The 51,791-nt window shown below is 51.4% G+C and carries 49 protein-coding genes and 4 tRNA genes; 14 read left to right on the top strand and 39 right to left on the bottom strand.

Going from position 1 to position 51,791, the window contains the following annotated elements; translation table 11 throughout:
• Positions 1-174: 174 nt before the first annotated feature.
• Genes hemG through pepQ form a run of 4 tightly spaced genes read right to left on the bottom strand, consistent with a single transcriptional unit; the run spans position 175 to position 4,159 of the window.
• Complete coding sequence (gene hemG / locus MES37_RS07895) at positions 175-708, bottom strand: menaquinone-dependent protoporphyrinogen IX dehydrogenase (RefSeq protein ID WP_064541421.1); 534 nt, start codon at positions 706-708, stop codon at positions 175-177.
• A 12-nt stretch (positions 709-720) separates the two neighbouring features.
• Positions 721-2,172 (bottom strand): Trk system potassium transporter TrkH, encoded by a 1,452-nt coding sequence (gene trkH, locus MES37_RS07890; protein WP_064541422.1) that lies wholly within the window; start codon positions 2,170-2,172, stop codon positions 721-723.
• Between the two features lie 41 nt (positions 2,173-2,213).
• A complete protein-coding gene (locus tag MES37_RS07885) occupies positions 2,214-2,828 on the bottom strand; it encodes an IMPACT family protein (protein ID WP_064541425.1) in 615 nt (204 codons plus the stop codon).
• On the bottom strand, positions 2,828-4,159 hold the full coding sequence (pepQ, locus tag MES37_RS07880) for a Xaa-Pro dipeptidase (protein WP_064541428.1): 1,332 nt from the start codon (positions 4,157-4,159) through the stop codon (positions 2,828-2,830). Before pepQ ends, MES37_RS07885 begins: the two co-directional genes overlap by 1 nt.
• Positions 4,160-4,352: 193 nt before the next feature.
• Here pepQ and fadB point away from each other — a divergent pair, with 193 nt between their 5' ends.
• Positions 4,353-6,542, top strand: coding sequence for a fatty acid oxidation complex subunit alpha FadB (fadB, locus tag MES37_RS07875; protein WP_121814558.1), 2,190 nt, complete (start codon positions 4,353-4,355; stop codon positions 6,540-6,542).
• A gap of 9 nt (positions 6,543-6,551) precedes the next feature.
• Positions 6,552-7,715: an acetyl-CoA C-acyltransferase FadA gene (gene fadA / locus MES37_RS07870; protein WP_121814559.1), complete on the top strand. Its 1,164-nt coding sequence runs from the start codon at positions 6,552-6,554 to the stop codon at positions 7,713-7,715.
• Between the two features lie 187 nt (positions 7,716-7,902).
• On the opposite strand, the gene fre is transcribed toward fadA, so the two are convergent.
• Both fre and ubiD read right to left on the bottom strand, forming a co-directional pair.
• On the bottom strand, positions 7,903-8,604 hold the full coding sequence (gene fre, locus MES37_RS07865) for an NAD(P)H-flavin reductase (RefSeq protein ID WP_237930899.1): 702 nt from the start codon (positions 8,602-8,604) through the stop codon (positions 7,903-7,905).
• Between the two features lie 47 nt (positions 8,605-8,651).
• Positions 8,652-10,145: a 4-hydroxy-3-polyprenylbenzoate decarboxylase gene (gene ubiD, locus MES37_RS07860; protein ID WP_133523153.1), complete on the bottom strand. Its 1,494-nt coding sequence runs from the start codon at positions 10,143-10,145 to the stop codon at positions 8,652-8,654.
• A gap of 176 nt (positions 10,146-10,321) precedes the next feature.
• Here ubiD and rfaH point away from each other — a divergent pair, with 176 nt between their 5' ends.
• A complete protein-coding gene (rfaH, locus tag MES37_RS07855) occupies positions 10,322-10,810 on the top strand; it encodes a transcription/translation regulatory transformer protein RfaH (RefSeq protein ID WP_064541440.1) in 489 nt (162 codons plus the stop codon).
• Positions 10,811-10,852: 42 nt separating this feature from the next.
• On the opposite strand, the gene hemB is transcribed toward rfaH, so the two are convergent.
• From hemB to udp, 10 genes are all read right to left on the bottom strand, one after another.
• A complete protein-coding gene (gene hemB, locus MES37_RS07850) occupies positions 10,853-11,875 on the bottom strand; it encodes a porphobilinogen synthase (protein WP_121814561.1) in 1,023 nt (340 codons plus the stop codon).
• Positions 11,876-11,890: 15 nt separating this feature from the next.
• Positions 11,891-12,670: a 3'-5' ssDNA/RNA exonuclease TatD gene (gene tatD / locus MES37_RS07845; RefSeq protein ID WP_237930897.1), complete on the bottom strand. Its 780-nt coding sequence runs from the start codon at positions 12,668-12,670 to the stop codon at positions 11,891-11,893.
• 42 nt (positions 12,671-12,712) lie between these two features.
• On the bottom strand, positions 12,713-13,504 hold the full coding sequence (tatC, locus tag MES37_RS07840; protein WP_064541450.1) for a Sec-independent protein translocase subunit TatC: 792 nt from the start codon (positions 13,502-13,504) through the stop codon (positions 12,713-12,715).
• Positions 13,505-13,506: 2 nt separating this feature from the next.
• Entirely contained in the window at positions 13,507-14,073 is a 567-nt protein-coding gene (gene tatB, locus MES37_RS07835; protein ID WP_064541453.1) for a Sec-independent protein translocase protein TatB, read from the bottom strand.
• Between the two features lie 3 nt (positions 14,074-14,076).
• A complete protein-coding gene (gene tatA, locus MES37_RS07830) occupies positions 14,077-14,337 on the bottom strand; it encodes a Sec-independent protein translocase subunit TatA (protein WP_064541456.1) in 261 nt (86 codons plus the stop codon).
• A gap of 83 nt (positions 14,338-14,420) precedes the next feature.
• Entirely contained in the window at positions 14,421-16,061 is a 1,641-nt protein-coding gene (gene ubiB / locus MES37_RS07825; RefSeq protein ID WP_064541459.1) for a ubiquinone biosynthesis regulatory protein kinase UbiB, read from the bottom strand.
• Positions 16,058-16,678 carry a ubiquinone biosynthesis protein UbiJ gene (gene ubiJ / locus MES37_RS07820; protein WP_237930888.1) on the bottom strand — a complete coding sequence of 207 codons (621 nt, stop codon included), beginning with the start codon at positions 16,676-16,678 and terminating at the stop codon, positions 16,058-16,060. The genes ubiB and ubiJ overlap by 4 nt, the downstream gene beginning before the upstream one ends.
• 13 nt (positions 16,679-16,691) lie before the next feature.
• The gene (gene ubiE, locus MES37_RS07815; RefSeq protein ID WP_064541465.1) at positions 16,692-17,447 is read right to left on the bottom strand and encodes a bifunctional demethylmenaquinone methyltransferase/2-methoxy-6-polyprenyl-1,4-benzoquinol methylase UbiE; all 756 of its coding nucleotides are present in this window, start codon (positions 17,445-17,447) and stop codon (positions 16,692-16,694) included.
• A 91-nt stretch (positions 17,448-17,538) separates the two neighbouring features.
• Entirely contained in the window at positions 17,539-18,972 is a 1,434-nt protein-coding gene (gene rmuC / locus MES37_RS07810; protein WP_064541468.1) for a DNA recombination protein RmuC, read from the bottom strand.
• 135 nt (positions 18,973-19,107) lie between these two features.
• Positions 19,108-19,869, bottom strand: a complete 762-nt coding sequence (gene udp / locus MES37_RS07805; protein ID WP_034492150.1) for a uridine phosphorylase — start codon at positions 19,867-19,869, stop codon at positions 19,108-19,110.
• A gap of 257 nt (positions 19,870-20,126) precedes the next feature.
• Here udp and MES37_RS07800 point away from each other — a divergent pair, with 257 nt between their 5' ends.
• Positions 20,127-20,954, top strand: a complete 828-nt coding sequence (locus MES37_RS07800; protein WP_237930881.1) for a dienelactone hydrolase family protein — start codon at positions 20,127-20,129, stop codon at positions 20,952-20,954.
• Positions 20,955-21,153: 199 nt separating this feature from the next.
• A complete protein-coding gene (locus MES37_RS07795; protein ID WP_237930873.1) occupies positions 21,154-21,387 on the top strand; it encodes a hypothetical protein in 234 nt (77 codons plus the stop codon).
• 422 nt (positions 21,388-21,809) lie between these two features.
• Here the strand turns inward: MES37_RS07795 and metE are convergent, their stop codons facing one another.
• Complete coding sequence (gene metE / locus MES37_RS07790; RefSeq protein ID WP_237930871.1) at positions 21,810-24,071, bottom strand: 5-methyltetrahydropteroyltriglutamate--homocysteine S-methyltransferase; 2,262 nt, start codon at positions 24,069-24,071, stop codon at positions 21,810-21,812.
• Positions 24,072-24,187: 116 nt separating this feature from the next.
• On the opposite strand from metE, the gene metR reads away from it, so the two are divergent.
• Positions 24,188-25,141: an HTH-type transcriptional regulator MetR gene (metR, locus tag MES37_RS07785; protein WP_064541480.1), complete on the top strand. Its 954-nt coding sequence runs from the start codon at positions 24,188-24,190 to the stop codon at positions 25,139-25,141.
• Here metR and MES37_RS07780 read toward each other — a convergent pair.
• The 3 genes from MES37_RS07780 to pldB form a co-directional block, all read right to left on the bottom strand.
• Positions 25,029-25,928: a carboxylate/amino acid/amine transporter gene (locus MES37_RS07780; RefSeq protein WP_121814568.1), complete on the bottom strand. Its 900-nt coding sequence runs from the start codon at positions 25,926-25,928 to the stop codon at positions 25,029-25,031. The two genes, metR and MES37_RS07780, sit on opposite strands and share 113 nt — an antisense overlap.
• 112 nt (positions 25,929-26,040) lie before the next feature.
• Entirely contained in the window at positions 26,041-26,847 is an 807-nt protein-coding gene (gene yigL, locus MES37_RS07775; RefSeq protein WP_064541488.1) for a sugar/pyridoxal phosphate phosphatase YigL, read from the bottom strand.
• 28 nt (positions 26,848-26,875) lie between these two features.
• A complete protein-coding gene (pldB, locus tag MES37_RS07770; RefSeq protein WP_064541491.1) occupies positions 26,876-27,868 on the bottom strand; it encodes a lysophospholipase L2 in 993 nt (330 codons plus the stop codon).
• 79 nt (positions 27,869-27,947) lie between these two features.
• Here pldB and rhtB point away from each other — a divergent pair, with 79 nt between their 5' ends.
• Positions 27,948-28,565, top strand: coding sequence for a homoserine/homoserine lactone efflux protein (gene rhtB / locus MES37_RS07765; RefSeq protein WP_133523139.1), 618 nt, complete (start codon positions 27,948-27,950; stop codon positions 28,563-28,565).
• 69 nt (positions 28,566-28,634) lie between these two features.
• On the opposite strand, the gene rhtC is transcribed toward rhtB, so the two are convergent.
• The 3 genes from rhtC to pldA form a co-directional block, all read right to left on the bottom strand.
• Complete coding sequence (gene rhtC / locus MES37_RS07760) at positions 28,635-29,255, bottom strand: threonine export protein RhtC (protein WP_064541498.1); 621 nt, start codon at positions 29,253-29,255, stop codon at positions 28,635-28,637.
• 65 nt (positions 29,256-29,320) lie between these two features.
• Positions 29,321-31,147: an ATP-dependent DNA helicase RecQ gene (gene recQ / locus MES37_RS07755; RefSeq protein ID WP_064541501.1), complete on the bottom strand. Its 1,827-nt coding sequence runs from the start codon at positions 31,145-31,147 to the stop codon at positions 29,321-29,323.
• Positions 31,148-31,177: 30 nt separating this feature from the next.
• Positions 31,178-32,047 (bottom strand): phospholipase A, encoded by an 870-nt coding sequence (gene pldA, locus MES37_RS07750; protein ID WP_064541503.1) that lies wholly within the window; start codon positions 32,045-32,047, stop codon positions 31,178-31,180.
• A 171-nt stretch (positions 32,048-32,218) separates the two neighbouring features.
• On the opposite strand from pldA, the gene MES37_RS07745 reads away from it, so the two are divergent.
• Entirely contained in the window at positions 32,219-32,689 is a 471-nt protein-coding gene (locus MES37_RS07745; protein WP_064541505.1) for a thioesterase family protein, read from the top strand.
• Between the two features lie 51 nt (positions 32,690-32,740).
• On the top strand, positions 32,741-33,637 hold the full coding sequence (rarD, locus tag MES37_RS07740) for an EamA family transporter RarD (protein ID WP_064541508.1): 897 nt from the start codon (positions 32,741-32,743) through the stop codon (positions 33,635-33,637).
• Between the two features lie 81 nt (positions 33,638-33,718).
• Here the strand turns inward: rarD and corA are convergent, their stop codons facing one another.
• The 8 genes from corA to lptM form a co-directional block, all read right to left on the bottom strand.
• A complete protein-coding gene (corA, locus tag MES37_RS07735) occupies positions 33,719-34,669 on the bottom strand; it encodes a magnesium/cobalt transporter CorA (protein WP_064541513.1) in 951 nt (316 codons plus the stop codon).
• 163 nt (positions 34,670-34,832) lie between these two features.
• Positions 34,833-34,889, bottom strand: a complete 57-nt coding sequence (gene ysgD, locus MES37_RS24930) for a YsgD/CorL family protein (protein WP_367597360.1) — start codon at positions 34,887-34,889, stop codon at positions 34,833-34,835.
• Positions 34,890-35,037: 148 nt separating this feature from the next.
• On the bottom strand, positions 35,038-37,200 hold the full coding sequence (uvrD, locus tag MES37_RS07730; protein WP_064541517.1) for a DNA helicase II: 2,163 nt from the start codon (positions 37,198-37,200) through the stop codon (positions 35,038-35,040).
• Between the two features lie 55 nt (positions 37,201-37,255).
• Positions 37,256-37,972: a 5-amino-6-(5-phospho-D-ribitylamino)uracil phosphatase YigB gene (yigB, locus tag MES37_RS07725; RefSeq protein ID WP_064541519.1), complete on the bottom strand. Its 717-nt coding sequence runs from the start codon at positions 37,970-37,972 to the stop codon at positions 37,256-37,258.
• A complete protein-coding gene (gene xerC, locus MES37_RS07720) occupies positions 37,972-38,877 on the bottom strand; it encodes a tyrosine recombinase XerC (protein ID WP_064541522.1) in 906 nt (301 codons plus the stop codon). The genes yigB and xerC overlap by 1 nt, the downstream gene beginning before the upstream one ends.
• A complete protein-coding gene (locus MES37_RS07715) occupies positions 38,874-39,578 on the bottom strand; it encodes a DUF484 domain-containing protein (RefSeq protein ID WP_064541525.1) in 705 nt (234 codons plus the stop codon). Before MES37_RS07715 ends, xerC begins: the two co-directional genes overlap by 4 nt.
• Complete coding sequence (gene dapF / locus MES37_RS07710) at positions 39,575-40,399, bottom strand: diaminopimelate epimerase (RefSeq protein ID WP_064541528.1); 825 nt, start codon at positions 40,397-40,399, stop codon at positions 39,575-39,577. The genes MES37_RS07715 and dapF overlap by 4 nt, the downstream gene beginning before the upstream one ends.
• A 38-nt stretch (positions 40,400-40,437) precedes the next feature.
• Positions 40,438-40,644: an LPS translocon maturation chaperone LptM gene (gene lptM, locus MES37_RS07705; RefSeq protein WP_121814575.1), complete on the bottom strand. Its 207-nt coding sequence runs from the start codon at positions 40,642-40,644 to the stop codon at positions 40,438-40,440.
• Between the two features lie 125 nt (positions 40,645-40,769).
• On the opposite strand from lptM, the gene cyaY reads away from it, so the two are divergent.
• On the top strand, positions 40,770-41,090 hold the full coding sequence (gene cyaY, locus MES37_RS07700; RefSeq protein WP_064541534.1) for an iron donor protein CyaY: 321 nt from the start codon (positions 40,770-40,772) through the stop codon (positions 41,088-41,090).
• On the opposite strand, the gene cyaA is transcribed toward cyaY, so the two are convergent.
• Positions 41,087-43,639 carry a class I adenylate cyclase gene (gene cyaA, locus MES37_RS07695; RefSeq protein ID WP_064541537.1) on the bottom strand — a complete coding sequence of 851 codons (2,553 nt, stop codon included), beginning with the start codon at positions 43,637-43,639 and terminating at the stop codon, positions 41,087-41,089. The two genes, cyaY and cyaA, sit on opposite strands and share 4 nt — an antisense overlap.
• A gap of 281 nt (positions 43,640-43,920) precedes the next feature.
• Between cyaA and hemC the strand changes: the two genes are divergently transcribed.
• Genes hemC through hemY form a run of 4 tightly spaced genes read left to right on the top strand, consistent with a single transcriptional unit; the run spans position 43,921 to position 48,002 of the window.
• Positions 43,921-44,862, top strand: a complete 942-nt coding sequence (hemC, locus tag MES37_RS07690) for a hydroxymethylbilane synthase (protein WP_064541540.1) — start codon at positions 43,921-43,923, stop codon at positions 44,860-44,862.
• Positions 44,859-45,599, top strand: a complete 741-nt coding sequence (gene hemD, locus MES37_RS07685) for a uroporphyrinogen-III synthase (protein WP_064541544.1) — start codon at positions 44,859-44,861, stop codon at positions 45,597-45,599. The genes hemC and hemD overlap by 4 nt, the downstream gene beginning before the upstream one ends.
• A gap of 22 nt (positions 45,600-45,621) precedes the next feature.
• Positions 45,622-46,803, top strand: a complete 1,182-nt coding sequence (gene hemX, locus MES37_RS07680) for a uroporphyrinogen-III C-methyltransferase (protein WP_237930868.1) — start codon at positions 45,622-45,624, stop codon at positions 46,801-46,803.
• A gap of 2 nt (positions 46,804-46,805) precedes the next feature.
• Positions 46,806-48,002, top strand: a complete 1,197-nt coding sequence (gene hemY / locus MES37_RS07675; protein ID WP_064541549.1) for a protoheme IX biogenesis protein HemY — start codon at positions 46,806-46,808, stop codon at positions 48,000-48,002.
• A gap of 630 nt (positions 48,003-48,632) precedes the next feature.
• Here hemY and MES37_RS07670 read toward each other — a convergent pair.
• The 7 genes from MES37_RS07670 to MES37_RS07640 all read right to left on the bottom strand — a co-directional run.
• Positions 48,633-48,709: transfer RNA gene (locus MES37_RS07670), tRNA-Pro, on the bottom strand.
• A gap of 39 nt (positions 48,710-48,748) precedes the next feature.
• Positions 48,749-48,835: transfer RNA gene (locus tag MES37_RS07665), tRNA-Leu, on the bottom strand.
• A gap of 16 nt (positions 48,836-48,851) precedes the next feature.
• Positions 48,852-48,927 (bottom strand) — tRNA-His (locus MES37_RS07660).
• Positions 48,928-49,000: 73 nt separating this feature from the next.
• A tRNA-Arg gene (locus MES37_RS07655) sits at positions 49,001-49,077 on the bottom strand.
• A 157-nt stretch (positions 49,078-49,234) separates the two neighbouring features.
• Positions 49,235-49,975 carry a lipopolysaccharide N-acetylmannosaminouronosyltransferase gene (gene wecG, locus MES37_RS07650; protein ID WP_133523142.1) on the bottom strand — a complete coding sequence of 247 codons (741 nt, stop codon included), beginning with the start codon at positions 49,973-49,975 and terminating at the stop codon, positions 49,235-49,237.
• On the bottom strand, positions 49,972-51,348 hold the full coding sequence (gene wzyE, locus MES37_RS07645; RefSeq protein ID WP_064541555.1) for an ECA oligosaccharide polymerase: 1,377 nt from the start codon (positions 51,346-51,348) through the stop codon (positions 49,972-49,974). The genes wecG and wzyE overlap by 4 nt, the downstream gene beginning before the upstream one ends.
• Positions 51,345-51,791, bottom strand: a 447-nt coding sequence (locus tag MES37_RS07640) for a TDP-N-acetylfucosamine:lipid II N-acetylfucosaminyltransferase (protein WP_237930866.1), incomplete at its 5' end; no start/stop codon positions are given. The genes wzyE and MES37_RS07640, both read right to left, overlap by 4 nt.

The following is a 51,791-nucleotide window of genomic DNA, read 5'->3' as shown; positions in this document are numbered from 1 at the left end:
TCTTTCAGAGTCAAGCGTTTATTTTCGCTTTTCATCTGGCTGACGGGCCGGTTTGTAAGCCGTTGTGCCGTGTCAGTGGAGGCGCAGTATAGGGATTTTCTGGGAGCTGACAAGTGTTTATTGCAAATAAATGACTGAGCGCATCTTTTTTCATCAAACAGGGTGTTTTAGACACTATTTGCTGTTTAAGTGCGCTATCTCGTGGGCGAAACGCGCCACCTGAGGCCAATCTGTATAAACAACTTCTTTGCTGATATCTGTTTCACCGCCCGTCATCTTCATAATCAAACGAATCATCACGCGATCATACCAGCGATAACGCGGATAACGCAGTGCACCCGCAAACACCGCGCAATGATTTGGCTGCCACGGGGAGGTCAGCAAGAACTTACGCGTATAAGAGTTGGTTTGAGGAGAACGCTTCTCTGGTTTACGGGCGACCAGGTTTACGGAAAAGAAAGCGCTGGGAATCTTATTCAATGCTTGCTGATGCTTTTTCACAAACGCAGCCACTGACGAATGGAAATGCCCATAGCGAATAGAAGCGCCAATAACGACGCGTTCGTAGTTTCCCCAGGCGATCTCGCCACTGCGATGCAGATTAACCACATCACTCTCGGCGCCCAGCTCTTTAAGTTCAGATGCTATATAAGAAGCAATCTCGCGAGTTTGACCATCGCGGGTCGAAAATAGAATCAACGTTCTCACAGCAGGCTCCGATTACTCTCGCCAGAAGGTTGGCGTAAACAGTACAAGTAAAGTAAACACTTCAAGACGACCAAACAGCATATTGGCTATCAATATCCATTTTGCCACAGGATTCATGCTGGCGAAGTTATCAGCCACAACCCCCAAACCTGGGCCGAGATTATTCAGCGTTGCCGCCACTGAAGCAAAGGCGGAGAAATCATCCACGCCGGTGGCGATAATCGCGAGCATGCTGAGGATAAACACCAGCGCATAGGCAGAAAAGAATCCCCATACTGCTTCAAGGATACGTTCGGGCAGGGCTCGATTGCCAAGCTTGATGCTATAGACCGCATTGGGGTGAACAAGTCGCTTCAGTTCGCGGTTGCCTTGTTTGAACAGCAACAGAATACGGATGACCTTCAGACCACCACCGGTCGAACCAGCACACCCCCCTATAAAAGCAGAGCACAACAACAGCACCGGTAAGAATAGAGGCCAGCGAGCAATACTATCAGTCGTAAACCCGGCGGTCGTCGCCATCGAGACCACCTGGAAGAATGCCTGGTTTAGCGTAAGCAGGGCGGTTTGGTAAGTGTTGTGGAACCAGAGTACTAAGGTACAGATAGCCACCAGCGTCAGTTGCACGCCAATAAACATGCGGAACTCAGGGTCACGCCAATAGACTTTTATATTACGCCCGCTTAATAGAGAGAAGTGCAGGCCATAGTTACAACCGGAAATCAGCAAGAAGATGGCGATAATTGTATTAATGGTTGGGCTGTCGAAATAACCGACGCTGGCATCATGAGTAGAAAAACCACCAATCGCGATAGTCGCAAAGCTGTGACCTATTGCATCAAACGCAGGCATCCCTGCAAACCAAAGTGCCAACGCACAAGCGACAGTTAACAGAACATAAATAATCCACAGAGTTTTTGCGGTATCTGCAATACGCGGGCGCATCTTATTATCTTTAAGCGGCCCCGGCATTTCGGCACGGTATAGCTGCATCCCGCCGACGCCCAGAATCGGCAGAATGGCCACTGCCAGCACGATGATCCCCATGCCGCCAAACCACTGCAACATTTGCCGATAAAACAGAATGGCGTGAGGAAGCGTATCCAGCCCGACAAGCGTTGTCGCACCGGTGGTAGTTAAACCCGAGAACGATTCAAAGAATGCATCAGTAATAGTGAGATTCGGTTGTTCCGCGAAGATAAAAGGCAGCGCACCCACGCTCCCCAACACCGTCCAGAACAAGACGACGATCAGGAACCCTTCTCGTGGTTTCAACTCACTTTTTTGCCGCCGGTTAGGCCACCACAAAAAAGAACCAATCAGTAGCGCTGCGAAGAAAGTCTGGGTGAAAGCTCGGCCAGCACCATCGCGATAAATTAAAGCTACCAACCCAGGAATAATCATGGTCACGGAAAATAGAATGACTAACAGACCAACGATTCGGGTTATGGCGCGAAAATGCATTTCAGCCGCTTCCTTAACTATCAATAAAATACGAGTGGGGATTATTGTTCAGCCGGCAATAAATGCAATGCACCGCGGCTAAAATCAGCAAGTCTGACTGAAAAGTCAGCGAGTTTCGCGTGTGGTAACGCGATAAGTAATAAAACAGACGCCTGAAAATCACTTTGCACCACAACGCCGTCACACTGTTTAAGCAACGCCTCGATTCCGGCAAGCTGCGCGTACTCACATTGCAAAGTATATTCGGTTAACGGAGTTTTGAGCACGGTAGGCAATTGATTTAACGCTGCCTGCACACCGCCGCCATAGGCTTTCACCAGGCCGCCAGTACCTAGTTTGATGCCGCCAGAATAACGTACGACGACTGCGGTAATTTCACCAATACCACTTCCCATAAGCTGGGCAAGCATCGGCTTACCGGCTGTGCCAGCAGGTTCACCATCATCAGAAAAGCCTAACTGCTGCGAGTCATCTGGCGCACCAGCCACCCAGGCCCAGCAATGATGCCGGGCCGTCGGGTGCTCTGAACGTACTTTTTCAAGAAATGCTTTCGCCGCAATTACGCCAGTCGTATGAGCGACCAGAGTAATAAAGCGGCTTTTCTTGATTTCCTCACTGAACGCAACGGTTTCAGCGGGAATCAGCCAACTATCCATTACGCCAGTTTCAGATCGCGCGTCATGTTTTCAATACTATTTTCATGAACAATCACGTTGTCTTCAATGCGAACGCCACCGAAAGGTTTCATTGCCTCAATGCGCTGCCAGTCAAAGTGCTTGCTGTACTGGCCTTCGCGCCACGGTGCGAGCAAAGATTCAATGAAGTAAATGCCCGGTTCAATGGTCAGAACCATACGCGGTTCAAGAATACGCGTGCAACGCAGATACGGATACTGAGAAGGTGCAGCAAGGTGTGTACCGGAATCATCCTGCATAAAGCCTGCAACATCATGCACCTGCAAACCCAGCGGGTGGCCCAGACCATGTGGCATAAATGGCCCAGTGATGCCGGTTTCAACCATCGCTTCTTCGCTAATCCCGGTAACCAATTTATGGCGGCTCAGCAGCTTCGCGATACGTTGATGGAACTGGATGTGGTAATCGGTGTAGCGCACACCTGCTTTCAGGGTATCAATCAGCGCTAGTTGTTCGCTGTTAACGTCTTTAACCAGTTGTGCATAATCGTTATCGCTTTTTGCCGACCAGGTACGCGTTAAATCAGCCGCATAACCGTTATATTCCGCGCCAGCATCCAACAGGAAACTGCGCATTTCGGCAGGTGCGCGGTTCTCAAGTTTGGTGTAATGAAGAACTGCTGCGTGCTCGTTGAGCGCAACAATGTTGCCATAAGGCACATCGGTATCGCGATGTCCGGTTGCGGTCAGATACGCGAGATTAATGTCAAATTCGCTCATTCCAGACAGGAACGCTTCGTGAGCCGCCTGATGACCAACCACTGCGGTTTTCTGCGCTTCACGCATACATGCCAGCTCATAATCAGTTTTATAAGCACGATGATAATGCAGGTAATCAATCACCCCTTTCGGATTGATGTTAGCGCCCTGGATTTCAAGCTGTACGGCACGCTCTGGAACCGGCCCGATATAACCGATATTGCCACGCGCGGCAGGCAACTGGCTGCCAATGCCATCAGCTTTCGGCAGCGCAATCACTTCAATTTCGTCAGTCCAGAAGGATTCTGGCAGCGGCTCAACGTTGTGCCAGTAATCAACCGGCAGGTAGAACCACAGCTTCGGTTTGTTAACACCATCCACCAGCAGCCAGCAGTTTGGCACTTGTGTGACCGGAACCCAGGCTTTGAATTGTGGGTTAACTTTGAACGGATATGGATGATCATCGAGGAAGACGTTGACTAGCTCGCCCGAGTGAATCAACAGCGCGTCAAGATTGAAGCGCGCCAGAACATTGCGGGTACGTTCCTGCAAAGTTGCCACATGATCTTTATAAAGTGAGGCCAGTGAATCCATGATTTACCCTTCTGGTTTTTTATAAACTGAACGCCACGCATCTTAGCACACCGTAAACAGAGCGAACTTATTTCCAGCGGCTGTGATCATCTTTGCAAATATTTAAAGAGTTATTTGCATTTCATTAACATCAATTCCACACTCACCCTCATCTGGTACGACCAGATCCCATTGCTGGATTCAGGAGACTGACATGCTCTACCAAGGTGAAACCTTACATCTCGACTGGCTGGAAGATGGCATCGCAGAATTGGTATTCGATGCCCCCGGTTCAGTGAACAAACTCGACACCGCGACCGTAGCAAGCCTGGGCCACGCGCTGGATGTACTGGAAAAGCAGCCTGGTCTGAAAGGCCTGCTGCTCAGTTCCAACAAAGCCGCGTTTATCGTTGGTGCGGATATTACTGAATTTCTGTCGCTGTTCCTGGTTCCTGCGGAGCAACTGACTCATTGGCTGCAATTTGCCAACAGCGTCTTCAATCGTCTGGAGGACTTGCCGGTTCCGACCATTGCAGCAGTGAATGGTTACGCCCTTGGCGGCGGTTGTGAATGTGTACTGGCAACCGATTATCGCCTGGCAACACCAGATACCCGTATTGGCCTGCCAGAAACCAAACTCGGCATCATGCCTGGTTTCGGTGGATCTGTACGTTTACCTCGTTTGCTGGGTGCTGATAGCGCGCTGGAAATTATCACCGCCGGTAAAGATGTCGGCGCGGTTGAAGCGCAAAAGCTCGGCTTAGTCGACGGCATCGTTAAAACTGAGAAACTGCGCGACGGCGCACTGGCGGTATTACGCCAGGCGATTAATGGCGATCTGGACTGGAAAGCCAAACGCGCGCCAAAACTGCAGCCGCTGAAGCTGAGCAAAATCGAAGCCACCATGAGCTTCACCATTGCTAAAAGCATGGTGATGCAGATTGCGGGCAAGCACTACCCTGCCCCGATGACGGCAGTCAAAACCATCGAAGCCGCGGCAAGAATGGGCCGTGACGAAGCATTACAACTGGAGACTCAAAGTTTCGTGCCGTTGGCGCGTTCCAATGAGGCCCGTGCGCTGGTCGGGATTTTCCTTAACGACCAATACATAAAAGGTCAGGCGAAGAAGCTGACCAAAAATACCGAAACCCCGAAACAGGCAGCCGTTCTTGGTGCCGGGATCATGGGCGGCGGCATTGCTTACCAGTCTGCCTGGAAAGGCGTACCGGTATTAATGAAGGACATTAACGAGAAGTCGCTGGAGCTGGGTATTAACGAAGCCAGCAAGCTGCTGAACAAACAGCTGGAACGCGGCAAAATTGACGGCATGAAACTGGCGGGTGTGATTGCCACCATTCATCCAACGCTGGATTACGCCGGTTTTGAGCGTGTCGATGTGGTAGTTGAAGCAGTGGTAGAAAACCCGAAAGTGAAGAAAGCCGTTCTGGCAGAAGTGGAAGATAAAGTACGCCCGGATACCGTTCTGGCGTCGAACACCTCCACCATTCCAATTGGCGAACTGGCAAACAGCCTGAAGCGCCCGGAAAACTTCTGCGGCATGCACTTCTTTAACCCTGTGCACCGCATGCCGTTAGTGGAAGTGATTCGCGGCGAGAAAACCTCTGAGCAAACTATCGCGAAGGTTGTTGCGTGGGCCAGCAAAATGGGCAAAACGCCGATCGTAGTGAACGACTGCCCTGGCTTCTTCGTCAACCGTGTGCTGTTCCCGTACTTTGCCGGCTTTAGCCAGCTGATGCGCGACGGTGCAGATTTCCGCCAGATCGACAAAGTAATGGAAAAGCAGTTCGGCTGGCCGATGGGCCCGGCATACCTGCTGGATGTAGTCGGTATTGATACCGCGCACCACGCGCAGGCTGTTATGGCTGCCGGTTTCCCACAGCGTATGCAGAAAGATTATCGCGATGCGGTCGACGCCATGTTTGACGCAGGCCGTTATGGCCAGAAAACCCAGCAGGGTTTCTATCGCTACAAACAAGACAGCAAAGGCAAACCGCGTAAAGAACAAGACGAAGCCACCGATAGCTTGTTGGCTGATGTCAGCAAACCGCGCCAAAACTTTAGCGACGAAGAGATCATCGCTCGCATGATGATCCCAATGGTCAACGAAGTCGTGCGCTGCCTGGAAGAAGGCATTATCGCCAGCCCGGCAGAAGCAGATATGGCACTGGTTTACGGCCTGGGATTCCCTCCGTTCCACGGCGGCGCATTCCGTTGGTTAGACACCATCGGCAGCGCGAAATATCTCGATATGGCGCAACAGTACGAACATCTTGGCCCGCTTTACCAGGTGCCGGACGGTCTGCGTACTAAAGCGTCCCGTAACGAGCCGTACTATCCACCCGTTGAGCCAGCGCGCCCAGCCAGTGACCTGAAAAGTGCCTGAGGAGTGATTATGGAAAAGGTTGTAATTGTTGATGCCATCCGCACCCCGATGGGCCGTTCAAAAGGCGGTGCATTTCGTAATCTGCGTGCGGAAGATCTTTCTGCCCATCTGATGCGTGGCATTTTGTCACGCAACCCGGCTTTAGAAGCCGCTGCACTGGATGACATTTATTGGGGCTGTGTGCAGCAGACGCTGGAGCAAGGTTTTAATATTGCTCGTAACGCCTCGCTACTGGCAGAAATCCCACATTCAGTACCGGCGGTTACAGTGAACCGCCTGTGTGGTTCTTCGATGCAAGCGCTGCACGATGCTGCTCGTATGATTCAGACCGGTGATGCGCATGCTTGTCTGGTAGGCGGCGTGGAACATATGGGCCACGTGCCAATGAGCCATGGTGTTGATTTCCATCCAGGCCTGAGCCGCAACGTTGCAAAAGCAGCTGGCATGATGGGCTTAACCGCCGAAATGCTGTCTCGTATGCATGGTATCAGCCGTGAAATGCAGGATCAGTTTTCTGCACGTTCACACCAGCGAGCCTGGGCTGCAACCGAAGCGGGTCATTTCAAAAATGAAATTCTGGCAACCAGCGGCCATGACGCAGACGGTGTGCTCAAACGTTTTGATTACGATGAAGTGATTCGCCCGGAAACTACAGTTGAAGGTCTGGCGGCATTGAAACCTGCGTTTGATCCGGTCAATGGCACCGTTACAGCAGGCAGTTCTTCCGCGCTTTCCGATGGTGCCTCAGCGATGTTGCTGATGAGCGAGTCACGCGCCAAAGAGCTGGGCCTGAAGATCCGCGCTTATGTTCGCTCTATGGCAGTCGTTGGCTGCGACCCATCCATTATGGGCTACGGTCCAGTTCCGGCATCACAACTGGCGTTGAAAAAAGCGGGCCTGACTGCCGCCGACATAGACCTGTTTGAGATGAACGAAGCCTTCGCCGCACAGATCCTGCCATGTATTAAAGATCTGGGGCTGATGGATAAGATCGACGAGAAGATTAACCTCAATGGCGGTGCGATTGCACTGGGTCACCCGCTGGGTTGTTCCGGTACACGAATCAGCACCACGCTGCTCAATTTGATGGAACGTCGCGATGCGCAGTTTGGCCTCGCCACCATGTGCATCGGATTGGGTCAGGGGATTGCCACAGTTATTGAACGCGTTTAAGGAATTGATCTAATTTTCAAAGTCATTGATGTTGTAACGCGGCGGCAAATGAGCGAATCCCGATGAGCTTACTAAAGTAAGTGATTCGGGTGAGCGAATGCAGCCAACAAAGTTACAACACCAAGGACGCAGAAAAAAAGTTTAGTTGCCGTTTTTCCCGCCTGTCAGGGGCGGGTTTTTTATTGCATTAGATAAACGAAAACGCGTCGCCAAACATGCGGTCGGCCTGCGCACCACGTTCATTGCAGAACAGGTCACGGGCAATTTTCGCCATTTCAAAACGTCCGGCAATATAGATGTCGTGCCCGGCAAGCGTTCCGTAATCCTGCATCACCGCGGTTAACACAGTGCCAGTGCGCCCACGCCAGCCTGTTTCCGGTTGCTCAACCACCGCTTCAACACGCAGATTCTGGTGAACCACGGACAGCGCTTCTAACTCAGACAGATCATAAAGATGTTTATCTTCACGGCCGCCCCAGTAAATGGCGATTTCACGCTGCGGGTTACGCGCCAGCGCCGTCAGCAAAATAGAACGCACATAAGAGAAGCCGGTCCCGCCAGCAATCAGAATCAACGGGCGATCTTCATCTTCACGCAGCCAGGCATCGCCGTGTGGAATATCAACAACGATTTCTTTCTCTTTCAGAATGCGATCCATCACCGCCATGGCGTACAGATTGATATCTGATGCGCCAATGTGCAGTTCGATAAACTCGTGGTCGCTCGGCGTGGATGCCATGGAGAACGGGCGTTTATCGCGCTCATCCATCACCACCATCAAATACTGCCCGGCCTGAAAGGAGAATTTCGCTTCCGGCAGTAATCGAACGCGATACACCGTGTCAGTTATCGCTTCTACCGAGGTCACTTTACAGCTTAAGGTTGTCATGCTTCCCCTCTGTCGGGTCAATAATGCAAAACGGTAAAACCCGCCGATCAGGCGTTTTTACTGTCGTCGAAAATAGCCAGTTCATCCCAGATAGCATCAATACGCGCACATACTTCTGCATCTTTCTTAATAGGACGCCCCCACTCACGCTGGGTTTCCCCAGGCCATTTATTGGTGGCATCCAATCCCATTTTTGAGCCAAGGCCGGAAACCGGCGAGGCAAAATCCAGGTAATCAATTGGCGTGTTTTCTACCAGAACGGTATCACGTGCCGGGTCCATCCGCGTGGTGATGGCCCAAATTACATCGTTCCAGTCACGCGCATTAACATCGTCATCGCAGACAATGACAAACTTGGTATACATGAACTGCCGCAAGAAAGACCAGACGCCCATCATCACGCGTTTCGCGTGGCCAGCGTACTGCTTCTTGATAGTGACAACCGCAAGGCGATAAGAACACCCCTCCGGCGGCAAGTAGAAATCGACAATTTCCGGGAACTGCTTTTGCAGAATGGGCACAAACACTTCATTCAATGCCACGCCGAGAACCGCAGGCTCATCTGGCGGGCGACCGGTGTACGTTGAATGATAAATCGCATTCTGGCGCTGGGTTATATGCGTCACGGTAAACACAGGGAAGTCATCTACTTCATTGTAGTAGCCCGTGTGGTCACCATATGGCCCTTCAGGTGCCATTTCGCCAGGCTCGATATACCCTTCCAGCACAATTTCAGCGCTAGCTGGCACTTCAAGATCGTTAGAAATACACTTAACAACTTCGGTTTTTGTACCACGTAGCAAACCAGCAAAAGCATATTCTGACAAAGTATCTGGCACTGGAGTGACCGCGCCAAGAATCGTTGCCGGATCAGCACCCAGTGCAACAGAAACCGGGAACCGCTCACCAGGATGTTCAGCACACCACTCCTGGAAATCCAGCGCGCCGCCGCGATGCGATAACCAGCGCATAATCAGTTTATTTTTGCCAATCAGTTGTTGGCGATAAATCCCGAGATTCTGCCGTTCTTTATGCGGACCACGCGTTACCGTCAAACCCCAGGTAATCAGCGGCGCGGCATCTTCAGGCCAACACTGCATAATCGGAATACGAGATAAGTCGACTTCATCCCCTTCCCAGATTTGTTCCTGGCATGGGGCATTACGCAGACGCTTAGTCGGCATATTCAGGACTTGTTTAAACTGCGGAAGTTTATCGAATAAATCGCGGAAACCCTTCGGTGGCTCGGGTTCTTTCAGGAAGGCCAGTAATTTCCCGACTTCACGCAGCGCAGAAACATCTTCTTGCCCCATTCCCATCGCGACGCGTTTCGGAGTGCCGAACAGGTTGCACAGCACCGGCATGTCGTACCCTTTTGGATTCTCAAATAACAGAGCCGGGCCATTAGCGCGCAAAGTACGATCGGCAATTTCAGTCATTTCCAGGTACGGATCGACAGGCATTGCGATACGCTTTAGCTCGCCGCGTTGTTCAAGTAGTTCCAGAAAGTCGCGTAGGTCGTGGTATTTCATGCCATTAATCATCGTCAGGATTTGGCGGACATTATACGGGCTTCATGCAGCGCATGCTGTATTTTTGTTAAAAAGGTGTAGATGGTTGCCTGATGACCAAACAGTCATTGGTTATACTTCTGCTGTCTATCTCTCATACCAGCCTTTTGCTATTCTTCCGCGGCTGATTAGGAAAAAGAGACATTATGGAATCCTGGTATCTTTTGTACTGCAAAAGGGGTCAATTACTGCGGGCGCAAGAACATCTTGAGCGTCAGGAAGTGAATTGCCTCACCCCGATGATCAAAATTGAAAAGATCGTGCGAGGAAAACGCACTGCGGTCGACGAACCATTGTTTCCAAATTATATGTTTGTCCGCTTTGATCCTGAGACTATTCACACCACGACAATACATTCAACGCGTGGCGTCAGCCATTTCGTCCGCTTCGGCAGCCTTCCGGCCACTGTACCGAATGATGTGATTGAACAACTTATCCATCATCAGCCAGAAAATGTGACTGACCCAGACACCCCTTATCAGGGCGATCGCGTGGTGATAACTGAAGGGGCATTCGAAGGTTTGGAAGCTATCTTCAGCGAACCGGACGGTGAAGCCCGCTCTATGCTGCTGCTGAATTTGTTGAATAAACAAGTGATGCAGAGTGTGAAGAATACCGATTTCAAAAAGACGTAAAAAAGGCCAGCGATTGCTGGCCTCTTAGTCTGTATTTCGTTCCTAGCGCTGCATTTGCTCATCGTGCAGCCATTGCGCGACACGCTTCGAGAAGTACGTCAGCACACCATCTGCGCCGGCACGTTTAAAGCACAACAGTGATTCCATAATGGCCGGTTTTTCTGCCAGCCATCCGTTTTGAATCGCCGCCATATGCATCGCATACTCACCAGAAACCTGATAGGCAAATGTCGGCACGCCGAAAGTATCTTTCACGCGGCGAACCACATCCAGATAAGGCATACCCGGTTTCACCATCACCATATCCGCGCCTTCTTGCAAATCCTGCGCAACTTCCTGCAATGCTTCATCGCTATTGGCCGGGTCCATCTGATAGGTCTTTTTATTGCCGCCTTTCAGGTTGCCGGATGAGCCAATTGCGTCGCGGAACGGGCCGTAATAACAGGATGCGTACTTCGCTGCATAAGACATGATTTGGGTGTTCACTAAACCATCCAGCTCAAGCTGATCGCGAATCGCGCCGATGCGCCCATCCATCATATCGCTTGGCGCGATGATTTCGGCTCCGGCTTCTGCATGAGACAGCGCCTGACGTACCAGAATCTCACGAGTAATGTCGTTGATAACGTAACCGTCTGCATCAATCACGCCGTCCTGGCCGTGAGTGGTATACGGATCAAGCGCAACGTCAGTCAGTAAACCCAGTTCTGGCACGGCATCTTTCAGTGCACGAACCGCACGCTGAACCAGGCCGTTCGGGTTATAAGCTTCTTCAGCATGCAGCGACTTTCCTGCGCTCTCGATGACCGGGAACAGGGACAGCACCGGCACACCCAACTTCGCAACGGCCTCCGCTTCTTTGAGCAGCAAATCGATAGTCATGCGGTAAACGCCCGGCATTGACGACACTTCTTCCTGACGGTTTTGACCTTCCATCACGAACACAGGGTAGATCAGGTCGTTAACCGTTAACTGATTTTCTGCAACCAGGCGGCGGCTGAAATCGTGACGACGAACGCGGCGCATACGGCGGCCAGGAAACGTACCGGGAAATGCATAGCTCATTAATTTTCTCCTGATTTAAGCCAGCCGGAAAAGACGGCGGGCATTGTCATCTGTTACTTGCGCAAGCCAGGTGGGGTCTTCTCGACGCCATTCGGCTACCTTGTTCAGGATATGCGGCAAGTAACAGGGTTCGTTCCGGCGGGAAGCAGGTTTTGGTTTTAGATCCCGCGGTAACAAATAGGGGGCATCAGTTTCCAGCAACAGTTGATGTGCTGGGATTACCGGTAGCAGCTCACGTAATTCAAGGCCGCGGCGCTCATCGCATACCCAGCCAGTGACACCTATAAAAATGCCTCGGGCCAGGCATTCACGAACTTCATTTTCTGTTCCGGTAAAACAGTGCAAAACCACACCCGGTAACTTATCCAGCCACGGGTCCAGCAGAGCAATAAAGCGTTCGTGTGCTTCCCGACAATGTAAAAATACCGGCATCATCAGGTCTGCAGCAAGGGCCAGTTGTGCGGTAAAAGCGCGTTCTTGTTCAGCTGGCGTCGAGAAATTACGGTTGAAATCCAGGCCACACTCACCAATAGCTACCACTTCCGGCGCACCCGCAAGCTCGCGAATCACAGCCGCAGTTTCATCTTGCCATTGGCTGGCATCATGCGGATGAACACCCGCAGTAGACCAGCAGCCCTGATACTGTTGTGCCAGTAACAATGCCTGCTGACTTTCGTGAATATTTGTCCCGGTAAGCAGCATGCCGCTCACGCCGGCATGCTGTGCGCGAGCCACAACGTCAGCGTGGTCTTTAGTAAACTGTGAGCTGGTAAGATTTACACCGATATCAAACATAGCGTCTTCCAAACGACGACCGCCCTAATGGGCGGTCTGAAATTATGATTCTTTTTTAGAGTGATCGTCTTCTGCTTCTGGAGCATCTTCCGGGTCTTCCTCCCCACCTCTGCGCCCTTTACCGACGTAGAAACGAGAGAAAAATACACCAACTTCAAACAGGCAGTACATCGGTATTGCCAGCAGCGTTTGCGAGAAAACATCAGGCGGCGTTAACAACATGCCAACAACAAATGCACCAACCAGAATATACGGACGCTTTTTCTTAAGCGCTTCAGGCGTTGTTACACCCATCCAACACAACAGAATAATGGCAACGGGGACTTCAAAAGCCACGCCAAATGCCATAAATAGCGTCATGACAAAATCAAGGTACTTGCTGATGTCAGTCGACACCACCACACCTATCGGGGCGGTTTTTGTCAGAAAACCAAATGCGAGCGGGAACACCACAAAATAAGCAAAAGCGATGCCGATATAAAACAGCATTGAGCTGGAAAACAGTAACGGCATAACCAGCTTGCGCTCGTGCTTATAGAGCGCAGGGGCGATAAACGCCCAAATCTGATAAAGAATGACCGGTGCAGACAAAAATACCGAAACATAAATCGTCAGTTTGATTGGGGTGAAAAACGGTGACGCCACATCAGTCGCAATCATCGTTGAGCCAATAGGCATCTGCTTAATCAGCGGTGAGGCGACAATCTGATAGATGTCATTGGCAAAGTAAACCAGTGCCAGGAAAATCACCAGCACAGCGATAATGCTATTTAACAGTCGCTTGCGCAGCTCTATCAGATGGCTGATAAGCGGTTGGGTATCTTCAACGGCCATGTTTACTGTTTATCACTCGAAGTTGGGGAAGACGCTGGAGTTTTGACGGGCTCTGCTACAGGTTTAATCTGAGGTTGAATCAGCTCTTCAGAAACCTCTGCTGCCGCTGCAGCTGATGCAGGAACAACTGCTTCAGTTTCAACAGCGGGCGCTTTCTCAGGCGCACTGGCCTGATGTGCAGCAGTAGCTGGAGTCACGCCATCATGGCTGTCCTGGGCATCTTTCACTAGTGGGTTATGGATGGTGTGAGCTTCGTCACTCGCCTTTTCAGGGTCGAGAGTGTACGAGCGCTTCATCGACTCTGCTGCCTGACGCAGCTCATCCATTGATGCCTTTAGTTCCGGAGTGAGGTTATCCATGCTCGCTTTTTCAACCTTCTTCAGGCTGTCTTGTAGCTCCTGGATTTTCAACTCCTGAACCAGTTCGTTTTGTACAGTTGCTGCCAGCGAACGCAAAGCACGGACCCAACCGACGACCGTTTTAACGGCCACAGGCAAACGCTGTGGCCCGAGTACGATCAAGCCAATCACAAAAACCAGTAGCAGCTCACTGAAACCAATATCGAACACGGTTTACACCTGCTCTTTATCGTTGCTCTTTGCTTCGTCTTTTTTCACATCAGCTGGTTGCTTATCGGCCAGTGTTTTTGCTGTGAAATCAGCATCCTGAGCAGATTTATCTTTCTCTTTGTCTTCATCGTCACTCATGGCTTTTTTAAAGCCTTTGATGGATGCGCCCAAATCAGAGCCGATAGAACCCAGTTTCTTAGTACCGAAAAGCAGAACCACGATGACAGCAATGATCAACAATTGCCAAATACTGATACCACCCATAATGTTGCCTCAAATCACTGTGATGAATAGATTACGGTCTGTATTGTACCGCACGTTGTCCGTTAAAAACGATTAAAAACAGCTCAGGATGAGCGCCGCCAGCCAATCAACCAGGCCACGATGCCACCGGCCATTATCCAGGCGGGCATAAATTCCCACTCTGGCTTATTAATCAACAGCAAAGTACCACTGAGCATCAACACCGCACCAATACCAAACAGATAGCGTGACTGCGACTGGCGTACCTGGTTGCGTTGCAAATCGCGCGTTATTTTATCAACACTGTGCTGCAATTGTTTACCCTGACGCAAACTGTCGTACATCAGTTCTGGAAGTTCTGGCATTTTTTCTATCCAGAACGGGGCTTTTTCTTTAAGTGTACGAATAAGAGCCGGAATACCAACCTGATCTTTAATCCAGTCTTCCAGGAAAGGTTTGGCGGTTTTCCACAAATCCAGCTGTGGATAAAGCTGCCTTCCCAGGCCTTCAACGTAAAGCAGTGTCTTTTGTAGCAAAACCAGCTGTGGTTGCACTTCCATATTAAAGCGGCGTGCCGTATTGAACAGGTTCAGCAGCACATGGCCAAAGGAAATTTCCGCTAATGGCTTTTCAAAAATAGGCTCGCAAACGGTGCGAATAGCAAACTCGAAGTCTTCAACATTGGTTTCTGGAGGTACCCAACCTGAATCAACGTGCAGTTCAGCAACTTTGCGATAGTCACGGTTAAAGAAAGCGATAAAGTTTTCAGCCAGGTAGCGTTTGTCTTCTTTATTGAGCGAGCCGACAATGCCGCAGTCGATACCAATGTATTGCGGATCTTCAGGATGCTCGTAGCTGACAAAAATATTTCCAGGGTGCATATCCGCATGGAAGAAGCTGTCGCGGAAAACCTGGGTGAAGAACACTTGCACGCCGCGTTCCGCTAACAGTTTCATGTTGGTGCCTTGCTTGTGAAGCATCGCAATATCTGAAACGGGAATACCGTAAATTCGCTCCATCACCATCATGTCCTGGCTGCAATAGTCAGAGAACACTTCCGGCACATACAGCATCGGGCTGTCTTCAAAATTGCGGCGTAACTGAATGGCGTTTGCCGATTCACGCAACAGATTCAGCTCATCGATCAAGGTTTTTTCATATTCGCGTACCACTTCGAGCGGGCGTAAACGGCGGCCATCCGGCATCAAGCGCGGTACCCAGCGTGCGAGGCGATAGATGAGTTTCATATCCGCTTTAATGATTGGCAGGATGTCCGGGCGAATCACTTTGATGACCACATCTCGGCCATTCTCTTTCAGGCGAGCAGTATGCACTTGCGCGATAGAAGCCGATGCGAGCGGTGTTATGTCGAAATCGTCAAACCAGGTCTCAATGGGAATCCCCCCCATCGCCTGTTCGATTTGTTTCTTAGCCAATGCCCCGTCAAAAGGTGCAACACGGTCTTGCAACATAGCGAGCTGGTCAGCGATTTGTGGTGGGAACAGGTCACGACGGGTAGAGAGCATCTGCCCAAACTTGATCCATACCGGCCCCAGTTCCTGCAATGCCAGACGTAAACGCTCGCCGAGAAGTTTGTCTTTATGGCGGTTTGGCATCCAGAAAAGCATGCGCCGCCAGATGCGTAACGGCAGCGTAATACGAATGCGTGGGATCAGCTCATCCAGACCATAACTGAGAAAAGTACGGATAATGAAATAGAGGCGGCGAATTTCTCCAGGCGTCATTTGTTCTCCAGTTTGTCCAGTCGCGCAATGAGTGCGTCAACCTTACGTTCGACTGCTGCCGTTTCCTCGGCAAACCATGCGACTTCCAACGACCCCGGTGCCATTCTCCACTCTTCAGTAATGGCTTCTGAAAGGTATTGTTGGTTACGGGCAAATCCTTTTTTCAACAACTTACCGCCACCGCGAATCACTTTGCTGATGCCTTCCGCAGCAATATCACCGATATACGGAGCTAATAATTCAGCAGGGTCGAACTCAGCCAGATCCATCAACGCGACCCAATTCTGGACCACCTGAAGCTCGCCTTCCACCTCCAGCTCACCGCTGCGAATGAGCGCAGTAAGCTGCTGTCGGTCACGCAATTTCGGTAATGTGCTCAGCCCAGTTTTCACCAGACAGTCGGCTTCGCCTTCCCACTGCGCTAACACATCAAGTTGTTGCTCGCTGAAGACCAGCACAATCGGCGATGAGAACTCTTTGAGTTCAACACGCAACACCTTACCCACTAAGCGCTGACGCGCGGCTTTCAATCCACGGTCACGCCAGAGAAATGTATTGAGGATATTTTCTATTCCAGCAGTGATCAGCGGCGTACCTGAAGAAAGCAGCAATGGCATCACGAGTTCCCTGTCAGAATTTATAACCACGGTGCAGTGCAACCACGCCAGCGGTCAGATTGAAGTAGGTGGTATTTTCAAAGCCAGCCTCTTCCATCATCGCTTTCAGTGTTTCTTGATCCGGGTGCATACGAATAGATTCAGCCAGGTAACGGTAGCTTTCGGCATCTTGTGCAACGATTTCACCGATACGCGGCAGAATGTGGAAAGAATAGGCATCGTAGGCTTTGCTCAGGGGTTCGATAATCGGTTTGGAGAATTCCAGAACCAGCAGACGACCACCTGGTTTTAATACGCGGTACATTGAACGCAGTGCTTTTTCTTTATCGGTCACATTACGCAGGCCGAAAGAGATAGTGATGCAGTCAAAGAAGTTATCCGGGAAAGGCAAGGCTTCAGCGTTAGCCTGAACATAGTTCACATTGCCAACCACACCGATGTTGCGCAGTTTTTCGCGCCCCATTTTCAGCATTGAGTCGTTGATATCCGCCAGAACCACTTCGCCCGTTTCGCCAACCAGACGGGAGAACTTAGCGGTTAAATCGCCAGTGCCTCCAGCTAAATCCAGTACGCGCTGACCACGGCGAACACCACTGCAATCAATGGTAAAACGCTTCCAGATACGATGGATGCCGAATGACATCAGGTCATTCATCACGTCGTATTTTGCGGCCACAGAGTGGAACACATTAGCGACCATATCGGCCTTTTGTTCTTTCGCTACAGTGCGAAAACCAAAGTGTGTTGTTTCCTGGGATTCTTCAACCATCTCAATGCCTGCTTATCCAAAAAATGTTCATGAAGTGTAACAGAACGAGCCCTAAAGCCCTATGCTTCAAGCTGCAGGGATTAACCTGAACTTAACGCTCACCAACGATACGTCGGTTCTCTAAACTGTTGTCCGTGCTCTTTTCTTCGTCGTTTTCATGCTCGTGGCGAACTGAATTCTCGTCTTCTTCAAATCTGGCCTGTTCGACCAAATCTGGATTAATCTCACGTTTAACCTCAACGCCCAGCCCACGAAACGCATCGGCCTGCACGAGAATATTACCGCGTCCTGAAGAGAGCTTTTTCATCGCCTGCCGGTAGTTGTCCTGCGCTTTATCGAGGCTCTGGCCGATCGCCGACATGTCATCCACAAAGAGGCGCATTTTGTCATACAGGCGACTGGCGCGTTCGGCAATTTGTTGCGCATTACGGCTTTGGTGTTCATAACGCCACAAATTGGCAACGGTTCGTAGCGCCACCAGCAAGGTCGTCGGGCTGACCAGCATAATGTTATTTTTGAGCGCTTCACTGATGAGTTCAGGCTGGCGGTCAATTGCCAGTAAAAACGCAGGCTCGACAGGAATGAACATCAACACATAATCCAGCGAACGCAACCCCGGCAACTGCTGATAATCTTTACGGCCCAGCATGCGAATATGGTTACGCATGGCGGCAATATGTTCGTTGAGGGCGCTTTCACGGGTCAGTTCATCGTCACCGTTGTAATAACGTTCGTAGGCCACTAACGTCATCTTGGCGTCGATCACCACATCTTTACCCTGTGGCAAACGCACGATCACATCAGGCTGCATACGGCTGTTATTTTCGAGCTGAATATTCACCTGTGTTTCGTATTCATAACCTTCGCGTAAACCTGACGCTTCCAACACCCGCGTCAAGATCACTTCGCCCCAATTGCCCTGAGTTTTGTTATCCCCTTTCAGGGCTTTGGTGAGATTCAGTGCCTCTTGCGCCATTTGGGCATTCAGCTGTTGCAGGCTGCGGATTTCATGGGTCAGCGTGTGGCGTTCACGAGCCTCCTGGCCAAAGCTTTCCTGAACCTGGCGGCGGAAACCATCCAGTTGCTCACGCAGCGGCGACAGTAATCCGTTCAAACTCTGGCGGTTTTGTTCTTCAACTTTGCGGCCACTTTGCTCAAAAATACGGTTAGCGAGGTTTTCAAACTGTTCGCTGAGGCGCTGCTCGCTGTTGAGCATCTGGCGATGTTTGTCATCGGCATTCAGGCGGGTTTGTTCCAGCAATGTGGAGAGTTCGCGAATATCAGCTTCTTGCGCACTGTTGATTTCGAGCTGGGTGCGTAGCTCGCGATTAAGCTGCTCACACTCCGCTTTCCAGTGCTGATTTTGCTGCAACTCTTGCCGGGCCGCAGTCAGTTCGCCGTAGATTTCTCGTTGTTCTTCATGCAGTGCGGATTGCCGCCCGGCAGCCCGCAAACTTGCCAGCAACCAACCCGTCAAAACCCCCACCAGCGTAACGCCGATGCCGAATAAAATAGAAAGATCCACAGTCACTCCTACAAGCCATGCCAAACCCCAGCAAAATAAAATTCTGCTGTATAAATGTCCAGATGAAAAGGGATTTCCTGCGAGGTGTTACGCAAAGAGTAAAAATTAAGCCGGCTTGCACCGGCTTTGGGGAAACTAGATTAAGCGGCGAGCCGCTTCCACGACGATTTTCACCGCATGGCTTTCGGTTTTCTTCATGGTCTCAGCGTTCGGGATCTCTTGCTGAGTACGGTTTACAATCACACCAGCAACCATACCCGCACGCAAGCCCTGGCTTGCACACATGGTCAGAAGGGTCGCAGATTCCATCTCGTAGTTCATCACGCCCATCTGCTGCCATTCTTCCATGGAGCCTTTGTAGCGGTTAACAACGCGGCCTGAGAAGGTGTCGTAGCGTTCCTGACCCGGGTAGAAGGTATCAGAAGATGCCGTCACGCCAATGTGCGTGGTCGCGCCGATAGATTTCGCGGCTTCAACCAGTGCGGTGGTACAAGCAAAATCTGCAACTGCCGGGAATTCCATTGGTGCAAAGTGCAGGCTGGCACCGTCAAGGCGCACAGACGCGGTGGTCACCAGAACATCACCAACATTAATATGCGGCTGAATAGCGCCTGTCGTCCCGATACGCAGGAAGGTACGAATACCCAGTTGTGCCAGTTCTTCCACAGCGATTGAAGTAGACGGGCCGCCGATACCGGTAGAGCACACGATAACTGGCTTGCCGTCTAATTCCGCACGCCAGGTAGTAAATTCACGGTGGGCAGCCAGTTTGACCGGCTTGTCCATCAGCACAGCGATTTTTTCAACTCGCTCAGGATCGCCCGGGACGATGGCAAGTGTTGCCCCCTGCAGATCACTTTTGGTTAGGCCGAGGTGAAAAACATCAGACTTGGACATAACAGAACTCCTGCGTTGAATAGATTGGCTTGCGCCTCAAGAAGGTACTTTACAGAACCCCTGCAAAAAATTTCGTGACGCATTTCACTTTGAATGAAACAAATTACATCAATTTCATATTTTTTGGTGACTCCTGTCACATTTAAGCGTGCTACCTGTTCCTTTTTCAGACAGCGAAAACATTTTAGTCTGGAGATTAGCCTAAATAAATCCTGGCTATAGTTATCGCACTGCGCTAATCAAAAAGGAGAATGCTAATGAAAGAAGAACAAGCCACAGGTCATTTGCCGGGCGGGAATTTTGCGCCAGCGGCCTCCCCACCTGCTTCAACAGTACTGCATACCCCAGATGACGCAATTCAGGCCGGGGAAACCTCGATTCCCACCCGGGGCGAGAATATGCCCGCTTATCACGCCCGCCCAAAAGACGCGGCAAGTTCTTTGCCTATCGTAATTGTGGTGCAGGAAATTTTCGGTGTGCATGAACATATTCGCGACATTTGCCGCCGTCTGGCGCTGGAAGGGTATCTCGCCATCGCGCCAGAGCTTTATTTCCGTCAGGGCGATCCTAATGAGTATGCCGACATTCCAACTTTATTCAGCGGGCTGGTATCCAAAGTACCTGATGCACAAGTGCTGGCCGACCTCGATCATGTCGCCAATTGGGCGGCTCGTAACGGCGGTGATGCTCATCGCCTGATGATGACTGGCTTTTGCTGGGGCGGACGGATTACCTGGCTGTACGCCGCGCATAATCCTCAATTAAAAGCAGCGGTAGCGTGGTACGGCAAGCTGGTCGGCGAAAAGTCGTTAAATTCACCGCATTACCCTGTAGACGTTGCCATTAATTTGAACGCGCCGGTTTTGGGATTGTATGGCGCAGAAGATACCAGTATTCCGCCTGAAACTGTGGAGACCATGCGTCATGCGCTGCGCGCCGCAAATGCCAACGCAGAAATCATTGTTTACCCGGAAGCGGGCCATGCGTTCAATGCTGACTACCGCCCGAGCTATCATGAAGAGTCCGCAAAAGATGGCTGGCTACGCATGTTGCAGTGGTTCGTACGCTATGGTGCGAAGAAGTAACGAATACGACCCTGGCCATGGTCAGGGTATTAACCAAAGGAGGGGTGAAGGAAATAGCGTAAATGAGATAAACAACATGTCACTCTGATTAGAATAATAAATAGAAAACTACATTCCCGCCACAACAATACATACCTTCCACCAATGAATTATCACTTAACCATATAAATATTTCATTGTTGATAATTCATTTATAAAAATGTTGCATCTCAATATTATCGGGAAAAAAATAAAAACATTAAAGCTTGTGGGTGGTATTGCAATTTTGTTAAGTGCACCAATAGTTCTTACAACATTTTTTATTATTGCAATAGGTATCGGTCTAAATGTAGGGTTAAATACGTTAGATAACGAAATGGGTTTATCTGCCAGCCTAAAAGAAAAACTTCGCATTGCACTCGCAACAAGAACAGCGAACAAAGGAGTGGAATAGCCAACATACGTCGCTATTTTTCAATCTATTCTCTAATGCATCGAGCTAAAAAATGAGTAAAGAGACTATTTTACATTGGATTATTATTAAGTTCGCTAATGTAGCATTGCTGCTTTCAGCATCAGCTTATTTGGGGGGGCATTTAGTGTTTTCACATTTCTTATATTTTTAATTATCGCATTCCTGCTCCCTATATGGTTGATGTTCTCACCTTATAGCAACTGCCCTCAGGAAAGACTCGGCGCCTATTATGTTACCGATTTAGAACTCTGTAAGACCATCGACCCGAGAAACTGGAAAATCGAAAAAATAAACCAGGGTTGACGATGGTGATCGGAGCAGGAATATCAATAATTGGCTAAGTCGACGGTTTGTACGAATACCCTCTCCCTGAGGGAGAGGGTTAGGGTGAGGGCAAAAAATCAAGCGCTACGCAGGTTCTGTGCCGCTTTTACCATGTTTGCCAACGCCTGGCGGGTTTCCGGCCAGCCGCGGGTTTTCAGCCCGCAGTCCGGGTTCACCCACAAGCGCTCAGCCGGAACAGACTCTGCCGCTTTCTTAAGCAATGCTTCAATCCATTCCACACTTGGCACGTTTGGCGAGTGGATGTCATACACGCCCGGCCCAATTTCGTTCGGGTATTCGAACTCTTTAAACGATTCCAGCAAGTCCATATCCGAACGTGAGGTTTCGATAGTGATCACGTCTGCATCCAGCGCCGCAATGGAATCCATGATGTCGTTGAACTCGCAGTAACACATGTGAGTGTGGATCTGCGTGTCGTCGCGCACTACGGCGGCATTCAGGCGGAAGGCTTCCACGCCCCATTCCAGATACGCCTGCCAGTCGGACTGGCGCAGCGGTAAACCTTCGCGCAGTGCGGGTTCGTCAATCTGGATGATGCCGATACCTGCAGCTTCCAGGTCTGCCACTTCGTCACGCAGCGCTAAGGCGATTTGTTTGGCGATGGTTTCACGGCTCACGTCTTCGCGGGGGAATGACCAGCAAAGAATGGTGACCGGGCCAGTTAGCATGCCTTTCACTGGTTTGTCGGTCAGGGATTGCGCGTACTTCGCCCATTCCACCGTGATAGCTTCCGGGCGGCTGATGTCACCAATAACAACCGGTGGTTTCACGCAGCGAGAACCGTAGCTTTGCACCCAACCGTTTTGGGTAAACACGAAGCCGTCGAGGTGTTCGCCGAAATATTCCACCATGTCGTTACGCTCGGCTTCACCGTGAACCAGCACGTCCAGACCTAAACGTTCCTGCTCAGCAACAGCCTGTTTGATGTGTTCAGCAATACCGGTGCGGTAGTTGTTGGCGTCCAGATTGCCTTTTTTGAAATCGAGGCGTAGGCCACGGATTTCAGTGGTTTGCGGGAACGAACCGATCGTCGTTGTCGGCCAGGCTGGCAGATTGAAGCGCTGACGCTGAGCCTGAGCACGAACGGTGTAGTCGTTCTGGCGTTGGCTGTCTTGCGCAGTGATCGTCGCCAGGCGCTGTTCTACTGCCGCATTATGTACGCGTTGTGAATGACGGCGAGCCTGAATCGGCGCACTCCACTCAACCAGTTTTTCTGTGTTACCGCTGTTCAGCGCGTCAGTCAGCAAAGACAATTCGGCACATTTTTGCAGAGCGAAGGCAAACCAGCTTTTCACTTCTGCATCCAAACGTGTTTCAACGCTCAGGTCGATTGGGCTGTGCAGCAGTGAGCAAGAAGAGGCAACCCACAGATCACGTTTACCAACCAGGTCTTTAAGCTGCGCATATTTCTCAATCAAATCCGCACGCCAGACGTTGCGGCCATTAATCACGCCGGCTGACAGCAGCCAGCCAGCAGGCAATTGCTGATGCAGCGCGTTGATGTCGTCTTTGCCATGCACGAAGTCAACGTGCAAACCCTGCACAGGCAGCGCGGTGATGGTATTCAGGTTTGGCGTCACGCCTTCAAAATAGGTGGTTAGCAGCAGCTTAACGTTGCCAGCCAGCGCGTCGTAAGCCGGTTTGAAAGCATCCAGCCAAACTTGCGGTAACTCCAGCACCAGCGCTGGTTCGTCAATTTGCACCCATTCGATACCGCGTTTTGCCAGTTCAGCCAGCACCTGCTGGTAAACCGGAAGAATATCTTTCAGCAGGCTCAGTCGGTCGAACTGCTTGCCTTTCACTTTACCCAACCACAGATAAGTGACCGGGCCAAGCAGCACAGGTTTCACGTTGTGGCCGAGTGCCAGCGCTTCGTCGACTTCATCCAGAAGCTGCGTCCAGGTCAGTTTGAACTGCTGGCCTTGGGTGAATTCCGGAACCATGTAGTGGTAGTTGGTGTTAAACCATTTGGTCATTTCAGCGGCTGCGGCAGGTTCACCCGTTGGCGCACGGCCACGGCCCAGGCGGAACAGGGTATCGAGACTGACGCTGCCGTCCGCGTTCTGATGACGAGCCGGCACATTGCCAAGCAGCAAGCTGGTGGTCAGAACGTGATCGTACCAGGCGAAGTCGCCTACAGGCAGTAATTCCACACCCGCTTCTTTTTGTTGTTCCCAGTGGCGGGCACGCAGTTCGCGGCCCACCGCCAGTAATTCTTCCTGAGTGGAGTTGCCCGCCCAGTAACTTTCTTGTGCTTTTTTCAGTTCGCGACGCAGGCCAACACGGGGGAAGCCGAGGGTGTGATTAAGTATTGTCATTTTATGCCCCTTGATGAATTTTCAGATTTAGCCATCCAGATGTTTACACCGCTATCTTGCAAAGGTACTGTATAATCCTCAAGCGCAATTTGCTCATGCCGAAGTGAAGGACATTCATGATCGAGATCAAACACCTGCGGACGCTACAGGCGTTACGAAATTGCGGCTCTTTAGCCGCCGCCGCCGCCGCGTTGCATCAAACCCAATCGGCGCTTTCTCATCAGTTCAGCGATCTGGAGCAGCGCCTTGGGTTCCGCTTGTTTGTTCGTAAAAGCCAGCCACTGCGCTTTACTCCGCAGGGCGAAGTGCTGTTACAACTGGCTGAACAGGTGCTGCCACAAATAAGCCGTGCCCTTCAGGCTTGTAACGAACCACATCAGACTACGCTGCGAATCGCCATCGAATGCCATAGCTGTATTCAGTGGCTGACACCGGCGCTGGAGAACTTCCACAAGAGCTGGCCGCTGGTGGATTTGGATTTCAAATCAGGCGTGACGTTTGACCCACAGCCTGCTTTGCAGCAGAGCGAACTGGATATCGTTTTAACCTCGGACATTCTGCCGCGCAGTGGCCTGCACTATTCGCCGATGTTTGATTATGAAGTGCGCCTGGTGCTGGCCACGGATCACTCGCTGGCGAACAAAACGCGTATTGAGCCTGAAGATTTGAGCAGCGAAACGTTGTTGATTTACCCGGTGCAGCGCCAACGTCTGGATATCTGGCGCCATTTCTTGCAACCGGCTGGAGTTAGCCCATCGCTGAAGAGTGTCGATAACACATTGTTATTGATTCAGATGGTATCAGCACGCATGGGCATTGCCGCACTGCCGCATTGGGTGGTGGAGAATGTTGAACGCCAGGGTTTGGTGGTGACCAAAACCCTGGGCGAGGGATTGTGGAGCCGGTTGTATGCCGCCGTGCGCGATGGCGAACAGCGCCAACCCGCTACGGAAGCGTTTATTCGCTCGACGCGTTCACACGCTTGCGAGCATCTGCCGTTTGTGCGGAACGCGGAGCGACCCAACGGCGATGCACCCATAGCGAAGCCATTATCACCGTCCCACCAATAATGAAACTCGGCCAGTGGGGTTGCTCTTGCCAGATGGCGAGGTTAACCAGCAGCCCTGCCGGAACATGCACGTTGTTCATGATGCCGAGTGTCCCCGCATCCACTTGAGTCGCGCCATAGTTCCACATGAAGTAACCCAGCCCGGATGCCACCACGCCGAGCCATATCAGGATGCCCCATTGCAGATGGGTCGTTGGGAGCTTTTGTGGGTTCCCCAGCGCAAACCATGCCGTCACCGCCACCATAAAAGCGCCAAGATAAAACCATGAAAATGCGCAGTGCTGCGGCATCGGGCGCGTTTCCATCAGGCGTTTGTAGCCGACCATACCGATGGCGAAACAGATGTTTGCCGCCTGTACCAAAAGCAGGCCAATCCAGAAGTGATCGCTGACTTTGTCATAGCGAATAATCGCCGCACCTATCACCGCCAGTCCTGCACTCAATGCATATCCCCAGCGCAATTTATTACCGCTTATCAAATCGTAAATCAGCGTGACATACAGCGGCGTCATCACCGTAAACAGCAGGAATTCCGAAACGGTGAGGTAGAGATAAGCCTGGAAGCTAAACAGGTACATCACACCAAGTTGCAGCGCACCCACCAGCATATAAAGCAGCAGTGTTTTCACGCTGTAGCCTTTAAAACGCAGGAACGGCAGGAACACTAACGCCGCAAGCCCGACGCGCATCAGCACGGAAAAATAGCTGTCGACATGCCCGGCAAGGTATTCGCCAATCAGGCTAAAAGAGAAGGCCCACAGAATGGTGGTGATGATGAGTAACGGCACGATGAAGTCTCTACAACAGGCAATTTATTCACCATTGTAGCGAAGGGTATGACGCGGAGTTGAATTATTTGGTTGACGAGTGGTGATTAATTCACCACTCGTTTTTCACGAATTAATCTTTACCGAGGAACATTTTACGCAGGTAATGTGGAACGGCGTTATCCGCGTTGGTACCAATCACTTCCAGCTCTGGCAACAAGTCTTTCAGGCGCTGGTGAGCGTTGCCCATGATGCAGCCTTTACCCGCCATGCTGAGCATTTCAGCGTCGTTCATGCCGTCGCCAAAAGCGATGCACTCTTTCAGGCTATAACCCATCGCTTTGGATACCGCTTCCAGTGCGTGGCCTTTCGATACGCCACCCGCCATCACTTCCAGGCAAGTCAGGGTTGAGAAACTCACGTTGACGCGGTCACCCCAACGGGCAATTAACGCTTGCTCAAGCGGCAGCAGTTTTTCGTGCGAATCGCAGGTAAAGAACACTTTGCTGACGCCATCGGATTCCAGCAAACCAGGCTCAAACAGGCTGTAATTGAACACCGCTTCTTTAAAATATTTCATCTCTTCCGGGCGGTGGCGGTTCATAAACCACTGGTCGCCACGGTAGACGTTGGTCACGATATCTTGATTGGTATGCACCACACCAAACAGATCATGAGCGATGTCGGTATCAAGGTCGTGACTGAACACCAGGTTGCCGTCTGTATCGTGAACGCGCGCACCGTTTGAGGTGATCATGTAGGCTTTGATTTCGAGGTTGTCGCGGATTTGCCCGACATCAATATGGTGACGACCGGTCGCGAAAACGAAGTGAACGCCTTCAGCGGTGAGCAGTTTCAGCGTTTCTTTAGCATACGGGGTCAGAAGGTGGTCGGGGGACAGCAACGTGCCATCTAAGTCAGACGCAACGACATGGTACATAGGATTAGTAAACCTCTGGTGAAGAAAATTAACGATGCCGATCAAAAAACGCGATGATGGCATTCAGCGCTTCGGTTCGCATATCGTCCTTTTCGAACAGGATCTCATGATACGCACCGTTTATGACGTAAGGTGTTTCCCCCTCACAAGGGTTGCCCGCCGCAGCTCGAAGTTCACAGAATTGGTCATGCGCGCGGTTATCAACAACGCGCTCCTCTTCTGCTTGCAGGATAAATATCGGCGTGGTGATAGCAGTGGCTCCCGCTAAAACCTGTTCTCCTGCGAGTATCCCTTCTCTTACCCAGTGATTCGTTGGCCCACCCAACCGCAATGCTGGCTCATCAGCATAAAAACGCAGATTGCGGCGGTAACGTTCACGGCTATGGGTCAGGACATTAACGCTAAATGGTAATGCGCGCCAGCGGCCAGTTCCGATTGCATAACCCTCGCGAATACGTTGATGGCCTTCCGCCCAATCAAGAATATGGCGCACCATCCAGTCAGGCCAGCGCAAGGCGATACCAAACATCGGTGCACACAGCGCAACGGCATCAAAGCATTGTGAATTTTTTTCAAGCCACAGGGTGATGATTGCCCCGCCCATAGAGTGCGCTAAAGCGTAGCGTTTTCTCCACGGGCCATTGGCGACTTCGTGCTGATAAAAGCGGTCAAAGTCGTCAACATAGTCGCTAAACTTCGCCACGTGCCCGCGATGTGAATCCGATAGCATTCGCCCGGATCGCCCTTGGCCACGGTGGTCGATAATTAAAACGTCGAACCCACAGTGGAACAAGTCATAAGCCAGTTCAGCGTATTTTACGTAGCTTTCGATACGCCCAGGGCAAACCACAATCACTCTGTCATGATCCTGCGCGCGAAAGCGTACGTAGCGTACCGGCACTTCATCGACGCCTGAAAATTCACACTCTTCGCGCTGCCGCCAGAAGTCCATCAGTGGACCGGTGGTGAAAGCTGCAAAGGCGCTTTCCCTGTTTGACCATCCATTTTTATGCTGAGTCATATCGCTTTTTTGTGATTCGTAGCACGCTCATCAACAATAGCGTATTGTGGCATAAAAGTGTTCTTTCAGGGAATTTCACATGAGTGTTGAGTGGTGGTTTACCTATCTCGTGACCACAATAATCCTGAGTCTTTCCCCCGGTTCTGGGGCGATTAATACCATGACTACCGCCATCAGCCACGGCTATCGCGGCGCGGCTGCGTCCATTGCCGGGCTGCAAACCGGCCTGGCGATTCATATCGTGTTGGTGGGGATTGGACTGGGCGCTATTTTTTCGCACTCGCTGCTGGCATTTGAAATATTGAAATGGGCGGGTGCCGCTTACCTTGTCTGGTTGGGTATTCAGCAATGGCGTGCCGCAGGGGCGATTGATTTAAATACGCTCGCCACCAGCCAGCCACGTAGCCGCCTGTTTAAACGGGCGATTTTTGTGAATCTCACCAACCCTAAAAGCATTGTCTTTCTCGCGGCACTTTTCCCGCAATTTATCGCACCAAATCAGCCGCAAGCGGCGCAGTATTTAATACTCGGCGTCACCACGGTGGTGGTCGATATTATCGTGATGATTGGCTATGCGGGGCTTGCGACACGCATTGCGGGCTGGATTAAAGGGCCACGTCAGATGAAAGCGTTGAACCGCGTGTTTGGTTCACTGTTTATGTTGGTTGGCGCGCTCCTCGCCTCAGCACGCCAGTAATACCCGTAATACTTCAAGTTGCAGGGGTGTTGGCTGCAACTCGAATTATTTTGGGTATACAAGGAAGGATTAGCGGGAAATAATCAGGTGGATGCCGAATCCGGCAAACAATGCACCGGCAACACCATCAATCCACTTCGCAAGGCGCTGATAACCCCGGCGCATTTGCGGCAGTGCGAACAAGCTGGCAACGATGGTAAACCAGGCGAAAGTTTCCAGCGCAATCATTACAAATAATCCCCAACGCTCAGCGCTTCCTACATCATTGCTAACAAACAGCGAGAACACGCTCCCGAAGTAAATAATAGCTTTAGGATTCGACAGGTTGGTGAGCAGACCTTTCAGGAAGCTGCGCCCGCCATGTGCTAATTCGACCGCTGGCAATTCCTGGGTGACCTTTTCTTTCTTCAGTGCACTACGCAGCATCTGATAGCCCATCCAGCACAAATACAAGCCACCACCAATCATGATGATGTTATGCAGCCAGGCCATTTTTTCGAGGATCAGGTTAAGGCCGAGCAGCGCCACACCTGACCAGACCATCACGCCACCGGTAATACCCAGCACGCCCATCATGGCTTCTTTACGGGAACGGCTCACCGCGGTCTGCGAAACAAAAAAGAAATCCGGGCCGGGAGTGACCAGCGCAACTATATGCAATACCGCTACGGTCAGAAAAAGCGTCAACATAGGAAATAACTCGCTGGATTATTATTTTGGAGAATAACTATACGAGTTGCAGCCAGGGCTGGCTACTACTCATCTTCGCCGTCGACATGGCTACGAATAAGTGCCATAAACTCGCGCCCAAAGCGTTCAAGCTTCCGCGTACCCACACCGTTCACACCCAGCATTTCACCCGGCGAGAGCGGCATTTGCTCGGCCATTTCAATCAATGTGGCATCGTTGAATACCACGTATGGCGGGATGTTTTCTTCATCGGCAATGGCTTTGCGCAGTTTACGCAGCTTGGCAAACAGCTTGCGGTCGTAGTTGCCACCGAACACTTTCGGGCTGGATTTCGATTTGATGGCCACAACGCGAGGCACTGCGAGCATTAAAGGTTCTTCACCGCGTAAAAATGGACGAGCGGCTTCGGTTAACTGCAACGCAGAGTGTTGAGCAATGTTTTGCGTCACCACACCAAGGTGAATCAACTGACGAATAACGCTAACCCAGTGCTCGTGCGTATGATCGCGCCCTTCGCCGTAGATCTTGAGTTTGTCGTGCCCATATTCGCGAATACGCTGGTTATTCGCCCCGCGCAGCACTTCGACTACATACCCCATGCCGAAGCGCTGACCGACACGATAGATACAGGATAGTGCTTTTTGCGCGTCCATCAGCCCGTCGTAACGGCGCGGTGGATCGAGGCAAATATCGCAGTTGCTGCAAGACTGCTGGCGACCTTCGCCAAAGTAATTCAGCAGTACCAGGCGGCGGCAGGTTTGCGCTTCAGCAAACGCGCCCATCGCATTCAGTTTATGGCGCTCGATGTCCTGCAATTGCCCGACGGGTTTTTCTTCGAGGCATTTACGCAGCCAGGCCATATCAGCCGGATCGTAAAATAGCATCGCTTCCGCAGGCAGGCCGTCACGCCCGGCGCGGCCCGTTTCCTGATAATAGGATTCAATATTACGTGGTATGTCGAAGTGCGCGACAAAACGGACGTTGGGCTTGTTGATGCCCATACCGAATGCCACGGTAGCGACCACGATTTGCAGATCATCACGCTGGAATTTTTCTTGCACTTCAGCACGCACCTGGTGTTCAAGCCCGGCGTGATACGCACCAGCGCTGATCCCTTTGCTTTGCAGGCGTGCGGCGGTGTCTTCGACTTTTGCGCGGCTATTACAGTAAATAATGCCGGATTTCCCGCGCTGTTCTTGCACGTAACGCATCAGTTGATCGAGAGGCTTAAACTTCTCCATCAGCATGTAGCGAATATTTGGGCGGTCAAAACTGCTAATTTCGATATACGGATCTTGCAGACCTAACAGGCGAACAATATCAGCACGTGTGGTGTCGTCTGCTGTAGCGGTGAGGGCAATAAACGGCACCGTCGGCAGGCGCTGGCGCAATTGGCCCAGTGCGGCATATTCCGGGCGGAAATCGTGGCCCCACTGCGAAATACAGTGCGCTTCATCGACCGCCACCATCGACAAGTGCCAGTGGCTGATTTGCTCGATGAAGTTATCCATCATCAACCGCTCTGGTGCGATGTAAAGCAGGCGAATCTGCCCGGTGCGGCAACCGGCGAGCACGTCTTGTTGCTGCTCGCGGCTTTGTGTGGAGTTAAGACAGGCCGCCGCAACGCCGTTTGCCAGCAGTTGATCGACCTGATCTTTCATCAGGGAAATCAGCGGAGAAACCACCACGGTCAACCCGCCGAATACCAGGGCCGGGATTTGATAGCACAGTGATTTACCACCGCCAGTCGGCATGACAACCAGGCAATCACGCCCTTCCAGCACCGTTTCGATGATGGTTTCCTGACCCGGGCGGAACTGTTGATAGCCAAAGGTATCTTGCAAAACCTGTCTGGCCAGCACTGCCTGATTAATTACTTCCGCCTGTGTCACGCTTTCCCCACCACAAAAACCGCCGAATTTTTAGAACAGATCGTTAAGCATAACGCCGACACCGAAGCGTGTCTGGTTAAAGTTGTAATCAATTAATGACTCACCGTAGCCACTATAAAGTTGGGTATAGAGGCGAACGTGCTTAGTGACCGGATAACTAAAGCCAAATTCCGCGCCGCCGTAACCGGTATTCCAGTTGTACTGGCCTTTCATACTCAGGATCGCATCACCAAATTGATAGCCAACGCGCAACTGGTAGTAGCCCATGTATTTGGTGATATCCGGGTTGTCGTCGGTGTCGCCGATGACATACCACGGTTTCACTTCAACCATCCAGTTACCATTTTCAGCCATCAGGCGCGTGTATAAACGGTTCCAGCTACGGGAAGTCGGGTCAGAGCGACCGTTGGAGTCGTGATTATAACCAAACTCCACGTCACGTAATGTCCAGCCAGCAAAGGACTCATCGGTCGCGAAACCGAGGAAAACCTGCGGTTCGTAGTTAGTTTCGCGGAAAGGTGAAGACTCGCCGCTGTTTGATAACTGCCACCATGATTTCTGGGTATACGACGCACCTAATACCGAGTTTGAGCCGAGAATACCGCGCCAGATAGGGAACGCGAGGCTAAGCTGGAATTTTACTTCATCCTTTCTGGCGTTATCAGACCAGTTGTAACTTTTGATCGCTTCTTTATTGAGGTCATCTGTCACCGTATAAATTAAATAGTTGGTTTCATACGGATACAGTGTGAACGGATTATCGTGTTCCAGCAGCATGTTAGCGATGATACTGCCGCGAACAGCAGGTTTATCATGCACTTCTTTAATCGTGGCTTCCTGTGCGTAAGCCGTCATTGGCAACAGACTGGCAGCCAATAGCCATCCCAGAAACATGCGCATCGGCAATATTCTCCTGAACAAAAAGGTTTCAAATTATTTTCTCGGACACATTCTACATAGATATGGATGCGCAAGCTCTGTCTACATTTCTTAAAGTGGCAATCAACGATTTCGAAGCATAAAATAAACAATTGGTTAACATTATGATTTTGTTTTGATCGAGGATGATCCATGTCTACCGCATTTCTGACCCCTGAAGCCGCCTTGCAACTGGTCGGTGAGATTTTTGTTTATCACATGCCGTTTAACCGCGCGCTGGGTCTGGAGCTTATACGCTATGAGAAAGACTACGCTGAGCTGTGCTTTAATAATCAACCCATGATGGTCGGGAATTGGGCGCAAAGCATCCTGCATGGCGGGGTGATTGCCTCTTCGCTAGATGTCGCGGCAGGCCTGGTTTGCGTCGGTAGTACGCTTACGCGCCACGACAGCATTAACGAAGAAGAGCTGCGCCAACGCCTGTCAAAAATGGGCACTATCGATTTGCGCGTCGATTATTTACGTCCGGGACGTGGGCAACGCTTTACCGCCAGCAGCAGCCTGCTACGTGCCGGGAATAAGGTAGCGGTTGCCCGTGTGGAGTTACACAACGAAGATAAGCTACATATCGCCAGCGCCACGGCGACCTACATGGTGGGGTGAGAAGATAAATCCTGTTACTATTTGCACACTATTTTTCTCAGAGTTTATTTCATGGATGCGAAACAAACCCGCCAGGGCGTGATTCTTGCACTTATCGCGTATTTTATTTGGGGCATTGCACCCGCCTATTTCAAACTGATCCAGGATGTACCGGCTGATGAAATCCTCACTCATCGCATCATCTGGTCTTTCTTCTTTATGGTGGCGCTGATAAGCATTAGCCGCCAGTGGCCGCAGGTGAAAAAATCCTGTCAGAACCGTAAAAAGGTGCTGGCGATGGCGGTTTCTGCGGTGCTAATTGGCGGCAACTGGCTGCTGTATATCTGGGCGGTGAATAATCATCACATGCTGGAAGCCAGCCTCGGCTACTTCATCAACCCGCTGGTTAACGTGGTGCTGGGGATGATTTTCCTTGGTGAGCGTTTCCGTCGCATGCAGTGGGTCGCCGTGGCACTGGCGGCCTGTGGGGTTTTAGTTCAGCTTTGGACGTTTGGCTCGCTGCCGATCATCGCACTTGGTCTGGCGTTCAGCTTCGCATTTTACGGGCTGGTGCGTAAGAAAATTGCCGTGGATGCGCAAACCGGAATGTTGGTGGAAACGCTGTGGTTGCTGCCGATTGCCGCCATCTATTTGTTTGGCATCGCAGACAGTTCGACCAGCCATATGGGGCAAAACTCACTGTCGCTGAACTTACTGCTGATTGCTGCGGGCGTGGTAACAACGATCCCATTGCTGTGTTTCACCGCTGCGGCAACGCGCCTGCGCCTCTCGACGCTGGGTTTCTTCCAGTACATTGGCCCGACGCTAATGTTCCTGCTGGCAGTAACGTTCTACGGTGAAGTAATAGGCAAAGATAAGTTGCTGACCTTTGGATTTATTTGGGCAGCGCTGGCGTTATTTATTCTTGATGCGGTTTATACCCAGCGTAAGTTGCGCAAAATAGCCTAACGGTGGATGACGCTGTCGCTTATCCCACCCTACGATCAAATGGTTTTGTAGGTCGGGTAAGCGCAGCGCCACCCGACAATTTCACAACCAGTTCTTGCGCTTGAAGTAGAGATACGGTGCCAGGCCCGCGAGAATCATCACGATAATCGCCGCCGGGTAACCGAAACTCAGTTTCAACTCAGGCATAAACTCGAAGTTCATCCCGTAGCTGGATGCCACAAGCGTTGGCGGCAGGAAAACGACCGATACCACCGAGAAGATCTTGATGATGCGGTTCTGCTCGATGTTGATAAAGCCCATCGCCGCCTGCATCAGGAAGTTCACCTTCTGGAACAGCGATTCGTTGTGTGGCAGCAGGGATTCGATATCGCGCAGGATTTCACGCGCCTGCTCAAGCTGGCCGCTCGGCAAACGCGCTTTACGCACCAGGAAGTTCAGGGCGCGTTGGGTATCCATCAGACACAAACGGACTTTCCAGCCGATATCTTCCAGCTCTGCGAGTGTGGAAAGTGCGGCGTCGTATTCATCGCCCTGGTGCCCTTCCATAATCACGCGGCTGAGTTTTTCCAGATCGCTATAGATGTTTTCGATTTCGTCTGCCAGCTGTTCGATTTTGGTTTCAAACAGGTCGAGCAGTAGTTCGTAAGCATTGCCGTCCACCATGCTCTGGCTACGGGCGCGCATGCGATAAAGGCGAAACGCCGGTAATTCACGTTCGCGTAGCGTAAACAGGCGGCCTTCACGAATGGTAAATGCCACGGTGCTGTTGCCCGCGTGATCGTCGGCATCTTCGTAAAAGAAGAATGAGTGAATGTGCAGGCCGTCTTCGTCTTCAAAGAAACGAGCGGATGCTTCGATGTCTTCCAGTTCCGGGCGGGTTGCCAGGCTTTGACCAAGTTCCGTTTGCACGCGCTGACGCTCGCTCTCTTCAGGCTCGACCAAATCAACCCAAACAGAATTGCTCAGGTTATCGGTCTCATCTAATTCAAGACGGGACAGACGATTGTTTTCCAGTTGAAATGCGCTCAGCATGACCGGTACTCCCAATGCAAAAAATATCAGGGACAGTTCGGTTGGCACACAGACAGAAACTAACGAGGTTTCAGACCATTAAAAAGTCTGACTCATTGCGACGGGATATACGAGATATGAGGTCGCCGACAACCACTAAGGCTATCAGCATACGAGGATAGCCTTAGAAGTTGTACCTGGATGACAGGTTATTGAGCCAGTATTTACTGGGTGTGTCCAAGGCGAGTGTCCTCTTAGCGTAATCGTGCGCGCATGTTACGCCAGCAAAAATATGGCGTCAACACGCAACGGGACACCATAGGCTAATAAACTAAGGTGATATTTATAAGGTAGCAAAAGCGTGAAAAACGATGAGTTATTTCGCTAACTTACACCGTTTCCAGTCGCGCATAAGCGGCGACTAACCACTTTATCCCTTGCCCAGGGAATGCCACCTGGATTCGGCTATGTTCACCACTACCTTCAAGGTTAACGACCGTCCCTTCACCAAATTTGGCATGGCGCACACGCTGCCCGAGGGTAAAGCCAGAATCATTTTCAGAGATTGGCGTGCCCATGCGTTTATGGCTGACCGGGCGGCTGATGCTGGCTCGCAGGCGGACTTCTTCGACGCAGTTTTCTGGCAGTTCACCAACGAAGCGTGACGGGCGGTGATAAACCTCTTTGCCATACAGGCGGCGGGTTTCAGCGTAGGTCAGTGTGAGTTTTTGCATTGCACGCGTCACGCCAACATACGCCAGGCGGCGTTCTTCTTCCAGGCGGCCACCTTCATCCAGCGACATCTGGCTTGGGAACATGCCTTCTTCCATGCCGACGATAAACACTTGCGGGAATTCCAGCCCTTTCGCCGAGTGCAGCGTCATCAATTGCACCGCATCTTGCCAGGTATCGGCTTGCCCTTCGCCGGCTTCAAGTGCTGCATGAGACAAGAATGCCTGCAACGGCATCAAGTCTTCATCTTCATCCTGATAGCTGAACTGGCGCGTTGCCGTGACCAGTTCTTCTAAGTTTTCGATGCGCGTCTGGCCTTTCTCGCCCTTTTCCTGCTCGTACATCATCATCAAACCCGAGTCTTTAATCACCCGATCGGTTTGGACGTGCAGCGGCATATCGATGGTTTCGTGTGCCAGCGCGTCGATAAGCTCCATAAAGCGTTGCAGAGCAGAAGCAGCACGCCCCGCCAGCGCTTTTTCCTGCAGCAACAAACGGCAGGCTTGCCACATTGTCAGTTGCTGGTCGCGCGACGTTTGGCGCACCACGTCTAATGTGCGGTCACCGATGCCACGCGTTGGCGTGTTAACCACGCGTTCAAACGCCGCATCGTCGTTACGGTTGGCAATCAGGCGCAGATAGGAGAGCGCATCTTTGATTTCCTGGCGTTCGAAGAAGCGCATGCCGCCATAGATACGGTATGGCATACCGACCTGTAATAACGCCTCTTCCAGTACACGCGACTGGGCGTTACTGCGATAGAGAATCGCACAGTGCTCAAGCGCACCGCCGCTTTCCTGCCACGTTTTGATGCGGTTAACCACAAAACGCGCTTCGTCTAATTCGTTAAATGCGCAATACAGTGAGATCGGCTCACCGTCACTGCCATCCGTCCATAGCTCTTTACCCAGACGACCAGAGTTGTTGGCTATCAGGGCGTTGGCAGCATTCAGAATGTTGTTGGTCGAGCGGTAGTTTTGTTCAAGGCGAATGGTTTGTGCGCCAGGAAAGTCGGTCAGAAAACGTTGGATGTTTTCAACTTGCGCGCCGCGCCAGCCGTAGATTGACTGGTCATCGTCACCGACGATCATCACTTTGCCCGTTTCACCCGCCAGCATGCGAATCCACGCATACTGGATGCTGTTGGTATCCTGGAATTCATCCACCAGAATGTTGGTAAAGCGCTCGCGGTAGTGGTTAAGAATGTGTGGTTTGTTCAGCCACAATTCATGCGCGCGCAGCAGCAGCTCGGCAAAATCCAGCAAACCCGCACGATCGCACGCTTCCTGATAAGCCTGGTAAATTTTTTGCCAGGTTTGCTCAACCGGATTGCCGTAACTTTCAATGTGATGAGGGCGTAAACCTTCGTCTTTTTTGCCGTTGATAAACCACATCGCCTGGCGTGCAGGCCACTGTTTGTCATCGAGATTCATGGCTTTGATCAGGCGCTTTAACAAACGCAGCTGATCTTCGCTATCGAGGATTTGGAAATCCTGCGGTAGGTTGGCATCCATGTGATGCGCGCGCAGTAAGCGGTGCGCAAGACCGTGGAAAGTCCCGACCCACATGCCGCCCTGGCTGGTGCCCATCAGCTGGCCGATACGGTGGCGCATTTCTGCTGCCGCTTTATTGGTAAACGTCACCGCCATAATGGAATACGGCGAGCAGTTTTCCACGCTAATCAACCAGGCGATACGGTGCACCAATACGCGTGTCTTACCACTGCCCGCCCCAGCCAACACTAGCATGTTGCTTCGCGTGGCTGCGACGGCTTCGCGCTGTTTGTCATTGAGGCTGTCGAGCAGGTAAGAAACGTCCATTGGCACCGCCGTTGAGGAGATAAAAATATACTGGAATTTTATACAGACTTGTTGATTATATCAGCGCGGTGAGGGATGCCAACTGCGAAATTTCCAGATGTGGTAATAAGCGGCTGTCATCTATCTGCATCAGGTCGCCATCACGCAGGTTTATCCAGCACGCCTGCATCCCGCAACGAACGGCTCCCGCGACATCTGTCGTCAGGTCATCGCCAACATGCAGAATATGAGCAAGCGGCACATCCAGCTTCTCTGCCGCCAGGTGATACATGTCGTTGAATGGCTTGGAGCGGCCATGTGGGCCAGCGCGTAACACAAACTTAAAGTAATGATCGAGACCAAAAAGATGCGGTTCGGCGTTACCGTTGGTGATCGCCACCAGCGGCCACTTTTCAGCGAGTTTCGCTAATGTATCGTGCGTTTCTTGCGGTACGTCGATTTGGCTGCGCCAGTGGGCGAAGTTGTCCATCGAGGCTTGCGCTCCTGCCGCGGCTTCATCGGCTGACAAGCCGACGTCTAACATGGCTTGTTCGACTGCACGACGACGCCATTCCGTGACATCGTGGTAAATATCAGGCTCTGCAAGCCGCAGCGCATGACGGATGCGCAAAAAATCAGGGCGTTGAAGATGGTTAAGCTTTGGATGGTAATTCTGCACAAAGCTCATTGATTCACGTTCGGTACGTTCAATCACCGCGCGGTTGTCGTACAACGTGTCGTCGAGATCAAATGTGAGCGCGGCAATAGTCCCTAACGGGCGATAAAAGTGCATTACGATTTCCCTCGTTTAGCGCGTGGATGCGCAGCATCATACACTGTGGCTAAGTGCTGGAAGTCGAGATGGGTATAGATTTGTGTGGTCGAAAGGTTGGCGTGGCCCAATAATTCCTGCACGCCGCGCAAATCCCCACTGGATTCCAGCATATGCGTGGCGAACGAATGACGCAGTTTGTGCGGATGCACGTGGCTGTTCAGCCCCTGTTTTATTCCCCACTCGCTAAAGCGTTTCTGGACGTTGCGCGTCGAGATACGCTTCCCTTGTTTAGAGAGAAATAGCGCGTCGTCGTCCGGGCCAAAAAGCTCGCGCAGATCGAGCCAGTGCTCAACCCAGCTAACAGCGGATTTCCCCACCGGCACGCGTCGTTCTTTGCTGCCTTTACCAATCACCCAGACTTCGCCCGTGGTGAGGTCGATATGGCGACAATCCATATTAACCAGCTCTGAAAGACGCAGACCCGCGCCGTACATCACTTCCAGCATGGCGCGGTCACGCACCGCAAGCGGATCGTTGATATCGATATCCAGCAGACGGCTAACGTCATCAACATCGATATTTTTGGGTAGATGGCGGCCAGCTTTCGGCGTGGTTATCCCTTTTGCGGGATTGGCTTTGAGTTCGCCCTGGCTGACACACCAGTCGAAGAAACTGCGCAGTGCGGAAAGACGTAATGCGAGGCTTGATGGGCCGAGGCCAGCCTTGCGGCTGCGAACCGTGATTGAACGCACCGCTGCGGCGTCACACTGTTGCCAGGTACTCATTTTCATCTCGCCCGCCAGAGCGATTATTGCACTGAGCTGGCGGCCATAATTGAGAAGTGTCAGCGGGCTTAACTGGCGCTCTACTTTCAGGTAGCGCAGGAAACCATCGACTAAAGATTGCAGCGGAGAGGCCGTCATACTCGTTCGACCCAGCGCTCCAGCAAGTCTGGCAACATCAGCGCCAGTTCATGAAGGAGTTGTGTACCTTGTCCATCCTGATAATGTTGAGGATCGCGACTACTGAAAACCAGCACGCCTAAATCCGCATCGCTGCCCATCAAAGAAACAGCAACCGAACCGATAGCTTTAGCCTGCGGTAAAACAACCAGTAATTCAGGGCCATTTAGCGGCCCGAGATAATGTTGCCTGTCGCCCAGACGCTGAATACGCAACGGCTCGAAAGCCTGTCGATTCAGCGCCAGATGAGTGAAATCAGAAGGGGCACCAATCCGCCAGCGATCGGCAAAAAGACGCACATTTGCGCCCGCGAGGCCCATTTCACGCGCCCAACGGTGCAGACGATTCAACATTTCCTGCAAACTGGTGGCGGAGGCCAGGCGGCCTTGCAACTTCAGTAAGCGGTAAAACAGCCCTTCGTTGGCACTCGCCTGCTCCATCAGCAGGGTCATGTTTTCCTCAAGAAAATTGATGTGGTTACGGCTACGCGCCATATGCCATTCAACCAACGAAACGGTGCCACGAACCGGGTGTGGCACCTGCATTTGTTCTACATGCTGAGCGTTCCGAATAAAGAAATCAGGATGACGCAGCAGATATTCCGCCACCATACGGTCATCCAGTTCCAGTACGGCTTCTTGCTGTTCCTCGGCGTTCTTCATAGATGTATAAATCCATCATAGACGTGGGCCGCCGGACCGGTCATAAACAGCGGAGTTCCCGGCCCTTTCCAGGCGATATCAAGACGGCCACCAGGCAGCTCTACGCGAACCTGTTCCGCAAGTATTCCTTGCAAGATACCCACAGCAACTGCGCCGCAAGCGCCACTGCCACAAGCTTGTGTTTCTCCGGCACCACGTTCATACACACGCAGGCGGATATGTTCTTTGGTGACAACCTGCATAAAACCGATGTTCGCTCGCTCCGGGAAACGTTCATGGTTTTCCATCACTGGCCCCAGAGTTTCCACGGCCGCTGTCGTCACATCATCGACTTGAATAACGCAATGCGGGTTACCCATCGATACGACGCCGCACATAATGGTTTGTTCGGCAGCACGCATAATATAGGTCTTTTCTGCTTTGTTTGCGCGGAACGGTACGGCAGAGGGTTCGAAATTCGGCTCACCCATATTTACGCACACCAGTTCGTCTTCAGTCACACTGAGAACCATGCGGCCATTGGCGGTGCTGACGCGAATATCGCGTTTGTTAGTCAACCCTTTCAGGCGCACAAATCGCGCGAAACATCGTGCACCATTACCACATTGGGAAACTTCGCTGCCATCGGCATTGAAAATACGGTAATGGAAATCGAGATCAGGATCATAAGGCGGTTCAACCACTAGCAACTGATCAAACCCTACTCCCAAATGCCTGTCAGCCAGACGGCGAATCAGCTCCGGGGAGAAATAGACGTTTTGAGTCACCGCGTCGACGACCATAAAGTCATTACCGAGGCCATGCATCTTCGAAAACTGCATCTTCTGCTCCATATACGCGGCTACTTATCAATAGTTTGCTAGTAGGCAACCTGAGTCGGTGCGTTATCCGTACCACGGTTATTTCGGTCTGGGGTCGCCGGTTGCTGCTGTTTTACAGGAGTGACCTGGCTCGTGGGTTTGGTTGTGCCATCGGCAGGTGGAAAGTACAGAGGACCTTTAAGACCGCAGCCAGAAAGACTGAAAAGTGCCAGCATAAATGCCAGTGGGCAGAAAATTTTCTTCATTATTGAGATGCCTGTAATCCAATATTCTGCCTTCTATCATCGCAGGTGATCCCTGAAAAGCAATACTCTTTTCTCTTCGCGACTGTTGCTATACTGCCGTGAAGACGAACAACTGAGAAACAGATATGAATGACAGTGAATTTCATCGCCTGGCCGACGGTCTGTGGTCAACAATCGAAGAACGCCTGGATGACTGGGATGGTGACAGCGATATTGACTGTGAAATCAACGGTGGCGTACTGAGCCTGAGTTTTGAGAACCGCAGCAAGATTATTATCAATCGCCAGGAGCCTTTGCATCAGGTCTGGCTGGCAACCAAAAACGGCGGTTACCATTTTAATTTGCAGGGCGATAAGTGGATTTGCGATCGCAGCGGCGCTGAGTTTTGGGCGTTGCTGGAAGAAGCTTGCACGCAGCAAGCGGGCGAGCCTGTGAGTTTTAGCTAGCTGTTGCTGTACTGCTGAAGCAGCGGCGTATTGCTGTCGTCATGATTAGCTGGCGTCGCTGCTGTAATAGCCTGGTTGCGGAACGGAATAACCTGCGAGCGCCCCTCTACTTTCACAATCTGATAGAACTGCGGCAAGTTGAAGTTGATAAAGCTTGAACCGTAGGTAAAGCGATCGTGTGACGAAGAGTAGAAACGGCTCACGTCACGCACTAAATCTTCTTTGCTTCCTTCGCAGTGGTGGTAAACCTCTGCGCGGTTACTTTCATCAAGAATATAGATATTGAAGCCGTGGTCCTCACTCGCTTCTTCAAAGAAGAACTGAATGATCCCTTCACTGGCAAACCCATCGACCACTGACGGCAGCTGAACCTGGTTGGTTTCAACCTGCACTGACAGGCCATGAAGTTTGTTGTGCGAAATCGCGCCGTAGAATTCGACTGCATTCTCCAGTTTTTGCACTGAAACGCTCAGGCGCTCGAAGAACAGCCCCCACGTTTGGCCAGAAATACGCAGCGCTTTAAAGCGTCCAGGCTCCTGGCGAGTGCTCGATAAACGGAAGTCGATGCATTCCGAAACCAGTTGCTGAACACGCGTGCGAATAAGCCCACGCAGATGCTGGCTATAGCAGAATACTTCCACGCTATCTGGTGGCGCAGCATCCTGGTGCATTTTGCCCAGAATGGTTTTCAGCGCCTCAATCATCGATTGCTCACCGTTAAAATGCAGGGTACGCACTTCATTCCAGGAGTTGCGATAAAGCAAGTCAACGCTGCCTACCAGGCACTGCTGCTGCTGCCCGAAACTGAACACATCCAGCTTACGGAAATCGAAATGCACGACCTGGTTGCGGAATGCCGCCGTCGGGTCGTATTCGAGGTTCACAATAATTGCCAGATGGCGAATTTCACATGGGCTGTACAACGCTTTCGCGCTTGGCGCAGGCAAACGCAACGGGAAGTGGTGCGAAACGTCAGCCACCATTTCCTGAAGTTTTGGCAAATCGCAAATACCGTTGCCCTTAATAAACAGACGGGTGCGGGAAGTCAGCAGGCCATTAAAGTAGGCCCAGGCCACCAGCTTATTAAGATAACGGTTATATTCCAGCGGTTGATGGCTGACGATGGAATCCATGTTTGGTGCACGGTTGTAGAGATACCAGCCTGAACGGTTAGCACGGCCTGGCGGCACATGAATAAAGGTCAGGTTCGGTTCTGACAAATCAGGGGAGATCTGCGGGTTAACCAGTGTGACTTTGCCTGGCAGCGCTTCAAACGCGGCATACAATTTACGGGTCAACACCCCGATATCTTGCGGGCTTGCGCTTACGCTCAGGTTATTACGGCGCGCGAAACGAATCAGGTTGCGATAGCTTTGCATCATCGCATCAAGCAACTCGTTGTGTGCATCCCGAACCTGGTCAATTTTCCAGTTAGCGCGGTTATCCAGCATCGCCAGACGTGGCTCGTCCCAACCCCAGTCTTTGACCAGTTGGCTCAAGACTTCACGACGCCAGCCTACGCAGGCGCGTTCACGGGAGAGTTTTTCGCACACTTTGAGATAGAAGCAACGGCGAACTAAATCCAGACGTGCGGTATCTTCTATTTGCGTGAGGTAGTGAGTCACACGCTCCAGCATCATGCAGTAAGGATCAAGCCCAAAGGAGACTATCTCGCCATCATGCAAACGCTGCTTAATGTCTTTTGCCAATAAACGAGTGTTCGGGTATTCCCAAGAATAAGCTTCCAGCAACAGTGTTTTCAGCACCGCTTTATAAGGGGAGTCGATACTTTTATAAAGCTGCCACAGGCTGGCACCAAAGTACTCTTCGGCCGAAAGGGTGCTTAAACCACCGAGATCGAGCCACTCGTTTGGCGTGAGCACACCCTGCGAGTAGAGGCTCATCACGTAATCGTCGTAATGATCTTCTTCATCACCCGGAACCATACTCCAGAGAATACGTTTCCCGGCCAGGCGCACTGCGGTGCGGTAGAATTCATCAAGCAACAAGATGTGTTGTGTTGAACCACAGTCTTCGCCGCCCAGGCTACCACTTTCGTTGTGGCGGAAGCGGTTTTCGTCAATCAGGAAGAAGCTGACTTCAACGCCTAAAGAGGCGGCCCAGCTTTCCAGTACGCTACATTTACGTTGCAGCAACTGGCGCTCGTCGTTATCGAGCCATGACTGGTGACAAACCCAAATATCCAGATCGGAAGAACAGCTTTGCCCAACGGACGATGTGCTGCCCATTGAATAGAGGCCAGTGATCGGTAATTCGCCAGATTCGGTTTTCTGCGGCGGCATACCGCGCATCAATTCGAGTTCGTTGAGGTAGTGGCGTTGGGTTTCATCAGGCGTGTAAATGCAAATGCCGTGTGGAACGTTACCCTCAAGGTAACCTGGCATCAGCGGGTGATGATAATGTAGCAATGTTGGCAGAAGACTGTAGACCTGTTGAAAAGCAGGCCCCATGGCAGCAAGTGCGCGATCTACACGCAGTTGGTTAATGGCATCCAGTCTCTGTTTAAGAGTCTCAATATAGAGGTACAAGACATATCGCCTGATGGTTTCAGTATTTCGAAAAAACCCGTTTCCCGGTTGTTGCCTCTATTATAAACGACAAGGCAAAGAATTGCTGGAAACGTGATCAATTTAACACCTTGCTGGTTGACCGTAAAGAAAGATGCGCTACGCGCCAAGTTCCTTACCGGCTCCCTGCTTTATATTCCATAATACGAAAGACGTCCCTCTTTTCCGCAAAACCGTTGAAACTGACAGTCTTCTGTGAAGAGTGGTAGGATGGTCAGGGACGATAATTACGGTAACTAGCAATGTTAGACAATGTATTAAGAATTGCCACCCGCCAAAGTCCATTAGCACTCTGGCAAGCACATTATGTCAAACAACGCCTCGAGGCGAACCATCCCCAGCTCACGGTTGAACTGGTGCCAATGGTTACGCGTGGCGACATCATTCTTGATACACCGCTAGCGAAAGTAGGTGGCAAGGGATTGTTTGTCAAAGAGTTAGAACTTGCACTCCTTGAAGGGCGCGCGGATATCGCAGTACATTCCATGAAAGATGTGCCAGTCGAGTTTCCTGAAGGCCTGGGTCTGGTGACCATTTGCGAGCGCGATGATCCGCGTGATGCTTTTGTTTCCAATAATTTCACCGACCTCGACTCTCTGCCTGCTGGCAGCGTAGTCGGCACTTCCAGCCTCCGCCGCCAGTGCCAGATTGCTGAGCGCCGCCCGGACCTGGTCATTCGCTCATTACGCGGCAATGTCGGGACTCGTTTGGGCAAGCTCGATAACGGTGACTACGATGCAATTATTCTTGCGGTTGCCGGGCTTAATCGACTGGGGCTGCAATCACGTATTCGCTACGCCTTGCCAGCAGAAGTTTCCCTGCCTGCTGTGGGTCAGGGGGCAGTAGGAATCGAGTGCCGTCTTGACGACATACGCACTCAAGAGTTACTTGAGTCGCTGAATCATGAAGAAACCGCGATTCGCGTCAGCGCAGAACGAGCCATGAACATGCGTCTTGAGGGCGGATGCCAGGTACCAATCGGCAGTTATGCCGAGTTGATTAACGGTGAGCTCTGGCTGCGAGCATTAGTGGGCGCACCAGACGGCTCAATCCTGGTTCGTGGTGAGCGCCGTGGTAAACCAGAAGAGGCCGAAGTGATGGGAATTTCTCTTGCGGAAGAACTCCTTGATAAAGGAGCCCGTGAAATTCTGGCCGCGGTTTATGACGGAGATGCCCCGGCATGACGATCCTTGTCACCCGCCCTTCCCCAGCAGGGGACGAGTTAGTGAGCAGACTGCGCGCACTGGGGCAGGTGGCGTATAGCTTCCCTCTCATCGAGTTTTCCCCTGGTCGGCAGTTGGACAAACTGCCGTCTATGCTAGCGAGCCTGTCCACAGGCGATCTGGTGTTCGTGTTATCACAACACGTCATACAGTACGCCCAGCCGCAATTAAGCCAAAATGGTATGCCATGGCCTGCAAATCTTGCCTGGTTTGCTATTGGGCGCACCACTGCGTTAGCGTTTCATACCGTGAGCCATTTGCCGGTTCGCTATCCGCAAGACAGGGAAACAACGGAAGTCTTGCTACAATTACCTGAATTACAGAATATTGCTGGTAAACGTGCACTCATTTTACGCGGCAATGGTGGCCGTGAACTGTTAGGCGAAACGCTGACAGCGCGCGGTGCAGAAGTCACTTTCTGCGAATGTTATCAAAGAAATGCCAGAATTTATGACGGAACGGAAGAAGCCTTTCGCTGGCGCGAACGTGGAGTTTCAACGCTGGTCGTGACGAGTGGTGAAATGCTACAACAGCTTTATGCTCTCGTTCCCGAATGGTATCGAAAAAACTGGTTACTACACTGCCAACTATTAGTTGTTAGTGAGCGTCTGGCAGACCTTGCCCGGGATCTGGGCTGGCAGGATATTCGGGTCGCCGATAACGCAGACAATGACGCGCTGCTTCGCGCGTTACAATAAATCAATAACATGGGACGCCACAATGACGGAACAACAGACTAACTCCGCCATGGTTGAAGAGACCAAACCAGGGCTGGAAAGCGCACCGCTTCCAGAACAACCACCACAAAAAAATCGTAGTGGTATTGCCGGAATTGCGCTGGGTGCTATCGCCATTGCTATTGCGCTGGCGTTAGGTGGCGGTCTTTACAGTTATGGCAAGCATCAGTCGGCGGCGCAAACTGCCAATACCGATGCGCTGGCAACACAATTAATCGCCTTGCAAAAGCAGCAAGAACAGCAGCAATCCGCGCTGGAAACCACTATCAAGCAGCAAGCGTCTGCTCTCGAAGAGTCGAATCGCCAACAAGCAAATCTGGCGCGTGAGCTTGAGGAAGTGCAGCAAAAAGTGGCGACCATTTCCGGGAGTGATGCGAAAACCTGGTTGCTAGCGCAGTCCGATTTCCTGGTGAAATTGGCAGGGCGAAAACTGTGGAGCGATCAGGATGTCACCACCGCGGTAGCACTTCTGAAAAGTGCAGATGCCAGCCTTGCGGATATGAATGACCCGAGCGTGCTGGCTGCTCGCCGTGCGCTAACGGATGATATTTCTGCGTTGTCCGCGATTACTCAGGTGGATTACGACGGGATTATCCTCAAACTAAATCAGCTATCTAATCAAGTCGATAACCTGCGTCTTGCGGATAATAATACCGATGACACGCCGATGGACTCTGACGGTAACGAGCTCTCAAGCACTGTCACGGAATGGCGTCAAAACCTGGCAAAAAGCTGGCACAACTTTATGGATAGCTTCATTACTATCCGCCGTCGCGATGAAACGGCGGTGCCACTGCTGGCACCAAACCAAGATGTTTATCTGCGTGAGAATATCCGCTCACGTCTGCTGGTTGCTGCGCAAGCTGTTCCACGTCATCAGGATGAAACCTATAAGCAATCGCTGGAGAATGTCTCCACATGGGTTCGGGCTTATTACGATACCAATGACAGCGTCACCAAGTCGTTCCTTGATGAACTGGATTCTTTGAGCCAGCAAAGCATCAATATGGATGTGCCGCAAACGCTGGAAAGCCAGCCGCTGTTGGAAAAGCTGATGCAGACTCGGGTACGCAATTTACTCGCCCAGCCAGCAGCCAGCACGGCATCCCCTGCTCCAGTTGAACCCGCGCCTGCTCCGGTTCCCGCACCCACTCAAGGAGAATAAGCATGATTAAAGTCTTATTACTCTTTCTGCTGTTGATCGCCGGGATCGTGCTCGGGCCAATGCTGGCGGGCCATCAGGGTTATGTGCTGATCCAGACAGATAATTACAACGTGGAAACCAGCGTCACAGGCCTGGTGATCATTCTGATCTTAAGTCTGGTTGTGCTGTTTGCCATTGAATGGGTGCTGCGTCGTGTTTTCCGCACCGGTGCCCGTACTCGTGGCTGGTTCGTAGGGCGTAAAAGCAGCCGTGCGCGTAAGCAAACCAAAGCGGCATTGCTGAAACTGGCAGAAGGCGATTACCAGCAGGTTGAGAAGCTGATGCTGAAAAATGCCGATCATGCGGAACAACCAGTGGTGAACTATTTGCTGGCAGCCGAAGCGGCACAACAGCGCGGTGATGAAGTCCGGGCAAATCAGCATCTAGAACGTGCAGCTGAACTGGCAGACCACGATCAATTACCGGTAGAAATTACTCGCGTGCGCCTGCAACTGGCTCGTAACGAGAATCACGCGGCACGCCACGGTGTGGATAAATTGCTGGAAACCGCTCCGCGTCATCCGGAAGTTTTGCGCCTGGCTGAAATGGCCTATGTCCGTACCGGAGCATGGGGCTCGCTGCTTGATATTTTACCGGCAATGAACAAAGTTCAGGTGAGTGATGAAGCCCATCGTGCAGAGCTTCAGCGCCAGGCATGGATTGGGTTGATGGATCAGGCAATGGCAGATCAAGGTAACGATGGCCTGAAAAGCTGGTGGAAAAACCAAAGCCGTAAAACGCGCCACGAGACAGTGTTGCAGGTCGCTATGGCAGAGCATCTGATTGAATGTGACGATCATGACGCCGCGCAGGAAATCATTCTCGATGGCCTGAAACGCCAGTTTGACGAACGCCTGGTGTTACTGATGCCGCGTTTGAAATCTGGAAACCCAGAGCAACTCGAGAAAGCCCTTCGCCAGCAGATTAAAACGCAAGGCGATCGTCCGTTGTTGTACAGCACTCTCGGCCAGTTGCTGATGAAGCACGGTGAGTGGCAGCCAGCATGCGAGGCCTTCCGCGAAGCCATTAAACAACGCCCTGATGCGTTTGATTACGCCTGGCTGGCTGATTGCCTGGACAGGCTGCATCAACCTGAGGAAGCCGCGACCATGCGTCGCGATGGCCTGTTGTTAACTCTGCAAAATAATCCTAATCCGTAGATCCCAGGGGCGAAATCTTTCGCCCTTTTCCCTTTCTCGCTTTCCCTTACTGCATGCAAAAAAAAACACCTGCCAATTGGCAGGTGTTAAAACAGGTCTGTATGACAACTAAGTGGTGCTTCACTCAACGTTATGTCCATGGTGTCGGATGAGGTCTGAAAGACGACATCTGTCGGTGGACGATAAGCACCGTAATCGGCTCTGCGTCATTCCTGGGTTTATGAAGCCTAAGCAAACATAAGAAGTGGAATGAGCATCTACCTGTATATTATTGCACGATGTGTGCCAGGTTTGAATCCATAATTGCCATGAACCTATAATCGTTTGGTATTCATGTTGTTATCGTTGATAGCACTGGCAGCTGATGGGTTTTGTCTGGACTTTAGGTTTTCTGCAATAGTGTCTCTGTTTAGAGACACATAAACTCAATCCTGGTATTATTCATTTTTATCAATGAGTTAATAGTCACCAAACGGCGACAACAAAAGCAGGAATGTCGCGAATAAGAGACTGGGATTGAGATGGACTGTTTTCGCAAGGGTGTCGGATGACGCTGCGCTTATCCGACCTACGAAACGGCAAACTACGGACGTAAAAAAGCCCAATCTTTCGATTGGGCTTTCTTGAATTTGGTCGGCGAGAGAGGATTCGAACCTCCGACCCACTGGTCCCAAACCAGTTGCGCTACCAAGCTGCGCTACTCGCCGAAATACTGCTTTTACTTCTTACTGCTTTTAAATTAGAGATGGTGCGAAGAGAGGGACTTGAACCCTCACGTCCGTAAGAACACTAACACCTGAAGCTAGCGCGTCTACCAATTCCGCCACCTTCGCAATATCACTAAATTAATGGGGTGGCTAATGGGACTCGAACCCACGACAACTGGAATCACAATCCAGGGCTCTACCAACTGAGCTATAGCCACCACTGTAAATCTTTTCGCGCGGTCTACCTTCCTAAGAAGAAGTACCGCCGCAGCTCCAGCGCCATTCAATTAATGGTGCGCCCGACAGGATTCGAACCTGAGACCTCTGCCTCCGGAGGGCAGCGCTCTATCCAGCTGAGCTACGGGCGCATAGCGCCGTTGCGGGGTCGGATATTACGGGCTTCATGCCCACCTGTCTAGTGCTTATTTAAATAAAATGCGCATTTGGTTATGCTTTGCACATTCTGATGATTATCCAGCCAAATTCAGCCATAAAACTCACTTTAACGGTGTGTCGGGTAGCGTTTTATAACCGACCGGTGTAATGCCAGGCCAGATAACGCAGCAACTTTATTTGGCGTGTGATGCGGCTCGGTTGCGACAACAAACGATAAAGCCATTCCAGACCAAGGTTCTGCCATATCTTTGGTGCACGCTTCACATGGCCGGTAAACACATCGTAGGTACCACCCACACCCATATATAACGCATCAGGATGAACCTTACGGCAATCCCGCATAAAGATTTCCTGCCGCGGCGACCCCATCGCTACCGTCACAATAGCCGCGCCACTGTCCCGAATACGTTCAAACAAAGCCGCTTGCTGTTCCGCTTTGAAGTAACCATCCTGGCAACCGACAATATTAACCTGCCACTGTTCGCGCAGTTTGGCTTCGGTTTGCGCCAGTATTTCTGGTTTGCCGCCAATGAGGAAAACTGGTGTACCTTCTTGCCCCGCACGCTGCATCAAAGCTTCCCATAGGTCAGCACCAGGCACGCGTGACACAACCGCGCCAGGGAATTTTTTGCGAATGGAACGCACCACGCTAATTCCGTCGGCGTATTTGTATTCCGCAGCTTCGATCAGCGTTCGCACTTCCGGCTCACGTTCTGCGGCAAGAATTTTCTCTGCGTTAATCGCCACCAGCGTACCTCTACGCAGTGTTCCTTCTGTGTAGAGGTAATCCAAAGCATGCTGCATATCGCGCCAGCCCAGAAGGTTCAGACCGCGAATGGCATAGGAAGGGGCGGTAGTCAGTCGGTTCATGATATTCCTTGTGATGCTTTTTGGGTGCCTGAGACAGCTTGCGGGGAACGTCTTAACCGTTGATGTATCAGCCCCGCACTATCAAATAACCAGTAGAGCAGTTTAGCCAGCAGCAAGCAGGCACCAAATACCATCAGGAAAAATACAACGCGTGAGACGAAGGAATCCAGGCCCTCTCGTGCCAGAACAATCATGTTAAAGATCGCCCCGAAACAGAAACTATGCAGAATGGCTGCTTTGTACTTGTTGGTTTCCCGATTCCCCAGCTCATACAACCAGTCGAACCATTTGATGATTAGCCCCACTACCACTGCGCCCAACGGGATAAACCACACACCGCCCATCACCACCAGCGAGCCAATTAAGGTTGGTGAAATCGCCAGGCCAGAATGGTTGTTGAGAATTTCCCAGGTAAAGTAGTTCGCACTATTCAGTACAATACCGGGCCGACTTGGCCACAGCCATGTCGGAATAAAGACATAGAAATCACGTACTATCGGTGCCAATCCCTGGAATTCAATTTTGTCGTAATTTTGCAGTAGTAATCCCAGGTTTTCCCACGGAGAGAAGGTATCGCGCGTCAGGTACAAGAAGGTATAAAACGCTTCATCACCACTCACATTGAGACCGTAGCGTTTCAATGCCAGCCAGAACATGCCGACGATACCGAAGACGCCAGCCGCCGCCAGCATCCACAGCGAAATCCAACCGCGAATAATACCGATGAACAAAAAGATGGCGAACGCGATGATGATATTGGCGCGAGTCCCGCCAACAATCATGTAAGTCAGCAAGCCAAACGCTACAGTGCTGACCAGGAAGAACATCCAGGCGCGGCCATCTTGTTTAAGGAAATAGACCACCAGCATGGCGGGGATAAAGAAGTAGAAGAAGCGCTTTAACGCAACGCCCGACACTTCACTGGAGAAAATCTGGCTGTAGGAGTGCAGCTTAAATAACAAAAAACCATTATGCATAAAGAAGATGCCAACACTGACCAGCGCCACCACCATCAACATCACCCACGTCAGATGAGTCTCGACCCGGTTCATGGTAAAGACAGGACGGCGCACCGTTTCAGTTCTCTTCGCACGCAGCCTCGTTTTGTAGGCAACATAGTAGATACCGTAGAAACAGACTGCTGCAAGTTGTGCTTGTAGCAACACATCGGCCGGTACGACCGCCACGCCGAAGCGGAACACCAGCGTGCAGGTAAACGGGAAGCCAAAGAAAAATGTCAGCAGATAAAGCAGCGAGAAGAACACATTAAAATTGAAACGCACCCGGCGAAATTCCTGGTACGTTAACGTGCCAATGAACATCACTGATAAGAACCAGACCACAAACAAACCGCCAAATTGCAGCATACTCATGCGGTTTCTCCCGCAGCGATGTCCAGCGCCCGTTTCCAGCCGTCAATGTAATTAGGGTTGAAGAAGGCAATTTGTTGTTTATCCAGTAAGCGTAGTTGACGCTGCGCTTCGCGGACGATCGACTCATCCAGTGTGTCACCAGCAAAGAGCACGGGAATATGCTGTTCAGCCATATCCTGCCAGAACGGGTTTTTGCGACTCAACACGCACGGAATGCCCGCCTGAATCAGTAAGCAAAGCGTGCCGATTCCTTGCTGGCGGTCAAAAATGAAATATCCCAGCGAGCATTGACGCAACAGCGCCAGATAGTCGTCGAAGTCCATTTTTTCCGTCAGCACTTGTAGGTTCTCTTCGCTGAACAACGCTCGACCTGCTTGCTGTACCTCATGAATATACGCATCGTTGTTAGCGGGATAGCCCATCGGAACCACCACGCGTACCGT

This window comes from Buttiauxella sp. S19-1 (assembly GCF_022134725.1).
In the GTDB taxonomy this organism is placed as follows: Bacteria; Pseudomonadota; Gammaproteobacteria; order Enterobacterales; family Enterobacteriaceae; genus Buttiauxella; species Buttiauxella ferragutiae.
The sequence above is the reverse complement of the archived record's forward strand: the minus strand, read 5'-3'. Positions and strand labels throughout refer to the sequence as shown.

Excerpts from the sequence above, each read along its gene's own strand:
- trkH (WP_064541422.1), bottom strand. The coding sequence starts at position 2,172 with ATGCATTTTCGCGCCATAACCCGAATCGTTGGTCTGTTAGTCATTCTA.
- MES37_RS07885 (WP_064541425.1), bottom strand. The coding sequence starts at position 2,828 with ATGGATAGTTGGCTGATTCCCGCTGAAACCGTTGCGTTCAGTGAGGAA.
- pepQ (WP_064541428.1), bottom strand. The coding sequence starts at position 4,159 with ATGGATTCACTGGCCTCACTTTATAAAGATCATGTGGCAACTTTGCAG.
- fadB (WP_121814558.1), top strand. The coding sequence starts at position 4,353 with ATGCTCTACCAAGGTGAAACCTTACATCTCGACTGGCTGGAAGATGGC.
- fadA (WP_121814559.1), top strand. The coding sequence starts at position 6,552 with ATGGAAAAGGTTGTAATTGTTGATGCCATCCGCACCCCGATGGGCCGT.
- fre (WP_237930899.1), bottom strand. The coding sequence starts at position 8,604 with ATGACAACCTTAAGCTGTAAAGTGACCTCGGTAGAAGCGATAACTGAC.
- rfaH (WP_064541440.1), top strand. The coding sequence starts at position 10,322 with ATGGAATCCTGGTATCTTTTGTACTGCAAAAGGGGTCAATTACTGCGG.
- hemB (WP_121814561.1), bottom strand. The coding sequence starts at position 11,875 with ATGAGCTATGCATTTCCCGGTACGTTTCCTGGCCGCCGTATGCGCCGC.
- tatD (WP_237930897.1), bottom strand. The coding sequence starts at position 12,670 with ATGTTTGATATCGGTGTAAATCTTACCAGCTCACAGTTTACTAAAGAC.
- tatC (WP_064541450.1), bottom strand. The coding sequence starts at position 13,504 with ATGGCCGTTGAAGATACCCAACCGCTTATCAGCCATCTGATAGAGCTG.
- tatA (WP_064541456.1), bottom strand. The coding sequence starts at position 14,337 with ATGGGTGGTATCAGTATTTGGCAATTGTTGATCATTGCTGTCATCGTG.
- ubiB (WP_064541459.1), bottom strand. The coding sequence starts at position 16,061 with ATGACGCCTGGAGAAATTCGCCGCCTCTATTTCATTATCCGTACTTTT.
- ubiJ (WP_237930888.1), bottom strand. The coding sequence starts at position 16,678 with ATGCCATTGCTGCTTTCTTCAGGTACGCCGCTGATCACTGCTGGAATA.
- ubiE (WP_064541465.1), bottom strand. The coding sequence starts at position 17,447 with ATGGTTGAAGAATCCCAGGAAACAACACACTTTGGTTTTCGCACTGTA.
- udp (WP_034492150.1), bottom strand. The coding sequence starts at position 19,869 with ATGTCCAAGTCTGATGTTTTTCACCTCGGCCTAACCAAAAGTGATCTG.
- MES37_RS07800 (WP_237930881.1), top strand. The coding sequence starts at position 20,127 with ATGAAAGAAGAACAAGCCACAGGTCATTTGCCGGGCGGGAATTTTGCG.
- MES37_RS07795 (WP_237930873.1), top strand. The coding sequence starts at position 21,154 with ATGTTGCATCTCAATATTATCGGGAAAAAAATAAAAACATTAAAGCTT.
- metE (WP_237930871.1), bottom strand. The coding sequence starts at position 24,071 with ATGACAATACTTAATCACACCCTCGGCTTCCCCCGTGTTGGCCTGCGT.
- metR (WP_064541480.1), top strand. The coding sequence starts at position 24,188 with ATGATCGAGATCAAACACCTGCGGACGCTACAGGCGTTACGAAATTGC.
- yigL (WP_064541488.1), bottom strand. The coding sequence starts at position 26,847 with ATGTACCATGTCGTTGCGTCTGACTTAGATGGCACGTTGCTGTCCCCC.
- pldB (WP_064541491.1), bottom strand. The coding sequence starts at position 27,868 with ATGACTCAGCATAAAAATGGATGGTCAAACAGGGAAAGCGCCTTTGCA.
- rhtB (WP_133523139.1), top strand. The coding sequence starts at position 27,948 with ATGAGTGTTGAGTGGTGGTTTACCTATCTCGTGACCACAATAATCCTG.
- rhtC (WP_064541498.1), bottom strand. The coding sequence starts at position 29,255 with ATGTTGACGCTTTTTCTGACCGTAGCGGTATTGCATATAGTTGCGCTG.
- pldA (WP_064541503.1), bottom strand. The coding sequence starts at position 32,047 with ATGCGCATGTTTCTGGGATGGCTATTGGCTGCCAGTCTGTTGCCAATG.
- MES37_RS07745 (WP_064541505.1), top strand. The coding sequence starts at position 32,219 with ATGTCTACCGCATTTCTGACCCCTGAAGCCGCCTTGCAACTGGTCGGT.
- rarD (WP_064541508.1), top strand. The coding sequence starts at position 32,741 with ATGGATGCGAAACAAACCCGCCAGGGCGTGATTCTTGCACTTATCGCG.
- corA (WP_064541513.1), bottom strand. The coding sequence starts at position 34,669 with ATGCTGAGCGCATTTCAACTGGAAAACAATCGTCTGTCCCGTCTTGAA.
- uvrD (WP_064541517.1), bottom strand. The coding sequence starts at position 37,200 with ATGGACGTTTCTTACCTGCTCGACAGCCTCAATGACAAACAGCGCGAA.
- yigB (WP_064541519.1), bottom strand. The coding sequence starts at position 37,972 with ATGCACTTTTATCGCCCGTTAGGGACTATTGCCGCGCTCACATTTGAT.
- xerC (WP_064541522.1), bottom strand. The coding sequence starts at position 38,877 with ATGACGGCCTCTCCGCTGCAATCTTTAGTCGATGGTTTCCTGCGCTAC.
- MES37_RS07715 (WP_064541525.1), bottom strand. The coding sequence starts at position 39,578 with ATGAAGAACGCCGAGGAACAGCAAGAAGCCGTACTGGAACTGGATGAC.
- dapF (WP_064541528.1), bottom strand. The coding sequence starts at position 40,399 with ATGCAGTTTTCGAAGATGCATGGCCTCGGTAATGACTTTATGGTCGTC.
- lptM (WP_121814575.1), bottom strand. The coding sequence starts at position 40,644 with ATGAAGAAAATTTTCTGCCCACTGGCATTTATGCTGGCACTTTTCAGT.
- cyaY (WP_064541534.1), top strand. The coding sequence starts at position 40,770 with ATGAATGACAGTGAATTTCATCGCCTGGCCGACGGTCTGTGGTCAACA.
- hemC (WP_064541540.1), top strand. The coding sequence starts at position 43,921 with ATGTTAGACAATGTATTAAGAATTGCCACCCGCCAAAGTCCATTAGCA.
- hemD (WP_064541544.1), top strand. The coding sequence starts at position 44,859 with ATGACGATCCTTGTCACCCGCCCTTCCCCAGCAGGGGACGAGTTAGTG.
- hemX (WP_237930868.1), top strand. The coding sequence starts at position 45,622 with ATGACGGAACAACAGACTAACTCCGCCATGGTTGAAGAGACCAAACCA.
- hemY (WP_064541549.1), top strand. The coding sequence starts at position 46,806 with ATGATTAAAGTCTTATTACTCTTTCTGCTGTTGATCGCCGGGATCGTG.
- wecG (WP_133523142.1), bottom strand. The coding sequence starts at position 49,975 with ATGAACCGACTGACTACCGCCCCTTCCTATGCCATTCGCGGTCTGAAC.
- wzyE (WP_064541555.1), bottom strand. The coding sequence starts at position 51,348 with ATGAGTATGCTGCAATTTGGCGGTTTGTTTGTGGTCTGGTTCTTATCA.